This window comes from Pseudomonas sp. Nvir, assembly GCF_963778085.1.
In the GTDB taxonomy this organism is placed as follows: domain Bacteria; phylum Pseudomonadota; class Gammaproteobacteria; order Pseudomonadales; family Pseudomonadaceae; genus Aquipseudomonas; species Aquipseudomonas juntendi.
Map to the genome: position 1 here is coordinate 3130384 of NZ_OY970405.1, position 57671 is coordinate 3188054.

Sequence of the window (57671 nt, forward strand, 5' to 3'; positions counted from 1 at the left end):
TCGGCATGGCGAGAAAGAACGAGAACTCGGTGGCCGCTTTGCGCGACAGACCGAACAGCAGCCCGCCGATGATGGTCGAGCCCGAACGCGATGTGCCGGGGATCATCGCCAGGCACTGCACGAAGCCTATTTTCAGCGCATGGCTCCAACGCATGTCGTCGACATGGTCAACTTCTACCCGATGCGTGCGCCGCTCGGCCCACAACATGATCACCCCACCCACCACCAGCGCTGCCGCCACGGTGACCGGGTTGAACAGGTACTCGTGGATCAGGTCGGCGAACAGTACGCCCAGTACGACCGCAGGCAGGAATGCCAAAAACAGGTTACCGGTAAAGCGCCGTGCCTTGGGTTGGCTGCGCAAGCCGAAAACCACTTCGCAGATCCTGCTGCGAAACTCCCACATCACGGCCAGGATCGCAGCCAGCTGGATGATGATGTTGAAAGCCATGGCCCGTTCACCGCCAAAACCGATCACGTCGGCGACGATGATCTGGTGGCCGGTACTGGAAATCGGCAGAAACTCCGTCAGCCCCTCTACTACGCCCAAGATGATTGCCTGGAAGGCAGTCCAAAAATCCATCATTCCCCCGGTGGAGCGCTGCTCGCAGCAGGCTCCTTGTTCTTGATCTATTGACGATTGCCGCACGCGGACCGGCTTTTTACAGCGACTGTTGGGACCAGCGCCAGTGGAAAAGTTCACGGCGGCTAAAGGTTTCATCTTGCGCGGCCGAAATCCTGTCAGAGCACCTTTGCAAATCCGTTACGCAACCTTCTGCAGACTGTGACAAAGATAGCACTTAGCCATTAGTCGAGTGGGGCATGGCTGCAAACCGTGCTTGGATGCAGCTGAATAAAAAGAACAATGGGGGAGCGGCTGGATGAACACTTTGAGATCAATGTCGATCAGCCAACGCCTGTGGCTGATCCTGGTGGTGGCGGTGGCCATGCTGGTGGTGCTGGGGCTGCTGATGCTGCGCCAGATCCACGGCGACCTGTACCAGGCCAAGGCCGAAAAGACCCGCCATGTGGTGGAAACCGCTGCAGGGGTACTGGCCTATTACCAAGGGCTGGAGGCAGCCGGCACGCTCAGCCGTGAAGCCGCCCAGCAGCAAGCGCTGCAAGTTGTCCGGGGGCTGCGCTACGACCACGACGATTATTTCTGGATCAACGACTTGGGGCCGAAGATGATCATGCATCCGACCAACCCCAAGCTCGACGGCCAGGACCTGTCAGCCATCCGCGACCCCGACGGCTTTGCCGTGTTCAATGAGATGGTCGCCCTGGCGCGCCAGCACGACGCGGGTCCGGTCAACTACCGCTGGCCCAAGCCCGGGGCGAGCGAGCCGGTGGCCAAGACCTCCTACATACAGCTGTTCAAGCCATGGGGCTGGATCATCGGGTCGGGCGTGTACGTCGATGACGTGCAGGCCGAATTCGCCCGCCAGTTGCGCGATGCCTCGCTGGTTGGCCTGGGCATTGCCCTGCTGATGGCGCTGGTGGTGATGCTGATCGCCCGCAGCATTGCCCGCCCCCTTCAGGAAGCGGTGCAGGCCATGGGCAATATCGCCAGTGGCGAAAGTGACCTGACCCGGCGCCTGGACACCCATGGTCGCGACGAAATCACCCGCCTTGGTGAACACTTCAACCGCTTCAATGGCAAGCTGCAGGGCGTGGTCGGCCAATTGCAAGGGGCCGCCCATGCGCTGGCCCAGTCGGCCGGGCATGTGGGTGACAATGCCCGGGCCGCCGAGCAGCGCAGTGCCCAGCAGTCGTTGCAGATGGACCAGGTGGCTACCGCCGTGAACGAAGTGACCTACGCCGTGCAGGACGTGGCCAAGACGGCCGAACAGGCTGCCGGGGAAATGCACAGCGCCCAACTGCAGGTCACGCAGGGCCAGCAAGCCATCCACGGCAGCCTGGCGCAGATCGACCGGCTGTCCCTGACCATCGACCAGGCTGTGCAAGTGATCCGCGACCTGGCCGGGCACAGCACGCGCATCGGCGGCGTGCTCGACGTGATCCGTTCGATTGCCGAGCAAACCAACCTGCTGGCGCTGAACGCCGCCATCGAGGCGGCCCGGGCCGGGGAGCAAGGCCGCGGCTTTGCCGTGGTCGCCGACGAGGTGCGCCTGCTGGCACAGCGCACCGCGCAGTCCACGGCCGAGATCCATACCATGATCGAGCACCTGCAAAGCCAGTCGGACGCCGCTGTGCGGGCAATCGACACCAGCAGCGAAGCCTCGCGCCAGACCGTCGAACAGGCCCGCGAGGCCGGCGCCAGCCTGGACGCCATCAACCAGGCGCTGAACAACCTCACCGCCTTGAATGCGTCCATTGCCAGTGCCACCCTGCAGCAGGCGCATGTGGTCGAAGAGATCAACCGCAACGTACTGGACACTGCCGGGCTGTCCCAGCAAACCGCCGATGCGGCGCGCCAGTCCAGCGATGCGGGGGTGGCCTTGGGCCAGTTGAGCGAAGAACTGGAGCAGTTACTGCGCCAGTTCCGCGTGTAGTACGGGCTGCCGGCGGGCGCGGCTACACCTTCGCCCGCCGAACAGCTACAATCGCGCCCCTTCCCCGCAGCCTCCAAGGATCGCCGATGTCCGGCCTTGAACTCATCGCCGCCGTCCTCGGCGTCATCGCTGTCTGGCTCACGGTCAAGCAGAACGCCTGGTGCTGGCCGATCGGCCTGGTCATGGTGATGATCTATGGCTGGCTGTTCTATGAGGTGAAGCTGTATTCGGGCATGTTGCTGCAACTGGCCTACGCCCTCCTGCAACTGTACGGCTGGTGGCAATGGCAACGCCCCGACCGCGCTGAAGACGCCCGCCAGGTCTCGCGCTTGCAAGGCCCGGCGCTATTTGCCGGCCTGGCCGTCGGGGTGCTGCTGAGTGCCGCCCTGGGCGCGGCCATGGCCCACTGGACCGACGCCGCCATGCCGTGGCTGGACGCGACCCTGACCGGCTTCAGCCTGGTGGCACAACTGTGGATGGCGCAAAAGCGCCTGCAATGCTGGGCCCTCTGGGTTGTGGTCGACACCCTGTATGTCGGCCTGTACCTGCACCAGCAGCTGTATTTCACGGCAGGCTTGTTCGCCGTTTTGACCCTCATAGCCGTACGCGGCTGGCTGGAATGGCGGCGAGACCCGGCATTGGTGCAGCCATGAGCACGGTGCAGGCGACGAAAGTACTGGTGCTGTGCGGCCCCGAGTCCAGCGGCAAAAGCTGGCTCAGCGGGGTGATCCAGGCGCATTTTGGCGGTTTGGTGGTGGCCGAATACGTGCGTCACTTCATCGAGCAGGAGCGCCGGGATACCTGCTACGCCGATATCCCCAGCATTGCCCGTGGCCAACTGGCATGGGAAGACCAGGCCCGCGAGCAGGCGCCCCCCTTGCTGATCCTCGACACCCACCTGCTCAGCAACATGCTCTGGAGCCATGCCCTGTTCGGCGACTGCCCGGCCTGGCTGGAACAGGCCCTGCTCGCCCGGCATTACGACCTGCATCTTTTGCTAAGCCCACAAGGCGTGGAATGGGTCGCCGACGGCCAGCGCAGCCAGCCGGACGTGCGCGATCGGCAACGCTTTTTCGAAGACAGCCGGGCCTGGTTGCAGCAGCATGGCCAGCCCCACCAGATAATTGAAGGGAGTTGGCCACAGCGCCAGTTGTTGGCCCTGGAAGCGGTGGCTAGGCTCCTTGATAGCGATAAGCCAGCCTACCCTGCCGAGTGTTAAGCCACTGACACAGCCCCCTGCGGTACAACCCCCGAAACCAGGCGGCTGCTCCCACTAGCAGGGTGAGTGTCAAGCGGGTGAAACACCGCTGCGAAATCTCCCTTCAGGCGACGCCACAGCAGGCCCGCCCGGCCATGCCGGTGTGCAACTGTTTCACGGCTGACACACCACACCCCACCTGCGTCTTAGCTGTCATCGCCAAGCGCCTGATTTTCATACCAATTCAAAAAGCGGCACACCTTCTGCTCTGTCCTTCGCATCGCTGATCAGGCCCAGCGCTCAAAGAAGGAAGTGCCGTCGTGAGGAAAACAGCCAACCACCTTTATCACGCCTTGCTGATGGGCTGCGTACTGGGGTCACTGAGCCTGACGGCGCAGGCCGACAAGGGGATCATCACCATCACCCGCGACGTGCAGGTGCGCAACGCAACCGTTCCCCCCCTGCGGCCCGATCCCAATCCGACCACGGTCAACGCCAACCCCTCTGCCTATGTGCTCAAGCAGACCAACGAGCTGAGCGACGGCGACTTCGCCGCCATCAGCAGCGGCGCTGGCATCAGCAACATGATCACCCAGCAGACCAACAACCTGGGCGGCAACCTCGGCAACCAGAACCAGTTGCCCAACCTGGCCGGCGGCCGCGGTACCGGTGGTTCCGGTAACGGCATCGCCAACATGGTCAACTCCAGCGTGCAACGTGGCCTGGCGCCGCTGCAAATCCTGACCGGCGGGGGCAAGTGAGATGAAGTACATGCTGCTGATGCTGGCTGCGGTGTGCAGTGCGCCCGCCTTCGCCCAGTCCCCCGTTCCGGTCATCAACAACGCTGACATCGACAGTTCCGGCAGCCGCTACCAAGGCAACCTCAGCGTCAACCAGGCCGCCGGGGACCAGCAGCAGCAGGCCAATGCCCGCGCCATCGCCGTTGGCCCCGAGGCCAACGCCAGTACCCAGATCCGCCAACAGCTCAACACCCCCGCCGACCCGAGGATGGACGCCCGCGCGACCATTCAGGGCAACGCTTTCAGTAACGGCAGCGGCGCCCTGGGGGTGAACCAGAGTGCAGGCGCCAACACCCAGCAAGCCAATGCCATGCGCATCAGCATTGGCGCACAACCGCAAAGCATCGACGACAGCGTCCTCATGCAACAGAACGTGACGCTGCACAACAACTCCGGAGCAACGGATATCCCAGCCGGCTATCGCCAGGTCACCACCAGTGACCAGGCCTTCACCGGTAGCCGTGGGGTGATCCAGTTGAACCAGAGTGCCGGGGTGGGAAACCGCATGGCCAACACCTTGAGCATCCGGGTCGCGGACTGACCCTTTCAGTTAAGAACGACACTTAACCTACTAGAGTACGGAGAATCACCATGAAACCCTCGATGGCAATCAAGCCTCTGGTTTTCGCAATTGCTGCGGTCATGGCTGTTGCTGTACAAGCTGGGCAAAACGACCGGCGCGGTGACTACCATAATGGCAACAACAATGGCCAGCACACGCCTCCTGCCACCAAGATCCCGGTGTATGCAACCGCCAATGCCTGGGACACTCAAACCAGTACCAACAACCGCATCACCAACCAAGGCACCATCAACGAAGCCGAGATGAGCGACTCGGGCACCGGCTCCAGCGGCAACGTCGGCATCAACGTCGCGGCCGGTAACGGCAACCAGCAGGACAACGCTGCAGCCATCGCCAACGCCGGCTCCGAATCGAGCCTGGACAACAGCTTCGTGTTCGGCATGGCCAACGCCACGGCCGACGTGGTGCAAACCAGCCGCAGCAACCGGGTAGACAACTACTCGACGCAATCGTCGGCGCTGATGAGCGGCTCGGCCAGCGGGGCTGAAGGCAACATCGGCATCAACGTGGCCGGTGGCGACCTCAACCAGCAGAAAAACACCATGGCCATCGCCAACACCGGCGCCCCATTGGGCAACGCCACGGCGACCGCCTCCGCCAACCAGTCCGGCCCAGGCCTGACGGTGAACAACGGCGCCGACCGCACCTACCGGGTAGACACGCTGACCTTCACCACTTCGGCCAGCGGCTCGAGCTCGCGTGATGGCACCTTCAACTCGAGCGATGACCGCAGCGCGTCGTCGAGCTTCAGCGTGGCCGGCTCGCAAAGCGCCAGCAACAGCGGCTCCAGCGGCTGGAACTCCAGCGGTTCGAGCAGCGCCAACGCCAGTGGCTCCAACAGTGCCAGCGCCAGCGGTTCCAACAGCTGGGGCATGAACGGTTCGGCCAGCGGTTCCAACAGCTCGTCCAGCAGTGCCAGCCTGAACGCCAGCCTGGCTGCAGCAGCCGACGCGACCCGCACGGTCACCACCGACGACGGCCGCCGCGAACGCTCGCGCACCAGCAGCTTCGATGGTTCGCTGAACGCCTCGCTGAACGCCTCGATCGACAAGTCGCACGAAAGTGCCTATGACTCGTCCTTCGAGAAGGCATTCGACTCGAACTACGACAAGTCGCACCAGTCCTCCTACGACAAGTCGCGCGATTCTTCGTACACCAAGTCTCATGAGTCCTCGTACGAAAATGCTTCCGCCTCTGACTTCTCCAAGTCTGGCGAGCAATCGCATCAGTCCTCCAACGACGTCGCCAAGAGCTACAGCGAAAGCAGTGCTTACGACTTGAGCAATACCGTGTCCTTCCAAGTGCTGACCCCGACCGGCTGGGCCAACCCTGTTACCAACACTGCAACCCTTAGCGGTTCGGTCAACGGTGGCAGCGGCAACCTGGGCGTGAACGTGGCCGCCGGTGTAGGCAACCAGCAGAGCAACTCGCTGGCCATCTCCAACACCTCGTTCTAACGCTGCAATCAAGGCCCCCTTCGGGGGGCCTTTCTTCAACAGAACAAGAAGGCATCCGATCATGCGCATTATCGCCTTGGCGTTTTTACTGTGCCTGGCCAGCGTGAGCGAAGCTGCACAAATGCCGCTGGCGGTATTGCCGGGCGGCGCCGTGGTGTTCAAACCCCTGCAAAGCGTGCGCGAGCGCAAGTTCGCCGACCTGGTGCAACAGAAAACCGACTTCAGCTGCGGTGCTGCTGCCCTGGCGACCATCCTGCGCCAGGCCTACTGGCTGGATGTGGACGAACACCAGATCATCGAAGGCATGCTGGCCCACGCCGACCAGGACCTGGTGCGCACCCAGGGCTTTTCGATGCTCGACATGAAGCGCTACGTGGAAAGCCTGGGCATGCGTGCCCGCGGCTACCGTGTAGCGCCCGATACCCTGCACAGCGTGCGCATTCCGGTGGTGGTGTTGATGGATGTGCGTGGCTACAAGCACTTCGTGGTCATGCAGAAAGTCGACAAGGGCTGGGTGTATGTCGGTGACCCGGTGCTGGGCCACAGGCGCTACAAGGTAGACGACTTCCTCAAGGGCTGGAACGGCATCATCTTCGCCGTGATCGGCCAGGGTTATGACAAGAACAATGTCTTGCTCGACCCGCCTCTGCCGCTGACCGCCAAGGGTCGAGTGAACAACTTCACCCCGGTGCAGGACGCAGAGCTGCTGGACTTTGGCTTCATCAAAAGCGACTTCTTCTAACGATACGTCCAATGATAAGGAGCATGACGCTCCCGGGAGCCCGCCATGAACAACCCCTTCCTGCTGGCATTGGCCTGCCTGGCTGCCAGCCTGCCGGTTCATGCAGAAACGTTCAAACCCATCGAACTGAAGGACCAGGAACTGGCAACTTTGCGTGGTCGCTACGTGATGCCGGGGCGCATCGTGAGCTTCGGCATCGTCATGAGCAGCACCTGGCAAAATGCCAAAGGCGACGTGATTGGCGCCAGCAGCAGCCTGCAGGTGCAAGCGTCGACAATCAAGCCACAATTCTATGTGTCGACGATCAATGAAAAAGGCACCGGCAGCGCGGCTGGGGCGGCCGCTGCGCCCGGGACCGGCAGCGTGACCGGCGGTGCCGGGCTGGCCACCAGCGAGGGCGTCACCCAGGTAGTGCGCGCCGCCGGTGATAACAACGGCGCATACAACAACGTCGACATCAACGTCACCAAGGCCAACCAGGCACCGGTGGTGCAACAGCAGGGCCAGGCGCTGGCCGCAGGCCAGACCGTAAATGCAGAAAACGGCGCCGGTTCGCTGAGTGTCTCGGCCAGCGGCGTGGGCGTGCAGCTGAACATCAACGCCAGCAACAACCAGGGCAGCAGCATGCAACGCCTGGCCCAGGGCGGCCTGATGCAGAACACCACGCTGCTGGGCAACGGCAACCTGGTCAGCAATGTCACCTCCCTCAACGTGGTCATGCGCGAGAGCGTGCCGACAGCGGCTTCGCTCAATGGCAGCCTCGATCAGCTCAAAGGCCTTCGCACTTTCGGATACTGATCTACGCTCAGTCTCATCAAAAGTAGTTGGAAGGGACGGCAACTCCATGCACCGATCTTTTACGCTCAAGGCTTTTGTTTGTCTGACTACCCTGGCCCCGGCCACATTGCTGTATGCCGCTGCCGACCCGCAGGTCGAGGCACTGAAGCAGGAACTGACCGAACTCAAGCGCCGGTATGAGGCCCAGCAGCAAGCGTTGATGGTGCTGGAACAACGCGTGCGCCAGGTTGAAGAAGCCCCGGCGGCGGCCCCACCCAAACGGCTGGTCAAGTCGCCTGCCGAAGGCGTGAAGGGTGGCCAGACGGTAGCGTCCGGCGCCCCTGGCACCACCGGCAGTTCCTATGGCCAGGCCCTGGCTGCCGACTCGGAGCCGGCGCAGAGCGTGTCCAACCTGTATGACGAGGCCAGCGGCTTCTTCGGTGGCGGCAAGTTCAGCTTCGAGACCGGCCTGACCTATACCCACTACGACACCCGTGCACTGACCCTCAACGGGTTCCTGGCGCTGGACTCGATTTTCCTGGGCAGCATCAACCTCGACCGCATCAAGGCCGACAACTGGACCTTGGACATGACCGCGCGCTACAACCTGGCGCAACGTTGGCAGTTCGACATCAACGTGCCGGTGGTGTACCGCGAATCCACCTACTCGTCCGGCGGTGCCGGCGGCTCGGGCGCGGCCACCTCCGATGCCACCGTCACGCGTGACCCGGAAATCGGCGATATCAACGTTGGCGTGGCCTACAAGTTCCTCGACGAAGACGAAACCTGGCCGGATGCCGTGGCCACCCTGCGGGTCAAGGCGCCGACCGGCAAGGACCCTTATGGCATCAAGCTGCGCGAGGTGGACGGCAACAACAACCTGGCGGTACCGGACAGCCTGCCGACGGGCAACGGCGTGTGGTCGATCACCCCAGGCATCTCGCTGGTCAAGACCTTTGACCCGGCCGTGCTGTTCGGCAGCCTGTCCTACACCTACAACATGCAGGACTCGTTCAGCGACATCAGCCCGCAGGTCAACAGCAAGGTTCCGGGCGACGTCAAGCTTGGCGACTCCTGGCAAATCGGCGGGGGCATCGCGTTCGCGCTCAACGAGAAGATGAGCATGTCGTTCTCGGTGTCGGACCAGTTTGCCCGCAAGAGCAAGATCAAACCGGATGGCGGTGACTGGCAGTCGATTTCCAACAGTGACTACAACGCCGCCAACTTCAACATCGGCCTGACCTTCGCCGCCAGCAACAACCTGACCATCGTGCCCAACTTGTCCATCGGACTGACCGACGACGCCCCGGACTTTTCCTTCAGCCTGAAATTCCCCTACTACTTCTGACCTATGCCATCAGCCGGGCCCGCGACTACGGGCCCGACTTTGGTAACCACCCTTGTAGCGCCCGCCCTCCCGCCCGCCCGCCTGTTATCATTCAGCACAGTTTCATGACGATTCAATGGCAAAAGGGAAGTTTTTGTGAAGAACCTGTCCGACCACCCACAGGCCCGGCTTGCCGCTCTGGCAGGCCTGCTGTTGGTGATCCCACTGGGTGCGCGCGCCATGCTGGGTTGGTCCAACCCACTGGGCTACCTGTCAGACCTCGCCCTTGGCAGCCTGCTGCTGTTACTGCTGCAGCGCCGCCCGTGGTGGCTGGCGCTGCCGGTGTTGCTGGCCTGGGCGGCCCTGTGGGTCGCCTCGGCCGAACTGGTCAGCGCGGTGGGCCGTTTGCCAACCAGCGCCGACCTGGCCTACCTGGCCGACCCGCAGTTCATGGAAAACTCCACCGGCGGCGGCCTGGCCCATGCCTGGCTGCCCTGGCTGATGGGTGGCGGCCTGCTGGCCTGGCTGGTGCTTGCCTGGCGCAGCCGTGCACAGCGCGGCCGGGCACTGCCGCGCAAGGCCTGGGCCATCCCGGTCGTGCTGTTCGGCGCCCATTGGGGCAGCCAGCAACTGGCACCTTCTGATGCCGACCAGTGGCGGCAATACAACCTGGGCCATCAGTTGCTGTCTGCCGGGGTGGGCCAGGTACAGCGCCAGGCCGATGAGTGGCTGGGCACTTCCCAGCCCTTCACCCCCCTGCCTAGCATTGGCCTGACACAATCCGACCTGCACGGGCAACGACTGCTGGACGGCCCGGGCCGTGCGCGCAATTTGCTGGTGATCACCCTGGAAGGCATCCCCGGCGCTTACCTGCGGCCCAACCGTCAGGCGTTGAACAGCCCCTTCGACGAAGAGCTCATGCCCAAGCTCAGCAGGTGGGCCGAGCGCGGCATGAATACCCCGGACTACGTACTGCACACCCACCAGACCATTCGTGGGCTGTACGCCATGCTGTGTGGCGACTACGACAAGCTGGCCAACGGCACCCCCAAGGGCGTTGAGCTGCTGACCCAGAACGAACGGAACCAGGCCTGCCTGCCGGCGCAGTTGCGCCAGGCCGGGTTCACCACCCATTACCTCCAAGGTGCGGGCCTGCGCTTCATGGCCAAGGACCGCATCATGCCGCATGTCGGTTTCGAGGCTGTACATGGCCTGGAGTGGTTTGCCAACAAGAACTACCTGGACTTCCCCTGGGGCAAGGATGACCGCGCATTCTTCGAGGGCGCCTTGAGCTACGTGGGCCATTTGCAGCAGCAGGACAAACCCTGGATGCTCACGTTGCTGACCGTCGGTACCCACCAGCCCTATTCCGCGCCGGCCGAGTACCTCGAACGGTTCGACACGCCGAAACAGGCGGCAGTGGCCTACCTGGACGACGCGGTTGCGGCGTTCCTCGACAGCCTCGAACACCAGGGGGTACTCAAGGACACGCTGGTGGTGCTGACCTCCGACGAGTCGCATGGCATCGACGGTGTGCGCCTGGCGTCCTCCTGGGGCTTCAACCTGACCCTGGCCCCGGAGCAGGCCCAATTGCCACGGCTCAAGCAAGGGACTTATGGCCACATCGACCTTGCCGCTTCACTGCTCGACTACTTCTCGCTGCCGATCCCCATGGCCCTGGGCGGTCGCTCGCTGTACCGCGACTACGACACCGGCCGCGAAATGATCGCCTACACCAACGGCATGCTGCGCTACCACAATGGCCAAGGGGTGTTTACCGAGTGCGATTTTCAACAACGGTGCCGGCGCTACGCCAGTGAGGGCTTCATCGCCGGGCAGGCCCGCTACCTTGGCAGCGGCGACAACCTGCTCGGGCAGCAGATCGGTGCCCTGGCCGGCGTGCTCGACCAGTCGCTGCTGCAGACGCCGCTGAACCTGCGCTACCAGTTTGGCGGCCCTGCGCCGATCAGGCTGCGCAAGCACATTCAGGATGATTGGGCCGACAACCTGATCGGTGCCCAGTACCTGGAAATGCCAGGGGGCTCGCGTACCCGGGTACGCATCAAGGTCCGCTCGCTGGACCCGAGGCACGTGGCCTATATCCAGCTCAAGGCCAAGCAACTGGAACAGGACGTACCGCTGGGCCTGCCTGCCGAGGTGCAAGTCACCACCGATCAGCCACTGGAGATGGACTTCCGCTTCGACAACCCGACCGATCGCAAGGCGTTTTCCTTCCACTTGCTGGGTTATGGCGGCGGCCAGGTGGAAGTCAGCGACTTCAGCGTGATAACCGCGCTGCCTGGCGATGAAGAGGCAGCCGAGGAACTGGGTGACGAGCCTATCGCCCATTCTGGCTGAACAGGCGACAGCTCTGCGGTGCGTGGCACCGCCTACGCGGGTGTGCGCGGCGGTTTAACCGCGCACACCCAGCATTCCGCGTTCGACAATGAAATCGATCACTGCCTGCAGCCCCTCACCTTTCTTCAGGTTGCTGAAGGTCCATGGGCGCTGTGGGCGCATGCGCTGGGTATCGCGCTCCATCACCTCCAGCGAAGCCCCCACATACGGTGCCAGGTCTGTCTTGTTGATCACCAGAAAGTCGGACTTGGTGATGCCCGGGCCACCCTTGCGCGGAATCTTCTCGCCCTCGGCTACGTCGATCACGTAGATGGTCAGGTCGGCCAGCTCCGGGCTGAATGTGGCGCTGAGGTTGTCACCGCCACTTTCCACGAAAATGACTTCGAGGTTGCCGAACTTGCGCGCCAGCGCCTCGACCGCCGCCAGGTTCATGGAGGCGTCTTCGCGAATCGCCGTGTGCGGGCAGCCGCCGGTTTCCACCCCGACGATGCGCTCCGGCTCCAGCGCGCCGGCTTCGGTGAGGATGCGCTGGTCTTCCTTGGTGTAGATGTCGTTGGTGACCACGGCAATCTGGTAGTGATCGCGCATGGCTTTGCACAGGGCTTCGAGCAGTGCGGTCTTGCCGGAGCCGACCGGGCCGCCGACACCGACGCGCAGGGGTTGTTGATAGCTATGCATGCAGGCAGTCCTCAAGAACGGAACAAACGGGTGTATTGGGTTTCGTGACGCGATGAGGCAATGGCCAGCAACGGCAGGCCACCCCCGAGCTGGTCGTCGCCCAGGGTCAGGGCCTGGTCGATGGCTGCGGGCAAATCGGTGGCCAGGTCACGCAGCAGGGTCTGGGCCGCCTGCTGGCCGAACGGCACCAACTTGACACCGGCCATGACCGCGCCCTCCAGCCAGGCAAAGCCATGCCCCAGGGCCAGTTGGCGCAAGGGGATGGCCCAGTGCACAGCCAACCAGGCCATGCCGCCCAACTGGGTCAGCTCGAGGCTGGTACGCCACGCCGGCGCCTGGCCCAGCTGCCAGCCGTCGAGTAGCCGTGCCAGGGCCGCCCCGCGCTGCTGTTCTTCCAGGCGCAGCTCGGCGGTTTCACGGTTGGCCAGCAAAAAGCGGCTCCAATGAGCGAAGGCCTGCGCATCCTCGGCCTGGCAGGCCTGGTACAAGCGGGCGAGCACCGGCCAGTCCAGGCCGACCAGGGTGTCGTGCAACTGCTCACGCTGCCACGCAGTGAACCCGTGCACATCCCTTACCCAGCCCGCCTCCACGGCCCACTCCAGGCCCTGTGAATAGGTGAAGCCACCTACCGGCAGGCCTGGGCTGGCCAGTTGCAGCAGGCGCAGCAACGCCAGATCGCTGTTCATCAGCCGGCCAGTACCAGCGCGGCGCCGGCCAGCAGGCCACCGCCGAAAGCTTTTTGCAGGCCAGCATGGCGGCGCAGCAGGCAACCGACCGCAAAGCCGGCGGCCAGCAACAGCCCGCTGACCGTGACAAAGCCGGCGCTGAACTGCCAGAACGCGCTTGGCGTGGCCTCGACGCCATGCGCCCAGCCATGGAACAGCGCGAACACCGGCATCGCCAAGGCCAGCAGCTGTTGCCGGCCAGGCAGCAGCACGGCACCTGCGGCCACCAGCAGCGACACAGCGATCAGCGTTTCCATGCCCAGCACGTCCCCGAACAGATGCCCACATACCGCCCCGCCGAACATCGCGACCAGGGTCGCCAGTGGCAAAGTCAGGTTGCGCCGGGTCAGCGCCGCCAGTACGCCGGTGCCCAGCAGCATCAGCAGGTGGTCGAGCCCGGTCAGCGGGTGCAGAAGGCCGTCATGCAAGGGGTTGCTGTCATGCCCGGGGTGGGCGAAAGCCGGCACGGCCAGCATCAGCAGAAACAGGGCGAAAGTCTTTTTCATCGGTTGCTCCAGGGCAGTTCAGGAATGGGCAGGCAAGCGCACGAACGGGTGATCGTGGCCGTGAGCGTGGCTGTGGCTGTGTGACGCACTTTGGTAAGCGCCCGCTTCGGGCTCGAACGGGGCCTGCTCGGCCTCGACAGTCAGGCCCAGGCCACGCAGCATCTCGTCCAGCACATGGTCGTGCTGGAAGCGCAACAGGCCGGGCTCGATCTGCAGCGGGACATGGCGGTTGCCCAGGTGGTAGGCCGCGCGCGCCAGCAGGTGCGGGTCGGCACAGCGCACGGTGGACACCGCCTCGGGCGCTGCCAGCACGCGGATCAGCTGGGTGCCCTCGGCATCAGCCAACAGCTCGCCGCCACGCAGCAGGTGGCCACGCTCCAGCATCAGGCCGGCTTCGCGGCCATCGTCCAGCGTCACCCGCAGGCGACTCTTGATGCGGCTGTCCACATCGAGGGTGACGGTACCCGTGACAGCACGTGCGCCGGGTTCGGTAATCCGCTGGGTCAAGACAATCATCGGTGCTCCTTCAGAACAGGAAATAGCGCTGGGCCAGCGGCAGTTCACTGGCCGGTTCGCAGACCAGCAGCTCGCCATCGGCACGCACCTGGTAGGTTTGCGCGTCGACCTCGATCAGCGGTTGCAGGGTGTTGTGGACCATGTCCGGCTTGCGCACCCGGCGGCACCCGTCCACCACGCCGATCAGGCTGCGCAGGTTCAATTGCTCGACCAGGCCACGGTCCATGGCGGCCTTGGGCAGGAAGGTCATGCGCGTGGCATGGCGGGCTGCGCCCAACGCGCCGAACATCGGGCGGTAATGCACCGGCTGGGGCGTAGGGATGGACCCGTTGATATCGCCCACGGGCGCGGTGACGATCATGCCGCCCTTCAGTACCAAGGCGGGCTTGACCGCGAAAAATGCCGGCGACCACAGCACCAGGTCTGCCAGCTTGCCCACTTCGACCGAGCCCACCTCGTGGCCGATGCCATGGGTGAGCGCCGGGTTGATGGTGTATTTGGCGATGTAGCGCTTGACCCGGAAGTTGTCGCTGTAGTGGGTATCCGGTGCCAGTGGGCCACGGCGCAGCTTCATCTGGTGCGCCACTTGCCAGGTGCGCAGCACCACCTCGCCCACCCGGCCCATGGCCTGGGAGTCGGACGAGGTCATGGCGAAAGCGCCCATGTCGTGGAGGATGTCCTCGGCAGCGATGGTTTCACGGCGGATGCGCGACTCGGCAAACGCCACGTCCTCGGCAATGCTTGGGTCCAGGTGGTGGCAGACCATGAGCATGTCCAGGTGCTCGTCCACCGTGTTGATGGTGTACGGCAGTGTCGGGTTGGTCGAGGACGGCAGCACGTTTGCCTGCCCGGCCGCACGGATGATGTCGGGGGCATGGCCGCCACCGGCACCTTCGGTGTGGAAGGTGTGGATGGTGCGGTCACCGATCGCCGCCAGCGTGTCTTCGATACAGCCCGATTCGTTGAGTGTGTCGGTATGGATCGCCACCTGGATATCCATTTCTTCGGCTACGCCCAGGCAACAGTCGATGGCCGCCGGTGTCGAGCCCCAGTCCTCGTGCAGCTTGAGCCCGACCGCCCCGGCAGCGATCTGCTCGCGCAACGCTTCAGGGCGCGAGGCGTTGCCCTTGCCCAGCAAACCGATGTTGATCGGCAGGCTGTCGGCAGCCTGCAGCATGCGCGCCAGGTACCACGGGCCCGGGGTGCAGGTGGTGGCGTTGGTTCCGGTAGCCGGGCCAGTGCCGCCACCGATGAAGGTGGTTACACCGCTGTTGAGCGCCTCGTCCACCTGCTGCGGGCAGATGAAATGGATGTGCGAGTCGACCCCCCCGGCAGTGACGATCTTGCCCTCGGCGGCGATCACTTCGGTGCCTGGCCCTACGGGTATGTTGACGCCTGGTTGCACGTCGGGGTTGCCGGCCTTGCCGATCACGGCAATACGCCCGTGCTTGATGCCGATATCGGCCTTGACGATACCCCAGTGGTCGATGATCAACGCGTTGGTCAACACCAGGTCCATGGCCTCGGCGGCCAGCATCTGGCCCTGCCCCATGCCATCGCGGATGACCTTGCCGCCGCCGAACTTCACTTCTTCGCCGTAAACGGTGTAGTCCTTCTCTACTTCGACCCACAATGCCGTGTCGGCCAAGCGCACACGGTCACCCACGGTAGGGCCGAACATGTCGGCATAGGCCTGGCGGGAAATTCGGCTCATGCCCTGCCCTCCAGTGCGCCCATCACCTTGCCCTGAAAGCCGTAGACTTCGCGCTTGCCAGCGTAGGCCACCAGTTGCACGGTACGGGCCTGGCCCGGCTCGAAGCGCACGGCAGTGCCGGCCGGGATATCCAGGCGAAAGCCCAGGGTTGGCCCGCGCTCGAACACCAGCGCCTCGTTGACTTCGTAGAAGTGGTAATGCGAGCCGACCTGCACCGGGCGGTCGCCATGGTTGGCTACGCTGACACTGACCGTGGCGCGGCCACTGTTCAATTCGATGTCGCCAGCGGCGACCTGGATTTCACCTGGGATCATGCGGCGTTCCTCGGCAGGTTCAGACGATCGGGTCATGCACGGTCACCAACTTGGTGCCATCCGGAAAGGTCGCTTCGACCTGTACGTCGTGAAGCATCTCGGCGATGCCAGGCATGACCTGGTCACGGCTCAACACCTCGCGGCCCATGCTCATCAGCTCAGCGACGGTGCGCCCATCACGGGCCCCTTCCAGCACGGCGGCGCTGATCAGCGCTACGGCCTCCGGGTAGTTGAGTTTCAGGCCACGGGCCAGGCGCCGTTCTGCCAACAAGGCGGCAGTGAACAGCAGCAGTTTGTCTTTCTCTCTTGGGGTCAGCTCCATGGCGCTCTCTCAGGTGGCCCAGATACGTGGCGGGCAGGCAGGCAGGCCGAGAACGGCCGGGCGCAGCACATGCCACAGGCGTTGCAGGGTGCGTTGCAATTGTTGGTTGTCATGGTCGAGCAGGCGGATCACCAGCAGCGAACCGAGCAGCGTCGCGCCGGCAGGGGTGCCCAGCTCATCGAGCATGGGCCTTACCTGCTCCAGCAATGCCTGATCGGCCGGCGCGGCACAGAAGGTGGCTAGCAGTGGGTGGCCACCGAGCTTGCCCAGCTGGCCGCCTTCGATACGCAGGCGCTCATGCAGGCCCGTTTCGCCGGCCAGGGTGATGTGCAACAGGCTGTCGAGGGCACCCTGGTCGAACCGTTCGAGCATCACCGGGCGGCCCAGGCACAGCGTTTCCCAGGCCAGCAACCGGGCGCCGGGCTCAAGGGTGAAGTGGCTGGCGAGCCTGGCACGGGCACCGGAGAAGAAAATGCTGTCTTGGGGCAACCATTCCAGGGTGCTGCCAGCGGCCAGGTGGAAGCGCTGGGTCAGCCGTGCGGTCGGGCCGATGCTGCGGTAAAACTTGCTGGCACCGGGCATGGTCAGCAGGGCGTGGCTGCCAGCTTCCAGCTGAATGTCGAGCTCCAGACGATCGCCGGCAACGATGCCACCCGGCGGGTGCAGTACATACACATGGCAGGGTGCACCTTCCGGATAGAACGGGCGCTGCACCAAAAGAGGTCCGAAATGTTTCCATGCACCAAGGCGGGTCGTGCCCGCACGCTGGACAAAGCGCAATTGCAGGTGGGCGCTCCAGCCTGCATCGTCTTGGTGGTGTTCGATCTGCTCCGCGAGCGACATCCTGCGGCCCCTGAAATTCGTGGCCTGCTGGCCGGTAAGAGGGTCAGCGGCGGGCGCCGGTTAGTGCGCACGGCCTGACCACTCGATCAAATTCGCAGGCTGGATATAGCAGGTTGCGGGCCAACTCCGCAGGTGAAGGCAGATGAATTATTTTTACCGCTCGCTCCGCCATCGGGCACCGCCGCGGGGGCCGCACAAAGCGGGGGCGTGCCCAGGCCCTGTTTCGGTGCTGGCGAGGCCTACGCTGGTCGGCGCTCAGTAGTCGAAACGGTCTACCGCACGGCGGCGTTCGTTGTCGTCACGCCGGTCGTAGATGGCCGTGGTCTGGATATTGGCATGGTGTGCCAGCTTTTGCGCAATCGACAGGTCATGCTCCTCGATCACCCGGGTGATGAACGCGCGGCGGAAGTCGTGCGGCATGATCTTGACCCCCACCTGCGCCCCGCGCTGGCGGGCGATGTAGTAGATGGCATGCTTGGTGATACGCGCCCGGGTGATGTGGTTGCCGCGGCGGATGCGGTTGAACAGGAACGGGTCGTCTTCGACACCGGCCGGCAGGGCCTGGCGACGCAGGTCGAGCCACGCCTGCAGCTTCTCGAACGCCCAGGGCGGCGCGTACTTGATCAACTGGTGGTTGCCCTTGCCCACCACTTGCAGGCTGCGCGCGGCGAAATCAACCTGGGCAAGGTCGATGTCGACCGATTCCGACTTGCGCATGCCTGTGCCATACAGCAAGGCAATGATCGCCGCATCGCGCACCCCTTGCGGCCGCGGGTCGGCAGCGCACACGTCCATCAGTTCGCGAATCAGGCTACGCCGCAGGTTGCGCCCGGGCGGCAGGCGGGTGCCGGTTGCCGGCTTGACCTCGCGGATGCGTAGCAACTGCTCGTGGTCGATCAGGCCCTGGCGCCAGGCCTCGTTCATCACCCCACGGATGGCGTTGACGTACAGCGAAGAGCTGTTGGGCGCGTAACCATCGGCCCGCAGGGCGGCCACCAGAGCGATCACATGGCCGGGCTCGAGCCGATGCCAGGGAACGTCGACGATATTGCAGTCGACGAACCCCAAGCGGTCGGCGGCGTCCTGAAGGATGTAGCGCATGGTTTGCTGGCTGGATGGGGCCAGGCGGGCCATGTACTGCAGCAGCGGATTTTTCGAGAGGTCGGACAAAACGTGAATCCTGTAGCGGGGCGTTGGCCGGCAGCACAGCGGGCCGACGCTGGAGCAGATCAAAACGGCATGCCGGCGAGTCTGCATGACAAACTAACGGTCGGGCCATTCTGGCCCAAGACAGTGCCATCACCTTGATATACAAGGACTTTGCATCAGGCATGGAAGGTGATCTTACCCCAATCGAGCCCCCTGAACGACCTTGGGCCTGCCTGCGCAGTGCCAGGTGCTCAACGCAGCGGTCAGGTACACTGCTCGCCTTGCGGCCACCAGCCCGGGAACATCTGCTGCACCCTCGGCTCGGCGAAACGCTCATCGATCAATACCAGTACGCCACGGTCCTGGTCCCCCCGGATCACCCTCCCCGCTGCCTGGATCACTTTGCGCACCCCGGGGTAGAGATAGGCATAATCGAAACCCGCGCCAAATTGCCGACCCAGGCGCTGCTTGAACTGCTCGTTGACCGGGTTGACCTGGGGCAGCCCGAGCGTGGCGACGAAGGCGCCGATCAGGCGGGTGCCCGGCAAGTCCACCCCTTCACCGAACGCACCACCCAGCACGGCAAAGCCGATGCCTTGGCCGTCGGCGACAAAGCGGTCGAGGAACGCCTGCCGCGCCGCTTCGTCCATGCCCGGGGCCTGGGCCCACAATGGGATCTGCGCGTAGCGCTCGGCCAGCAGCCCGGCGACCTGCTGCAGGTACTCGAAACTGCTGAAGAACGCCAGGTAATTACCCGGCTGGCGCTCATACTGCCGGGCAATCAACTCTACGATCGGTGCCAGCGAAGCCTGGCGCTGCTGGTACCGGGTAGACACCTGGCTGGCAATGCGCACCTGCAGTTGTTCGGCACGAAACGGCGCTGCCACTTCCAGCCACGCCGTATCGGCCGGCATGCCCAGCAGGTCGCTGTAGAACTGCCGCGGGCTCAGCGTGGCAGAGAACAGGGTGACACTGCGCGCCGCACGCATGCGCGGTGCCAGCAGCCGTGCCGGGGTGACATTGCGCAGGCACAAGGTCGCCAGCCGGCGCTTGCGCGGCCCTTGGCGCTGGCTGATATCGAACAGGAAATGCTCGTCGAAAAGTTCGGCTACCCGGCTGAACTGCAAGGCCTGGTAGAAGAACTGCAGCACCTGCGGGTCGATGTGCGTGGGCGCCTGGTTCATCTGCTCCTGGATCAGCCCGATACACTGCTGCAGGGCGCGCAAAAGGTCATGCGGCAGCGCTTCGCTGGCCTGGTACGGTGCCCGTTGCTCTTTGTACAGGGCGTTCCACTGGCGGTTCAGGCGGTCCAGCGCACTGCCCAGCCCATGGGGTTTGCTTTGGCGCAACGCCAGCAACTGCCCCTGATCGAGGCTGGCGCTGTACATGCCCCGCCCGCGCTCGACCAGGTTGTGAGCCTCGTCGACCAGAACCGCGACCCGCCACTGGTTGAGCTGTGTCAGCCCGAACAGCAAGGCGTGGGCGTCGAAGTAATAGTTGTAATCGGCAACCAGAACGTCGGCCCAGCGGGCCATCTCCTGGCCCAGGTAGTACGGGCACACCTGATGCGCCAAGGCCACTTCGCGCAGCTGGGTACGGTCCAGCATCGGCACGGCCGCAGCGGCCGTGCGCGCGGCCGGCAAGCGGTCGTAGAAGCCGGCCGCCAGCGGGCAGGACTCGCCATGGCAGGCTTTATCCGGGTACTCGCAGGCTTTGTCGCGAGCGATCAGTTCCAGGGTGCGTAACCCAGGCTGGGTATCGCCCGTGGTGATCTGGCGCATGGCATCCAGGGCCAGCGCCCGGCCCGGGGTCTTGGCCGTGAGAAAGAACAGTTTGTCCAGTTGCTGGGGCGCCATGGCTTTGAGCAACGGAAACAAGGTGCCCAGGGTCTTGCCGATGCCCGTGCTGGCCTGGGCCATCAGGCAACGGCCAGTGCTCACCGCCTTGTACAGGGTTTCTGCCAGTTGCCGTTGGCCTTGGCGGAACGCTGGGTAGGGAAAGCGCAGCGCCTGAAGGCCGTGGTCACGTTCGCAAAGGCGCTGCTGCTGGAACTGGGCCCAGCCCAGAAAGCGCTGGCACTGAACCTGGAAGAATGCCTGCAACTCGGCGGCCGTGCAGTGCTCACTGAACAGGGTCTGACTATCGCTGTCGACGTCCAGGTACACCAAAGCCACCTCGATGCTCGCCAGTTGCCGGGCCTGGCACATCAGCCAGCCGTACACCTTGGCCTGCGCCCAGTGCAGCTGGCGGTGGTTGGCTGGTTGCCGGGCCAGGTCGCCACGGTGGGTCTTGATCTCTTCCAGCCGGTTGCAGGCAGGGTCGTAACCGTCAGCACGCCCCCGCACCCGAAGGCCTTCGAACTGGCCCTCGAGGGTAATTTCCGACTCGTAGCCGGCCGCACGCCGGGCCACTACCCGCTGGTGGCCCTCGATGCCCTCCTGGGCGGTGGGCGACGGCGTGAAGCGCAGGTCGAGGTCGCCGACCTTGGCACTGAACTCGCACAAGGCACGCACCGCCACGCTGTAGCTCAAGCGGCGTCACTCCAACGCACATGGCAGACCGCGACGGGCAGGCCGTGCTCCTGGCAGAATGCCAGCCAGCGCAACTGGTTGTCCTGCAGGCGGTCACCGGGGCCTTTGACCTCGACCATGCGATAACGCCCCTGCTCGGGCCAGAACTGGATAAGGTCGGGCATGCCCGCACGGTTGCTGCGAATGTCCTGCAGCAGGCGCACGAAGCAGTGCTTCAACTGCGCAGCCGGCAGGCAGGCCAGGGCCTGCTGCAGCAGCGCCTCGCTGAGCATCGACCAGAACACGAACGGTGACTGCAGCCCGTGTTTGGCTGCATAGCAATCCAGGATCGCCTGGTGGTGGCTACCATCGTCGAGCCGCGCCAGGCATTGCTCGAACAGGGCACTACGGCGCTGCTGGAAGTCGCTGTCGTGCAGGTCCTGCGGCGCGGCCTGGAACGGGTTGAAGAACGCGCCAGGCACAGGGGCGAAGATCGCCTCCCAGCACAGCAGGCCAAACAGGCTGTTGAACAGCGTGTTCTCCACATAATGGGCTTGCCCGCCCTCGGCGGCCAGGTGCTGGCGCACGGCCTCTTCAACGCCTAGCGCGGCGTGCTCACGGGGCAATTCCAGTTCGATCAGTGCCAGCGGCGCCACGCGCTGGCGGCGCTGTGGCGGGCCACCCAGCTTGCGCGCCAGGCGTGGCAACATACGCTCCAGCGCCTGGACCTCCAGTGCATTGGCCGGTGCCGCTGCCAGTTGCAACGCCAGGGCATGGGCCTGCGGCCAACGTTCGCTGCGCTCCAGCACCCGCACCTGGCGAATACGCGCCTGGGCATGGCTGCACTGCGCATAAACCGCCATGGCCTGGTCCCAGTCACCCAGGCGCTCGCATTGCTGGCCCAGGGCGAACTGCAACCGCGCACGGCGCCGGGCCAGCCAAGGGTTGTCGCAGTGCAGGTGCTGTATTGCCGTGATTACCGACTGAGGGTGTTCGCCCTGCTCCAGGCGCTCGGCACACTCATGCAGCACCATGGCCAGGTCGATATCGGCGCGTTGCTGCAGGGCACGCGAATCGGCGCTGAAGGGCACCTGCTCGTAGCGCAGCAGCCCCAGGTCGGCAAGCACGAACTCTGACCAGTCCTGGTAGAGGTTGCCGAAGAACAGCAGCCGCATGCGGTCGCAGAGCGGTTGCAGGCACCACTGCAAGATGCGCAACTCACTGCCCGGGTACCACTCGGCCAGAGACCGGGCGGCCAGTTGCAGTGGCTGCAGCTGGGCCAGCAAGTCATGCTTGGCGGCACGCGGGCGGCTCAATTGGGCGGCGAAACAGCACGCCAGTTCGTCTTTGCGCAGCAAGGCGAACAGTTGCTCCAAGTGCAGTTGCTCGGGCTCGCGGACCCAGCCCAGGGCCTTGAGTGGCTGCAGGGCGAGTTCGGTGTCGCCTATTTCCTCATAGACGAGGCGGTCGCTGCGAAACAATTCGCCCTTGCGCATTACCATGCGCACCATCAAGGCCTGGGCTGGCGCGCTCAGTTGGCCGAAGGCATGGATGAACGCCAGTTCCTGTTCATCGAGCAGGTCCTGGTAGCGCTGTTCGACCCACAGCAGTACCTGGCGGAAGTTGTGCAGGTAATAGAACGGGTCGTCGACGGAGTGGGCAATCACGGACTGGGTCAGGTAGCGGGAACAAGGCACTGGTTATACATACAGACCCAGGGGCCTGGCAAGTGCCGTGGGTCAGCTCGCCTCTGCAAGAACGGCCGCGAACGCGCCCTTGGGCATGCAGTGCCCTATGATTCAGGGGGGAACCGCCGCACCCGCCTGCGGCGAAGTTCCAGGGCCTGGGCCAGGCGCTGCACGGCTTGTTGCAGGTCGCCTGGGCAGTCGCCCAGCCACATCAGCGCCAGGTGCTGCCGGTAGCGGCCGTGCAAGCTGAACTGTTCCCCCGGCAATGCATGCAATGCGCAACCTGCCAAGGCCGTAGCAATGGCATCCCAGGCCAGCGGCTGCTCGAAGCGCACCCACAGCATGCGCCCGCCTTGCGGGGGCTCCAGCACCACCCGCTGGGCAAACTGCGCGGTCAGCGCGCAGGCGAGGTTTTGCGTGCGCTGCTGCAGGTTGCTGCGCAACGCCACCAGTTGCGCTTCGATATCGCCCTTGGCCAACAGGTGGGCCAGCGCCAGCAGCCGCAGCGGCGCAAGGCGGAACGCCCGCTCGCAGAACGCCTTGGCCAGGGCGGTATCCAGGCTCAGTACGTAGGCATACGGCGCTTCGGGCCCTACTGCAGCCTCGAACGCCCCCATGATCATCAACCTGCGCGGATCGACCCAATCGCGCAGGCGGGTCGCGGGTGGGCCGCTGTAGCAAAGCTCGCTGTCCAGGTCGTTCTCCAGCAGCCATACGCTGTGCTGGCTCAACAGCAGGCCAAGCTGCTGCTGATAATGCAGGGAGACCAGCCGCCCTTGCGGCAGGCCAAGGCAGGACGGCATCACCAGCAGACGGACCGGCTCGCAGCCCAACAGCCTGGCCACGGCCTGCAGGTCCGGGTTGCCACGTGGATCGGGTGGCACCTCCAACACCCGCATGCCAGCGCGCGCCAAAGCACGCAGCACGTGCCCGCAACAGGGCGACTGTACCAGCACCGTGGTGCCGCTTTGCAGGGCCAGCGCTGCAAGCAGCGTTTCCAGCAACGCCGGAACATCCGGGGCCACCTGAACGTCATCGGCCCGCCAGTACTGGCGCGAGCAACGGGTGTATCGCTCCGCCAGCGCGTCGCGCAGGCGCGCACTGCCCTGCACTTCCCAAGGGCCAGCGCCGCGCTCGCGCTGGCGGGCCAGGCGCCGCTCGTGGGTGAACAAGGCGCGCTCCAGCAACGGTTGTGCAAGCTGGGGCGCCTGCCGGGGCATGCCACCTTGCTGCAGGTCAGCCAGGCGAACGAAATAGCCCGAGCGTGGCAGGCAGTGCACGCGACCCTCCTCCTCCAGCAGGCTGTAGGCGCTCTGCACCGTTGCCAGCGATACCCGCAGCCGCCGCGACAGCTCACGCAAGGACGGCAGCCGGTTCGGACCACCAGCCGTCGCCTGGCCAATCAACGCTTCCAGGTAGCGGTAGACCCGCCGATAAGCGAACTCGCCGGCCGCTGTTCGCGCCATCAAGGTTGCCTCGCGGGGCTGTGCCGCCGTTCAGCGGCGTGGCGCGGTAACAGCCGCAAGTGCGCGTCGCGGCGCGCCAACGCACTGAGCAGGCGCCACGCAGGTAGCGGCATCTTACCGCCGTAGACTGCCCGCAGTTGCGCCAGTGATAGCCCACTGGTGTTCACCAGCCAGGCTTTGACCGCCGCAGGGCAAGGTTTGCCTTGCATGGCCCGGTGCAGGTAAGGCAACGCCACCAGCATGTCGGCATGGCGAGCGCGCAGAAAACGCTCGAGGTTCTTGCCCTGCCTGGCGAACGGCTTGCAGAGCAGGCATTCCAGTTGGGCCTGGCTGAGGCCATAGGCCTTGCCAAACTGCAGCACAGGTTCGTCGGCAGGCTTGCTGTCGCCCGGCGCCCCCGCCAGCCTCAAGGGCGGCCGGGTGGCCTGAGGCTCCAGGCTGCGGGCCCGCAGTTCCTGCAACTGGGCCAAGGCCAATGGGTCGACGAACGCGGCCAACGGCGAGCAGGCCGTCTCGCCCGCCGCGAAGTGCCAGCCCAGCATGGCATCCAACTGCTGCCCGCCCAGCAACGGCGGCAGCAGGTCATCAATGGCTATCAACCGCACCGGCCCCCCCTTGAGCGCGGCCCCCGCAGGCTGATCCGCCGGGTTGCCGGGCGCCAGCCCCGTGGCCCCTTGCAAGCGCGCCAGGCCCTCGGCCAGCGTCGACAGGCAATGGTGGGCCAGGTAAGGGCCACGTTGCCCCGCCAGGCGCTGGCTACGCAGCGCCCACGCCAGGTAGCGGCGGCGCTGCCCTGCGGGCAAGGCGGTGACCATTGCGTCGGCGGGTGCCTGAGCCTGCAGCGCGAAGCTAACGGCCGCCGCCAGTTCCAGGTGCAGGCGGCTACCCAGCAACGCTTCTGGCCTGGCATCGATCAGGTGGCCAAACATCAGCAGCGCTTCCCTGGTCGGCAACCAGCGCTCGGACGCCACACGGGGGCGGCAACTGAACGGCACCACTTCGCGCCCCTCGATCATTTGCAGTTGCACCCGCGGGTCATCCTGCATGAACAGCGCACTGAAGCCTTGATCGAGCCCTTGCAGCGTAGGGCTGCCGGCCACCGGCAAGCTCACCACCAGCACGCGCAGTTGAAAAGTAACCGGTGCACGCATGGCGATGCTCAGCTGCGCAGCACGCAACATCGCCAGCAGCCGCGCACCCTGGCGGTCACTGCCTTGCAATACCTGCAGGCGAAAGGTGCCGATATATTCAGGCCCGCCTGCGGCTACCAATAAACGTTGTATCAACAACTGCAAGGAGGCCCGTTGCGCCTGTGACATATGGGCGAGCAAGCGTTCGAGTACTTGCTGGTAGATATAATGCATTGCCTGGTCGTGAATAGCAGTCACGGATCACCTCACCACTTCAAGTCGCCGGCGCACGCTCAAGCAAGTTGTTCAGGCTTACACTGCGCCAGGCTTTTACAGAAGAAACTTCCTACAATTGAATAAAGTGACGTGAGCCTTCACTGTCGCCAGGCCATGGAGAAGAATTCACCCCTGCAATGCTCTGATTCAGGCCTAGCCGTACGCATCCCTTACTCCTTGCACAAAGTATCATTGCGCCATTATCGAGTGATGCGAAGCGAATTGAAGATACAGATCACGGTAAAAAAACCATTCAGCAAAGCGCCAAATTCACCTTGACCCTCTAACCACGCACATGCAACCGCAAATGATTGGCGGCATGTTTCCATTGGCATTTAATTAATGAATTATATGTAGTCCGCTTCGTCTTTTATTGTAGGAATATTCCCACTTTAACGATGACGTTACTTTATTCCGCGCACAAAAAACCCGGGGCTGGCCCGGGTTCACGGTGAACTGCAGTGGTCAATGCTGCGCCATATCCAACACCACGCGCCCACCGCAGGGGCACTGGTCCATGTAGCGATGCGCCTCCACCACCTGCTCGAACGGGTACACCTTGATGATCTGCGGGGTCAGCAACTGGTCGGCGGTGAACTGGTTGATGTCACGCAAGGCACGCTGCAGCGCCACCTGGTCCTGGCTGATACCCAGTTCCGGCTTGCCAGTGAAGTTACCAATGCAGTGCACGTAGAACTGGATGTTCTTCTGGAAGGCCGCGCAGGCTGGGAACGGCGTCTGGTTGCCGCCTTGCAGGCCATACAGTACCAGGCTGCCCCGCGGTGCCAGCACATCGCCCAGCAACGACATCTGCGGCCCGCCCATGCCGTCCAGAACCATGTCCACGCCGCGCCCATCGGTGTACTTGCCGACCTGCATCAACAGGTCCTGCTCTTCGGTGACGATCACCTTGTCGGCGCCCAGGCCCAGCAGGTAGTCACGCTGCTCGGCATCCTTGGTGGCGGCGAACACTTTAAGCCCCAGCGCCTTGCCCAACTGCACGAAAGCGGGGCCAGCACAGTGGCTGGCGTCGGTGACCAGGGCAGTCTGCCCGGCCTTGGCCCGTGCCAGGTCCACGTAGGCGAAATAGGCAATCAGCAGCGGCGTATAGTGCACGCTGGCCTCGATCGGGGTAAGCACCTGCGGATAGCGTGTGATCGCGGTCCGTGGCAGCACGATGACATCCCCGTATACCGGGTGGTCATTGGCGCTGGTAGCGGGAAAACTGGCGACCCGGTCACCCACGGCAATGTCTTCGATCCCTTCACCGACCGCCGTCACCACACCGGCCATCTCATGGCCGATACCGGCCGGCAGGCGTGCCTGCGAGGGCGCCAGGTTCTGCCGCCAGAGCACGTCATACCAGCTGACGCCAACCGCCTCGACGCGAATTTGCACTTCGTCGGCAGCGGGAGACGGTTCGGCCTGCTCCTCGCAACGGAGGACATCGGCAGCGCCGAACTTGTGGAAACGGATCATGCGGGACATCGCAAACCTCGCCTTTGTGAACCTCTAATTACCACTGACTCTATCCGGGCTTCTGCAGTTAGACCACCAGTGGTCATTAATAGTCGACATGCCTGTCATCGATTGGGCACCTGACATTCCCTGCAATTGGCTCCCGTAAAGCCGTGCAGGGTAACAGCCTTTGGCCTTAAGATTCACCCCTGCCCCCCTTCAGGCGAAGCGCACCGATGAATCGAAACGACCTGCGTCGTGTAGACCTCAACTTGCTGATTGTGTTCGAAACGCTGATGCACGAGCGCAGCGTGACCCGTGCAGCGGAAAAACTGTTCCTCGGCCAGCCGGCCATCAGCGCGGCCTTGTCGCGCCTGCGCAACCTGTTCGACGACCCGTTGTTCGTACGCACTGGCCGCAGCATGGAGCCCTCGGCACGGGCTCACGAGATCTTCGCGCTGTTGTCGCCCGCACTGGATTCGATTTCCACCGCGGTCAGCCGCGCAGCCGAATTCGACCCTGCCACCAGCAATGCCGTATTCCGCATCGGCCTGTCGGACGACGCCGAATTCGCCCTGCTGCCGCAACTGCTCAAGCGCATTCGCGCCGAGGCCCCTGGCATCGTGCTGGTGGTGCGCCGGGTGAACTACCTGCTGATGCCGACCCTGCTGGCCTCAGGGGAAATCTCGGTGGGCGTCAGCTACACCAGCGAACTGCCCGCCAACGCCAAGCGCAAGGTGCTGCGCCGCAGCGCGCCGAAACTGCTGCGCGCCGACAGCGTGCCTGGCAGCATCACCCTGGACGACTTCTGCGCGCGGCCACATGCATTGGTGTCGTTTGCCGGGGACTTGTCCGGCTTTATCGACGAGGCGCTTGACGAGCTGGGTCGCAAGCGCCATGTCGTGCTGGCGGTACCGCAATTCAACGGGTTGGGGAGCTTGCTGGCGGGGACCGATATCGTGGCGACGGTACCGGACTACACCGCCGATGCGCTGACGGCTGCCGGCGGGTTGCGGGCGGAGGACTTGCCGATACCGGTACGTAGTTTCGAGCTGCACATGGCCTGGCGTGGCGCGCAGGATAACGACCCGGCGGAGCGCTGGCTGCGGTCAAGGATACAGATGTTCTTCGGGGATCCCGATAGCTTGTGACTGACTTCCACCTAGATCCGTAAATACCAATAAAATCAGTGTCTTAATCTGATTTTACATCCAAGACCGTCCGTCGCATTCCGCTCATTTCCAATGCGCCTGCGGGTATATTTTTGGGTACTTTTTCCATTTCGAAAAAAAGTACCCGCACATGACGACTTCCCTCCCCACGCCTGCATTGCGGCGTAAACTCAGCGACGCCTTCTTACGTGCCATTGCTGAACCCGGCAAGTACGCCGACGGCGAGGTACCCGGTCTTTACCTGCATGTTCAGGCCTCGCAGAAGTCGAACAAGCCTGCCGCAAAATACTGGCGGATGAGGTATCGCCTGAACGGCAAGGAAAACGTGTACGCGATCGGCCGTTATCCCGACATTGGCTTGAAAGACGCGCGCGACTTGGCCCGAGCCGCGCGCCAGAACGTAGCTCATCACGTCGCCCCGCTGAAGGCCAAACGCAAGAAAATCGCCGATCAACTACTTAATGAGGAGCGCACATTCAGTTACGTCGCCGAACAGTGGATGGCCTTCAAGTCGCACGACCTCGTAAGCAAATCCCTCGCGGGCTTTCGCGGCGCTTTGAATAATCACATCCTGCCCACCATCGGCACTATTCCCGTCAGCGAGATCAAACTGGACCACATCATCGAGATCATCGCTAACCTGCGCCGAGCACGCACACTGGCCATGGCCAAGCGCGTGCGTACCATCATCCGTGCCGTGCTCGGTTTCGCTGAGGGTCGTGGCTGGGTAGAGCGTAACGTGGCCCTGAGCAACACCGAAGAGCTCAAGGTTCGCCATGTGGTGACCAGTAATCCAGCGATCGAACGACCAGCCGATTTGGGTCACCTTCTGCTTCGTCTGGATGAGCTCAGCCCGAGCAGCGTGAGCACTGCGATGCGCTTGCTGGTCATGCTGCCGGTTCGCCCCGGCGAGCTGGTGAAGATGCGTTGGGAAGACATCGATCTGGTCAGCGCCGACTGGCGCTATGTAGTAGGGAAAACACGCCATCTGGATAAGAGCAAACACATCGTGCCACTGCCGGAGCAAGCCCTTGTGTTGTTGAGTGAACTACATGAGCGGCGGGTGGTGGATGAAGCGGGCAATGGCTGGGTCTTTGTATCGCCGGTCTACCCAGGCTATCCAGTTGACGCCACATCCCTGGCCAAGGCCTACCAGCGGATCTGGCCGGAATACCGCATCACTGCACACGGTTTCCGCGCCACCTACCGTACTATCGCTCACGAGCATTTGGGCATCGATCCGATTGTGCTGGAGTTGTCACTTTCCCACCGTATGCCAGGCGCTCTGGGCGCAGTGTATGCGCGCGCGCAGTTGCTGCCGCAACGACGAGAAGCGGCGCAGCATTGGGCGGACTACCTCGATCGGCTCCGAAAAAATTCCAAACATGCAATAGCAGAATAGTTGTCGGGAAAGTACAGATCCTATAACCAGTGTACCCAGGGCGCCCAAACAATCCGACCTCGATGCTCAAGTCCCTCCAACGCATCTGGCCGGAATACAACATCACGGCCCACGGCTTTCGTGCCACCTACCAAACCATTGCCCACGAGCACCTGAGCATCGATCCTATGGTCCTGGAACTCTCGCTGTCACATTGGATGCCAGTGCCCTCGGCGTCGATACGCCCGCGTGCAGCTTTTGAGTCAACGACGAGAGGCCGCGACAATTATGGGCTGACTATCTTGAGCAATTACGGAGGAATGCAGCCCATGATGGCCCAACGGAGTATAGATGGTCTGATAGGTGAGTTTCAGCGGTCGTTGTGCGAATCCAACTAACGCGAGAAATGAACAGTAGTGCCGACAAAGTTCGTCAGCACGACAAGTGCGCATAACAGCCATTCATACGGGTAGCTCAGTCGTCAGCTTGATTTTCTCCATCGGGACCTCGGTCTTGACGTTCTGCACCACGCTCAAGCTGGTCAGGTGGGCAATCTGGAAGCGCCGATAGGCCTCCAGGTCCGCCGCCACCACCCGCAACAGCAGGTCACAGTCACCGGCCATCACATGGCTCCACCACTTCGGGCAGCAGGCGCACGGCCTCGACGAATTCATCGGTGGTGTCCTGGTCCTGGCGCTTGAGCCACACGCGCACGAACAGGGTCAGACCTAGCGCCACCTTGGCCGGGTCGACCAGGGCGACATAGCGCTCGATCACCCCCGCCTCCTCCAGCAACCGCACCCGCCGCAGGCAGGGGGACGGCGACAGCCCCACCTGCTTGGCCAGCTCCTGGTTCTGCAAACGGCCGTCCCGTTGCAGGGCGCGCAGGATGCGGCGGTCGATGGCGTCGAGCTTGATGGTCATGGAAAGCTCCGGGTCGGCAAGTATTGGCAGCAGATGCCAAATCATCGGTTCGCATGAGCAACTACGCAAGCCTATTCCAGCCAACCCTTGGAATAATTCGCTTCCACTGGAGGTGACCATGACTGCCCTTGAACCCGTACTGAACAATCCCCCCGCCCTTTCGCCGCCCGGCGAACTGCGCCGCGGCGCCTTGGCCGCCCTGCCGGTGCTGCTGGGCTTCATTCCCTTTGCCCTGGTGCTGGGCGCTCAGGCGTCCCAGCATCACCTGAACGCTGGCGAAGTCGCGCTGATGACCGGGCTTAACTTCGGCGGGGGCTCGGAGTTCGCCGCCATCGAGCTGTGGACCTCGCCGCCGGCGGTGTTGGTGATCGTCGCCATGACCTTGCTGGTCAATAGCCGTCACCTGCTGATGGGCGCGACGCTGGCGCCCTACCTGCGCCACCTGCCGCTGAAAAAAGCCCTCGGCACGCTGTTCTTCATGTGCGACGAGAGCTGGGCCATGGGCCTAGCCGATGCGCGCCAACGCGGTGGCTTCAGCTTGCGCTACTTCACGGGGGTGGCGCTGTGCCTGTGGGCCACCTGGGTCGGTTTCACGACGCTCGGCACGCTGCTGGGGCCTCTACTCGGCGACCTGCGCAGCTACGGCTTCGACATGGCCTTCGCGGCGGTCTTCCTGGTGCTGCTCAAAGGCATGTGGAAAGGCATTCACGCTGCGGTGCCGTGGCTGTTCAGCCTGCTGACTGCGGCGACGTTCCATCTGCTGATCCCCGGTGGCTGGTACGTTGCTGGCGGGCACGCTGGCCGGGCTAGTCAGCGCCTACCTGTGGGCCAAACCATGATCGATGTCGCCACCCTCACCACCATTGCTGGCATGGCCGTGGTCACCTACCTGACCCGCGCCCTGGGTTTCCTGCTGCTGCGCAACCGCACCCTGGGGCCGCAGCTCACCCAGGTGCTCAATGCGGCACCCGGCTGCGTGCTGATCGCGGTAATCGCTCCCAAGTTCGTCTCCGGGCACCCGGCGGACCTGATTGCCCTGGCCCTGACCGTGTATGCCGCGTCACGCTTTTCCCTGCTGCCGGCGGTCGTGCTCGCCATTGTCGGAACTGGAGCGCTACGCGCTCTACTTGCGACTTGATCCTTTTACCCTTCATAGACGCTGCTGATGAAAATTTTAACCAAGAGTGACCTGTTAGCCCTCGGCTTCATGACCTTTGCGCTGTTTGTTGGCGCTGGAAATATCATCTTCCCGCCGCTGATCGGACTGAATGTCGGCGAACAAGTATGGCCTGCTGCCGCAGGCTACTTCATCACTGGCGTCTGCCTGCCAGTGCTTACGATAATCGCGCTGGCACGCTTCGAGGGCTCGATGGAAACGCTTTGCAAACCGCTCGGAACAGTGGCTGCGCGCGCCTTGGCGATCATCTGCTTCCTGTGCATTGGGCCTCTGTTCGCAATGCCACGCACCGCTACGGTCTCCTTCGAGATCGGTGTAGCACCTTGGTTAGGCGACAGCACCAATCACCTGATCGTCTACAGCGCACTTTATTTTTCCCTGGTGATGTTGGTGTCACTCTTTCCAGGTCGGTTACTGGATACAATCGGTCGCGGCCTTGCGCCTGTGAAGGTGGCCGCGCTGGCAATTCTGGGCATCGGCGCATTTATCTGGACAGCGGGGCCTCCAGGCCCGGCCCTATTCCCTTATGACAGTCAAGCACTCACCAAGGGCTTCAACGAGGGGTATCTGACGATGGATACCTTGGCCTCGCTGGTATTCGGGGGCGTGGTGGTCAATGCATTGAAACACCGAGGTGTATACGCTCCGCGCCTGCTGTTCAAGTACAGTGTGATCGCCGCAATAATCGCTGGCATAGGGCTGACGCTGGTGTACGCCAGCTTGTTCGAATTGGGCGCCCACGCCAGAGGGTTCAGCACAGAAGCCAAAAATGGAGCGGTGGTACTCAATGCCTACATGGAGCATACCTATGGCGCTGTAGGCTATTGGCTACTGGCCTTTTTGATCACCATTGCCTGCCTCGTAACGGCCATCGGCTTGACCACTGCCTGCGCCGAGGCATTCAGCCAGTTTCTTCCCATTGGGTACAGGCCACTGGCATTGATTCTTGCTAGCCTCGCGTTTGCCATCTCGAACGTGGGCCTGACTCAACTGATTGCGATTTCAGTGCCCGTTCTGACCGCCATTCACCCGCTATGCATCGCAATCATTCTACTCAGCCTGATAAACCACAGGTTGCGTAACCCGGCCCGGGTGATGGCCCCGGTTGCAACATCCGCTTTGTGCTTCGGTATTCTCGACGCGCTTACCGTTGCAGGTGTGAAACTTCCGTTACTGCAGCACCTGGCAAGCGGTCTACCGCTCGCAAGCTCCCAACTGGGCTGGTTGGCACCCACGTTCGCCATTTTCTGTGCAATGTGGATCTACGATTTACTCAAGGGAGCTTCCACAGCGGAAAGGCCGGTATCGAAATCGACTTGATCGAACAGTACTACATAGGCTCAGGCGGTTGTGTGCGAGATAAAAATGCACTTGAGAGAGCTCTGGCACCGTACCTTTGCGTGGGCGCAAGCCGCGAAACTGGAGCCACACCATGGACCGCATTGGCATAACCAGAGAACCGTGCAATGTATCGCTTTCTCAGGTCGGCACAACGATAGGGAAAGCAGAGAGTGACTAGACCCAGTAGCTATACACTCCCTGCCCGGCATGTTGAACAAAGATGCCTGATGCTCGGCCCTACCCAGCCTGAGCAATGCCGCGCTTAGCAACGCGAGAAATCCGCGCTCCGGCCAAAAAGCAGGCTCGCACGCACGCCAGCCCGCGGGAGTTGCACCCGCATGAATTTTGAATAACCGGACGAAGAAACTGACATTCTCATAACCCACCTCATAGGCAATCGCCTTGACCGACATACCGGTTGCCAATAACAGCTTCTTGGCCTTGTCGATACGAACCCTCTGCACATAAACGGTCGGTGAAAGTCCGGTCGCCTGTTGGAAGCGGCGCTTCAGCGTGCGCTCGGTCAGACCTGCCTCGGCCCCCATGCGCGAGATGCTTAGCTGCTCCACATAATGCACCTCAATCCAGTCCTGCAATCGCAATATTGCTTCATCACAATGGTTGCGACGCCCCGGCAGTATCGGGGCGAGCCGCTCGGGTGCAGACACCAGCAGATGAGTGGCGCACAGCTGCGAAAACCTGTCGCCGCAATCGTGGGCCAGAATCGCCAGCAAGGCATCGAATCCGCCGTTCAAGGTCCCAGTGCTCCAGATTGCCTCAGCCTGCAGATACGACTGCTGGGGAATGAACTGGCAGTCCGGGTAGCGCTTCTTCAGCTCGCGCACGTAAGCCCAATGCGTGGCCAGTGCCTGTTGCTCGCCAAGCCGCAAAGCGGCAACAAAGCACACACCAGTGGTCATTGCCAACAAGCGGGCACCGTTACGCAGGTTGGCACTCAACCAGGCCAGCACCTCAGGTTCTGGCGTGAAGCCCGCAGCAAGCCTTGGCCCTTCGACAGGAGGAATTACCAGCAGATCATGACTGCAGTCCGCCGCAACGGTTGCCTGCACTCTGATCGAGTGGCCACCGGCCGCCAGAACCTCCGAACCGTCGGCGGAGACCACTTCGACCACGTATTGCTCAGGAAGGCCGAGATGCCGCTCAAGCAGAGCAGCGATTCGAAAAAAGTCTGTCACGGCAAACACACCCATGGCCCAGCATCCGTCGTAGGCCAAGATTGCAACCTTTCTCATATGCCTCCGTTGGCCCGATCAGACTATCGAAAGACCCTTTAGAACACCGATTTAGCGAATGTTCAAGATTACGCTATGGGTATTCGCACGACTGTCATCTTACGGAGAACCGCAATAATGCAAGCAGTGAGCACCGGGTCGCCAGACCATTTCGCCGCACTACTCGGAGTCGAGTGGCTGCACAGCAGTTTCGATCAAGCGGTGTGCCGTCTCTTAATCAGTCAGCACCACCGCAATGCTCTGGGCGGGATCCATGGGGGGGTGATTTTCTCGCTAGCCGACATAGCCTTCGCGGCTGCCTGTAACGCTAGCTCGGCGGTGTACATCGGACTACAGGCGGAGGTGCGTTACATGGCCAAGGCCGAAGGCGGTGTGCTGGTCGCCACTGCCGACCTGATGGGTAGCTCTAAAAAGATGGCTCACTACCAAGTGTTGATAACCGACCATCTGAACAACCGCGTCGCGCTGTTTAGCGCCTCTGCCTATCGACTCAGTCACGGATGAAGTACGACATGCCCTGGGTACCATAGAATGTGAAGAACGTAGCCTGGCAAGGTCGGTAGAGCAGTTTGCCACACGACGAAACTCAGTACTGACCACTTTGAGCTTTTTGGGAAAGAACAGCCAATGCTGGAAACATTTTTCAAAATGCCCCTCACTTTCACGCACCTGCCGACTCAAAATTTGATCTGAACAGGCGCACCTCTTCTTGCAGCCACTGGCGCAGTACTCGAACCCGGTAGCTATTGTGCAACGGCTCCGGACAGACGAACCAATATTGCAAGGAGCTGACGACATCGACCTCGAACAGTCTGACCAGGTTGCCACTGAGTATTTCCTGCATGGCCAATGATCGGCGCACAAGCCCTATTCCCTGGCCATCTACGGTCGCCTGCAATTGCTGCGAAGCATCCTGATACAGCACCCCGCGGCAAGGTTCAGGCTGGCCAGGCAAGCCGGCCTGGGCAAACCAGTCGTTCCACATCGAGTAGTCATTGCGCAATAGCGTTGCCTGCGTCAGCTGTTCGACCGAGTTAGGAAGCCGGCCGCCGTTATAGGTCGGCGCGCAGGCGGGAAAGAAGGCTTCCTCTAGCAGTGGCTCGACGAAGGACCACATCGACATCATCACGGTTGAAATCCGTTACCACATGCGTGGATTGCAACTCGACATCCAGTTCAGGGTAGCGCTCGATGAAACGCCCGATGCGTGGCATTAACCAGCGCGCAGCAAACGACGGTAGCAAGCTGATCACAAGACGACGCTCCCGACCCCCAGACCGAACCTGATCGGTCGCAATCGCAATTGACATCAGCGCGGATCGAACTTGGTCAGCGTAGCGGCGCCCAGCCTCGGTCAGCTCAAGGCGTTTTCCTTCCCGCCTGAACAGCTTCGTGCCCAGCTCCGCTTCGAGCGCACGTATCTGATGGCTGATCGCGCTGTGGGTCACGAACAGCTCCTCCGCCGCGCGTGAAAAGCTTTGCCTGCGCGCTGCTGCCTCCAGTGCCCTCAAAGCGCCCAGGTTGGGTAGCTTGCGAAAATCCATGGAAAGTCAGCCCTTATACAATGCGTCGGGTTGGCAATACTCAACGTCAAATTTTTCTCACAAGACTGCAAATACTTGTCGTTTTGTTAGCAATACACCGACCTTTAATATCGAACATACGATTATTTTTCCAAAGAATAATCAATAGTCAACCTTGAACTCCTCTCACCATCCGACTCACCCACCAGCCACGCCGCTGGGCGCCTACACCGGGAGCATCCGAACTGTGGACATCATTCCCCCTCCGTGCCGTTGGGGCATCCTTGGCTCTGCCAGCATCGCCATGAAGAACTGGCACGCACTGCTCAACGCTGGCAACTGCCGGATCATCGCCGTCGCCAGCCGCTCGCGGGCGAACGCCCATCGCTTCATCGAGATGTGCCAAGCATCGGCGCCTACGGGCTACCCGGTCGACGCAGTAGAGGGCTATGCCCCCCTGCTTGAAAGGGATGACATCGATGCCGTCTATATACCCCTGCCCACGGCAGTCCGCGCAGAGTGGGCGATCAAGGCGGCACAGGCCGGCAAGCACATCGTGATCGAGAAGCCATGTGGGGTGAACGCCGCCGAGCTGCAGCGCATCCTCGACACGGCAGAGCAATACGGCGTGCAAATCATGGACGGCACCATGCTTCAACATTCCTCTCGGCTTGCTGCAATCCGCGAGGCGCTGAGTGACGAGGAGCAGTTCGGTGAGATACGCCGGATTACCAGCCACTTCAGTTTCATGGGTGACCCCGCCTGGGTAGAGCGCAACCGTGCACTGGAGCCGGCGGGCTGCCTGGGTGATGTCGGCTGGTACAACATCCGCCTGACTCTCAATACGATGGACAACAGCATGCCGAGGGCGGTGCGCGGCAAAATGCTACAGGGCGTCGCTCGGCTGGACGGAGGGATGACGCCTACCGAATTCGAGGGCGAATTGATGTTCGACAATGGGGTCACGGCCACGCTGTACAACGCCTTCAACACCAGCCGCCAGCAGTGGGCCGTCATCAGCGGTACGCGTGGCTACCTGCACATCAAGGACTTCGTATTGCCTCACTACGGTAACGAAGTGTCTTTCGTACTGGGCAATGACCGTTTCGAGGGCCGTGGGTGCTTTTTCAATCTGGAGCGTCACGAGCGCACTGTGGCTTTGCCCGAGTACAGCAACAACCACCCTAGTGTTCAGGAGAGTCAGCTGTACCGCGCGTTCGCCGAGCTTGTGCTGACCGGCAAGCGGGATGCTTTCTGGCCACGGATCATGCTGCAGACCCAGCGCATCCTCGATGCCTTGCTGGCCTCGGCCAATGCCGGCGGTGCGACAATCAGGCTTTCCTGAGCCTCATGCTGGCGTGCCTTCCAAGTGCGTGTAATGCACATCGAAAGCCTTGTCGGTGATGAAAAGGAAGGTCACGTCGTTTTCCGCTTGCGCACCGTGATACATGGTCGTGCCCTCGGGGAACCAAACAAAGCTCCCAGGTCCGAACTCGCCTTGCGAAGTGACGAGCACACCGTCCAGAACGTACATGCCGTGGGCACAGCTGTGCCAATGTGACTGATTGACGAAGCCTGCCGGGTAGCGGACCTTGGAGATGGTCATCCCGCCTCCGGCATCAGCCAACAGTGGCTTGGCAAGAATCGACGCGGCGAGCTCAGGTACGGGCAGCGATTGCCAACCCACTTGATTGGTGTCGATAGCGAAAGTTTCGTCGGTATTCATCTGGTACTCCGTGATGTCGTTGAATGCGGCGCGTGGCCATTTATCAGATCGCGCAAGCGCCACCTATGCACTCGGCGTCCGCCTCGATGGCGTGTTCCAAGGCTCGCTCGAATACCTGAACTGACTGCGCACCACTGACCACTTGCCCGCCGATATCAATCTGCGGAACGCTGCGCACCCCCTTGACTCGCGCCATAACCTCCTCGGCACGAACTTCTTGGGCACCGGCGTCACTCGCCAGGTACGCCGCAGCTTCCCCGCGGTCGAGCCCATTGCCCGCTGCGATATCGACCAGCACCTGAGCATCAGTGATATCGCGCCCCTGCTCGAAGTACGCCGAAAAGATCGCCCCGGCCATTGTGCTGGCGACGTTTTTGCTTGCAGCCAGGCGCATCAAGCGGTGCGCAAGGTAGGTATTGGGTGTGCGCTCGATGGCGGCATAATCGAATGCGATACCGTCAGCTTGCGCAGTCTGAGCTGTCTGCGTATCCATGGCCTGACTACGCTCCCAACTGCCAAACTTGTTGGTGCGATAGGTCTGACGATCCATCCCCCGCTCTGGCATGTCGGGGTTCAGCTCGAAAGGTACCCAACGAATATCCGCCTCTACGTCCTCGGGCAGCGTGGCGAGGGCCTCTGCCAGGCGTCGCTCCGCCACAAAGCACCAAGGGCAGATGAAGTCAGAAGTGATTTCTATGGCAAGTTTCATTGCACTCTCCTAAATGACGTGATCTAGAAGAGATGCTGACAGAGGCACTACAAACCGTTAACCCCGCGCCATTCGCACTCTGCGTTGCGTTTTACGCATAAATGCCTGCGCATAATGCAGAGAAAGGGGGGCGTCATTGCGACGCCCCGCCACTGACTACTTGATTACGATCGGATTGACCGGTGCACCCGTTCCTCCAACCACCTTCAACGGCGCAGCGGTGTACAGGAATGTCCACTGCCCGTCTTCGGCACAATCGGCGGCTAGCGGGTCCAATTGAGCGATCTCGGTCAGTGTGATGCCCAGATTACGCATCAAGGCATTGTGCAGCGGCAATGCCACGCCCGACACAGGGTCGACGGTCACCTCGTTGGCAATGGTGTCGGTCACGATGTTGGGGATTTCCATATCCTGGAACCATTGCACAAGCTCCGGGCTGTAGGTCAGTCCAGGCTCGATGAAGTCCTTGTAGAACTCTTCGCTGTCGCGGTAATAAAAAGAGCCGATCCATCCGGTACGGATGAGCAGGATATCGCGCCTCTGGATCTCGACCCCTTGGGCGGCTGCGGCCTTCATCAAGTCTTCGTGGTTGAAGGTTTCTCCAGGTGCCAGCACCTGCTTGCCGCGATAGCGTGCAATGTCGATCAGAATCCCCCGTCCTACCACGCCCTTTTCCCCGATCGGTGCGACGCTGGCCTTGGCTAGTCCACCAATGGTGGTGTCTGCATCGTAGCCGTTCCAGATCTGATCGTCGTACCACACATGGCCAAGTGCATCGTATTGCGTCGAGCCCTGCAGATGGAAAAACATCACATCGTCCGCGTACTCGTAACACCCGGGAAAGTGGGGCCCTTTGCCACAGTTGTAGTGTCCTCGGTCCATGATGTTCATGCGCCGCGCTGGGGTGCGCCCAGGCCAGACCGGGTCGCCCTTCTCGTCACCAATTCGCACCTGCAGAGTAAAGGTCTTGCCTTGCCGGACCTGACTGATGCCTTGCAGCACTTCCTGGGCAGTGAGGTAATTCAGGCAGCCGACTTCATCATCAGGCCCCCACTTGCCCCAGTTACGCGGAGCATCTTTGAGCAGTTCACGTACGTGAGGTACTTTTTTGTCGGACATGATTGTTCTCGTTTGTTGTTGTAACCATCAATCTAATAAACAGCGTCTCAATTCATGTTGCACGCGCTGCGGCGGACCAGCGAACGGTCATAGCGTTTGAACCAGCCGGTTGTTTCCCGGGTGAACAATGCCGTCAAGAGCGCTGCAACGAACATCAGCGCCGAGATGAACACCAAGGCGAAGTGATAACCCGCAGACTGTTCGAAACCACCCCCTGCACCGATGAACAATCCGATCAGCAACGGCCCGAAGCCACCGGCATAAATGCCCGCGTTGACCACCGAGCCCGCTAGGCCAGTGGTGCCGGGCTTGGCAGAGTCGAATGCAATTGCGTAGAGGAGCGTGTAAGGTGCATTCATGGCGAAGCCGGCGAACAGCTGCACGCCTATCAGCCAACCGAGGCTGACCGAGGTGTAGCGGAACAGATACATACCCACCCCCAGCCAGAGAAAGACAATGACCAGGCTCAGCTTTCGACCGATTCGGTCCGACAACCATCCCCAGAGGATCTGACCGATCCCGCCCGTGATAGTGAAGAGCACCGAGTACGCCGCCGCTTGGGCGAAGTTGTAATGCGCGACGAACGCCAAGTATTGTGGTAACCAGAAACTGATGCCGAAGTAGCCGACAATCGCGAACATCGAGATCAGGGCAACCACGCTGATATTGGGGTTTCGTAGAACATCTTTGAGCGCCCCCTTTTGTACGGCTGCAGGTGTGTCGCTCAGGCTTGGTGCGGTTTCACCCGCAGCGGCGACGTGAGCGGTAAACTTGCGGTAGCGCGCGGCCGTGCTGAACTTCCAATACAAGGTGAAGACAATGATCATGGGAATCGGGAACAGCAAGAATGCATAACGCCAGTTCTCCGGACCATAGGCATTCAACAACGCGCTGATCGCCACGCCACCGATCAGCGTGCCCCATGGGTAGCCCGTGTGGTGAAGACCCAGTGCAAAACCGCGACGCTCCTTGGACCACCACTCGGCCAGCGAGGTAACCTCCACGGCCTCGCCTACCCCGCCAAATGCGTGAGACATGATCTGCAGGAATACCAGCACGCCCAACGAGGCGGTGAGGAAGTTGAATCCAGTCAGAAACGTAAACAGCGTATAGGCGAAAACGATCGGCAAGTGACGATACTTGCGCCGCCAGCCATGCCCGCCTTTGTCCACCCAGACCATCAGGGGTACCGCGAGCAACGAAGTCGAAATGGTGATTACCGCTGCTAGTAGCCCAGCCATTTCGGCACTGGTCTTGAACTCGGTGGTAATCGAAGGTAACACCATGAAAAACAGATGCCGCGAATTGGCATCCAATGCATACACCAGCCAGAGCAACAACATCGCGCCCCAGGAGATAGCGCCAGCGCCATGTATTTTTTTCGTCGAAAGGCCAACAGCCGATTGAGGGTCGCGGCGAAGTTCCATAAGAAAGCTCCGATATCTGATTATTGTTCTTTGTTGGCTTGCCGGCCCGCCCTTGCATCTAGGTGCATGAGCTTTTTATCTGTCGCCCGTGATGCACGACAACGAGTGCGCAAGCTTATGTCGAGAGGCATGCGCACCGCATCGCTGCCAGGCGCAAACCCGCTTTGCCTGTGCGGCACGGCAGATTGGCAAGTTAATTGCCTAAAAACGGATTCGAACCCGTCACGATCGAGTTACTGCCCAGCCGTATGACAGGCCTGACGGCCTGCCATACGTCAAGTCAACTATGGGCGGCCGTCCTCCAGGATCAGATCAGCCGCTCGTTCCGCGACGGCCATCACTGCGCCTTGGATGTTCCCCGAAACCATGGAAGGCATGACCGAGGCATCGACCACCCGTACCCCTGATAAACCGTGCACCCTCAAGCGCGAGTCAACGACTGCGGCCGAGTCTTCGCCCATACGGCAGGTACCAAGGGGGTGGTAGATGGTCTGCCCGGTCTTACGGGCAAATTCCAACCATTGGTCATCTGTCTGAGCATCGAACCCTGGACTGGTTTCCTCTTCGACGAAGCGAGCCATTGCCGGCTGCATGACAATGCGACGCGCGATTTTCATGCCTTCAACAATGCACCGCTGATCCTCCGGTGCGGCCAGCATGTTGGGACGGATAGCCGGCATTGCGTTGCGGTCACTACTTTCGATATGCACCGAGCCCATGGACTTGGGCCGCAACTGACTGACACCGATCGTCATGCCTGGATGCTTGTCCAATACCCGATTCGCCGCGTTGGCGTAGCTGGCATGTACAAAGAAATACTGGATATCCGGTGTAGGCAAGCTGGGATCGGTCTTGACGAATCCATGCACCAGGCCAGTGCCCAGGGTCAGAATGCCGGTTCGTCGAGTGAAGTATTCGCTCACCGCCAGCCCTAACCGCCAGCCACGCGCCAGCTCATTCAGGGTCACCACCCCCTTCATGCGCCAGTTCATGCGGGTCGCGAAGTGGTCGATGTAGTTCTCCCCCACCCCCGGCAATTCGTGCTTGAGCGGCACACCCGCAGCGCGCAGCACCTCAGCTTGGCCGATACCGGACAACTCCAGCAACTGAGGCGATTGGATAGCGCCCGCGCACAGGATGACCTCGGCGTTGGCTTTGACACTGACCTGGGTGCCATTGTGCACGTAAGTCACACCCGTGCAACGCTTGCCTTGCAAGTCGATTCGCAACACATGCGCATGCGTGGTGATGTGCAGATTCGCCCGCGCCCGCGCAGTTTTCAGGTAGCCGTCAACCACACTCCAGCGCCGCCCGGCCTTTTGCGCCACTTGGTAGTAACCAAAACCAGTCTGGTCACGACCGTTATAATCCGCGTTATAAGGTTGCCCATCCTGTGCGGCGGCCTCGAGAAACGCGGTGGACAGCGGGAAGCGCTCGCTGACCTGATGGATGTGCATTGGCCCCTGATGGCCTCGCGTCTCGTCCCCGGACGCATAATTTTCGATCTTTCTGAAGTACGGCTTCAGCGTCTCGAAGTTCCAGTCTTTGGCGCCGGTTTCTTCCCAGGCGTCATAGTCACCTGGCTGCCCGCGCACATAGATCATGCCGTTGATCAGTGTCGACCCCCCCAGGCCTTTTCCTCGTGGCACAGCAATCTCACGGTCGTAGGTTCCAGCTTCAGGTTTGGTCTTAAAGTCCCAGTTGAAACGCTTGTCTACCATCAGCTTGCTGAACCCGGCAGGGATCGGAATCCAGCGGCCATTGGGCTCGCCTCCGGCTTCCAGCACCAGCACACTGTGCTTGCCCGATGCGCTCAGGCGGTTGGCGAGGATGCAACCGGCAGTGCCGCCGCCGACAATGACATAGTCGTAACTATTCATGGCCTGCTCCCATTGCAGTGGCCATCAGTGCGATTTGACACTGCAGCATGGGCCGCCCCGGATGAACCCGACAACCGCGCTCGGCAGCGGCCGCCAGCAAGGGCGTCTGTTCCGGTTGCATGATGATTTCCGCCACAATCTGTCCCGAGCCCAGGCGCTGCACTTCGCACGGGTAATCGTCGGCCTCGCGCAGCCCCATGGATGTGGCGTTGACCACCAGGTCATGCCCGGAAGGATCTTGCGCCCCCACCCCGAATGCCACATCAGGGAAAAGTCCAGTGAGGCGATTCACCAATTGCTGAGCCTTGGCCTCAGTACGGTTGGCAATTGTCAGCTTCGCCACCCCGGCTTCGGCTAGCGCGAAGGCAATCGCTTGCGCGGCGCCGCCAGCTCCCGCCATGTAGACCGTCAAGCCGCTAGGCTCGATCGCCGCGCTGCGCAGCCCGGCGACAAAACCTACACCGTCGAGGATATCGCCATGGAGTCGGCCGTCGGCATCTCGACGTACGACATTGACCGCACCAACCTGGCGAGCAGCCGGTGACAGGCTGTCACACAACGCCACGATGGCGCTCTTGTGGGGAACCGTCACCACAAAACCGTCCAGGTTCTGCATCGCCCGCAGGCCATCCACTGCTAAGGCGAGTTGCTCCGGGCCAACATGAATTGGCACCATCACCCGATCATGCCCCCGTGCCTGCATGAATGCGTTCATATCTTCCGGTGTCTTCACGTGCAGAATCGGGTCAGCAAGAATGGCAAAGAGCCGTGTTTCGCCGGTGATTTTTGGGGATTTCGAAGGTTCGTGCATAGAACTCATGCCTGCGTGTACGTGGTCTTGATGGCGGTATAAAACTCGCGAGCGTATGGGCCTTGCTCTCGGGCACCGTAGCTGGAGCCTTTGCGCCCGCCAAACGGGGCGTTGTAATCGACACCTGCCGTCGGCACATTGACCATGACCATGCCGGCCGTGGAACGGGCCTTGAAGTCACTCGCATGCTTGAGCGACGTGGTGCAAATGCCGGACGACAGCCCAAATTCGGTATCGTTGGCCAGGCGCAGTGCATCATCGTAATCCCTGGCGCGAACTACACTGGCCACAGGGCCGAACACCTCTTCGCGGTTGATCCGCATATGATTTTCGGTGTCGACGATCAGTGCCGGAGTCAGGTAGTAACCCTGAGTCGCACGCTCTACCCGTTCGCCACCGAACACCAGACGCCCACCCTCGCGGGTGGCAATGTCGATGTAATCGCAATCCTGCTGCAGCTGACTTGCGGAGACGACCGGGCCAATGTCGGTCCCGGCCATGATGGCGTTGTCGACCTTGAGCGCAGCGAGCCGCTCGACGACCGCAGCGACGAAACGATCGTGAACGGCGTCCTCGACAATGAAACGACTTGATGCGGTACAACGCTGACCGGTCGAGAAGAACGCGCCCTGCACCGCCACCTCGACGGCTTGCTCGAGGTTGGCATCATTGAGTATCACCAGCGGGTTCTTGCCACCCATCTCGAGCTGAACTTTGGCGCCGCGTGCCATACATTCGAGACCGACCGAGCGACCGGTCTGGGTGGAGCCGGTGAACGAGAGCGCCCTGACCTTGGGGTGCTTGGCGAAAACGTCACCGACCTGAGAGCCTGGCCCCATGACCAGGTTGAAGACGCCCGCCGGCAACTGGCCCGCACGGCTGATGATCTCCGCCAGCGCCCAGGCACTTCCCGGTACCAGGTCAGCCGGTTTGAACACCACCGCGTTGCCGTAGGCCAACGCCGGTGCAATTTTCCACGCGGGGATGGCAATGGGGAAGTTCCAGGGGGTAATGATACCCACGACGCCTTCGGGTTCCCGGCGTACGTCGGCTTCGACACCGGGACGGATACTGGCCAGCCGCTCCCCTGACAGACGCAGGGCCTCGCCCGCGAAAAACTTGAACACCCTGCCAGCACGGGTCGCTTCACCGATCCCCTCGACGAGCGTCTTGCCCTCTTCACGGGAAAGCAGCATGCCGAGTTCTTCTTTGCGCGCGAGGATCTCGGAGCCGATGCGGTCCAAGGCGTCGCCACGCTGCTCCGCGCTCATCCGGGCCCATGCAGGCTGCGCATCATACGCTGCCTCGACGGCCTGCTCAGCCTGCCGTGCATCAGCCCTGGCGTATTCGCCAACGGTATCGGTGGTATCTGACGGGTTGATGTTGCGATTGATACTCGCACCCTCGACCCACTGGCCAGCAATGTAGTTCTTGTTCATAGCCTATCCCGATTTACAAAGTGTCTGGACTATTGCTACCGGCTGATGCAAAACACTCAGCCGGGCAGTGGAGACACCTTAATCGAACAGGCCGCGGGCGGGGTGTGACGTCACGGCAAAGAGGGTTTTCCTGGATTTCACAGCAAGGGCCAAAACCATGGGCATGAGCCGCGAGCTGTCGATCTGCCGGAGCCTACGCTTGTTACTGATTTGCCTGCGTGCGTAGTGTCGGGTAATCGGTATACCCTTCATCGGTGCCACCATAGACACCCACATCACGCGCAGTTTCCAGCGGAGCACCGATACGCAAACGCTCCACGAGGTCGGGGTTGGATATATAGGCGCGGCCAAAGGCAACCGCATCGATCAATCCCTTTTCGATCAGGGCTTCGGCTTTGTCGGCGGTATAGGCTCCCGCCGCAACGATAACGCCTGGCCACGCCTGGCGAACACGCTCACGGAAGCTGTCGGTAAACGAGGCGCCGCCGACCCAGTCGGGCTCTGATATGTGCAGGTACGCCAGCTTGCGCTTGGCCAACTCGCGAATGAAATACAGCGCGTCTTCTTCTTGGTCGGCCGAATTATCAACCCCATTAAACCGCCCCAAGGGATAGATACGCATACCGATTCGGTCCGCACTCCAATTTTCAATCGCCGCATCCACCGCCTCCAAGGCAAAGCGAGTCCGGTTTTCCACGCTGCCCCCATACCGATCACTCCGATGATTCGAAGAGGGTGACAAAAACTGATGGATCAGATAACCATGCGCACCATGCAGTTCGATCAGGTCAAATTCCGCAGCACGTGCACTGGCAGCTGCTTGACCGAAATCGGCTACGATCTGGCCAATCTCTTCGATGGACAGTTCCCGGGGCATCTCTGCTGCTACCGTGTAGGTCTCCCCGTTCTCGTCGCGAAGGTGTACTCGGGTGTGACCGACACAAGCGGAAGGCGCTACAGGCACGGCATTATTGGGCCGCAAAGAGCGATGGGAGACACGGCCAGTATGCCAAACCTGCACGGCACTCAAGCCGCCACACTGGTGAATCCTTTGATTTATATTGCGCCAAGCATCGATCTGCGCAGGAGTATGTACGCCCGGAGCCCCGGCCCAGCCCTTGGCATCGAACGAGATCTGGGTGGCTTCAGTAATAATCAAGCCGGCGCTAGCGCGCTGAGCGTAGTAAAGCCCCATCGTTGCAGTGGGCAGATCGCCAGGTTCAATGCTGCGCGCTCGTGTCATAGGCGCCATGAAAATACGATTGGCAGTGGTGACTGCGCCCATTGCAAGTGGCGTAAAAAGCTTCTTGAGTGTCATCTGCGAACTTGCTCCTGTAGAGATCCACGGCCCTCAACCCCTGAGGTACCAGAACTTTCTTAAGAAGCATACGGAAAACAATGAGGCCTCTTGGTCCCGTATCTCGGGACCCTTATTCCCCAAAATGGCCGACCAACGCTAAAACGTCCACGGATGTTCCACAATCCGCTGCTCAATTGCTTTGATAAAAGCTCTTATTCGGGGACTGACATTCTTGCGGTTGGGATAAATCAGGTAGATCGGCTGGGCAATCCGACTCCGATAATTCTCTAACACCGGCAACAAACGCCCGGCCTTCAGATCTTCACCAATATGAAAATCGGCAAGCCGCACGATACCGCCACCATTCAGCGCGAGTGAACGCAACAAGTCCCCCTGGGTAAAAGTCGAGCGAGGCTTGATGGGAACGATCGTCGTCTCTCCTGCGTGCTCGTACCTCCAGATGTTCCAGGGACTGTTGAATGCAAAGTGAAAGCAATCGTGTTGCAGCAGGTCACTGGGTGTCTCCGGCCGGCCGCGCCTCTCCAGATAGGATGGGGCGGCACAGGTTATCCAATGGGTCTCGCCAATACGCCTGGCAACACGCGACGAATCGGGCAGCACGCCACTATGAATGGCGATATCCAGGCCGTGATCGAACTGATCGACATATTGCGCACCCACTTCAATGACCACCGAAAGATCCGGGTGGCCAGCCAGAAAGTCTGGCAGCCAGGGAATGATCTGATGCTTGGCGAATGTGGCCATCGTATGGATTCGCAAGCTGCCACTGAGCCGCCCGGGGAAAAGTTCAGCGAGCGAGTCGGCTTCCGCCATGGCGTCCATGACCGCTCGCGCGCTGGTCAAGTAGACCGCCCCTTCCTCGGTCAACGTCAAGGTTCGACTGCCACGCTGGAACAGTCGCACCGACAGACGATCTTCCAGGCGCGTGATCAGCTTGCTGATTGCCGACGGCGACAGGTCATTGGCCCGAGCAGCAGCCGAGAAGCTCCGGTGCTCATAGGCCCACAAGAAGGCGAGCATCTGCGCATAGTTTTCTTTGTCCAAGATTCCCCCTGCTCAGGCGTTACTGAGGTCAGCCAAACCGACACGTGGACTGGCACTACTCTCCCGTGCAACCAGCGAGATATCCAGTTCGACAACCCGTTCAACTTCAACACCTTCTACCTGCGCGATCAGCATGTCGGCACTGAGTTGGCCGATCTCGAAGATAGGGATTCTGATCGAGGTCAACGAAGGCGATGCGATTGCACTGAAACTGATGTCGTCAAACCCTGTGATAGTCATATCTGCCGGCACGCTGATACCTAGGCGTTTAGCTTGCTCACAGGCTCCAAGCGCCAGCAGGTCTGTGGTGCAGATCAGCGCCGTCGGTGCCGGCTGCAGAGCTAGTACTTGCTCGAAACCAGCTCGCCCGCCCTCGAGACTGAACGGCTGCTCGATGATACGGTATTCAGGCACCTCGATACCCAGCGTGGCAAAGCGCTTACGCACCCCGTCAATACGGTACCTGGCACGTTCGTTGTGCCGCCGCTGGCCAGTCAGGATGGCCACGTCCCGATGACCAAGCGCAAGTACATGGTCCGCAATCAACTCGCCTCCCCGCAAATTGCTGAAACCCACCGCGCAGTGCTCACGACACTCATCTACCGACCACATCAAGACATACGGGCGCTGCGACCGGTGCAACAGTTCGAACACCACGGGATCATGGTCGGTGCCCACCAGGAAAATCCCCTCCACGCCTCTTTCAATGAAGTTGCGCACACTGGAAAGTTCACGTTCACGATCGTACTCGTGGGAGGCAATGATCAGCTGGTAGCCACTGTGATTCAGGCGCTGCTGCAGCGCCTGGATCGAGTCGGCATAGATCGGGTTGTTGAGCGTGGGGAAGATCGCAGCGACGCTGAAGGTACGCCGTAGCGCCAGAGCCCGCGCAGCGCCATCCATTACATACTGCAGCTGGCGCACAGCGGCATCGACCTTGGCGAGCGTGCTCGGTTTCACTTGGTCTGGGTTAGACAATGCACGAGAGGCGCTGCCCAGCGAAACGCCGGCTAGCCGTGCCACATCACGCAGCTTTGGTTTGTCGTTTTTTATCATGGTTAGGGTGACTCCTGCTTGACAGCAGTGTACCACCAGATTTAAAAATGAACCGGTTCATATCTGAACCAGGTCGTCCTGAATCAACAATAAGACCACAGCCATGCAGTCAACGCCTCATCCGGCGTTTTTTTTGACCGATGATTTGAACCGGTTCAAATCCTAGCAGCATGGTTGATACAACAGGAGGCAATACAATGAAAACAATGCCCTGGGCCATCAAAGGCCTTGCTGCCCTCACCCTGTCAACTTCGCTGGCAGCCCATGCCGACGTTCAGATCGGTGCGCTTTATCCACTCAGCGGAGCTCTGGCACTGCTTGGCGATGAAAGCTTCCGCGGCGTCGAGCTGGCCGTTGAGCAGCGCAATGCCGCCGGCGGCCTCAAAGGTGAACCCATCAAACTGATCAAGGCCGATGCGGTGGATGCCGCACAAGCGGTCAGCGCCGCCCGCCGGCTCACTTCCAGCGATAACGTTGCTGCGGTATTTGGCAGTTACTCTTCGGCGTTATCCTTCGCCGCCACGCAAGTTACCGAACTGGCCGGCGTTCCTTATTTCGAGCTCGGCGCAGTGGCCGACAACATCACCGACCGGGGACTTCAAAACGTTTATCGCAGCAATCCCACAGCTCGTAATTTCGCCGAAGGCACCATCACTGCCATCACTCAGCTGGTCGCCCCCCAATTGAAGGTCGAAGCCAAGAGCCTGAAAATCGCGATCATTCATGAGGACGCGCTGTATGGCACCACCATCGCCAACTTCCAGAAAGAGCTGGCGGCCAAAGCAGGACTGCAAGTGGTGGAGGTACTGCCTTACTCCGCCAAGGCCGTAGACCTGTCGTCGCTGATCCTGCGCCTGAAGGGTGCTGGAGCCGACGTGGTATTGCAAACCTCCTATCAGAACGACACCACGCTGTTCTTCCGACAGATCCGCGAAGCTGGCTTCGCGCCCAAAGCCATCATCGGTGCCGGTGGCGGATATTCCATGCAGGACACCGTCAAGGTGGTCGGCGCGCAGAACATCGAAGGCGTCCTGGACGTCGATTTCCCGCAGTTCCAGACCAACGAAGCCGGAGCCCCGGGTATCGCTGCCTTTGCCGAAGCCTATCGCGCACGCTACGGCAGCGAGCCGCGCTCCGGCCACAGCCTGATCAACTACGTCGGCGCCAAGGTGTTCCTCGATGCCATGGCCAACGCCAAATCGCTCGATGCCGATGACATCGGTGAAGCGGTGAAGACCATCGACATTCCGGTCGGTCAGACCGCGGCGAATATCGGCGCGAAATTCGCCGCCAATGGCCAGAACGAGCGGGCGCAAACCACCATCATGCAATGGCAACAGGGGGTACTGAAAACCGTGTACCCGCAAGCCGCCGCCGTAGCCCAGGCCACCCTGGCCATCCAGCCCTGACTCACACGCTGCACGCAGGCCCGTGCCATGTAAATGGTGCGTCGCCTGCGCATGAGGAACTTTCATGGATATCTTCCTGCAACTTCTGCTGAACGGCGTGTTGCTGGGTGGCACGCTTGCCATCATCAGCATCGGTCTGACGCTGATCTTCGGCATCGTCCGCGTAGTCAATTTCGCTCATGGCGAATTCTTGATGATCGGCATGTACGCGGTGTATTTGATGAACGCACATTTCGGCCTGCACCCCTACGCCACGATAATCCCCGCAGTGGCGCTGCTGTTTGTGCTGGGTGCGGGCATGCAGCGTTTCATCATCCAGCCGCTACTGGCCGCCGAAGGTCACATTCAGATTTTTGCTACGGTCGGTGTGTCAATCGCCCTGATGAACGCCGCGCTGATGGTGTTTGGCGCTGACGTCCTCACCGTGAATAACCCCAGCGGCCTGGGAGCAGGTAGCTTGTCGGTCGGCCCGCTACGGGCGAACACCGGTCAGTTGCTGACCTTCTTGGTGTCGCTGGCGCTGGTCGGCGGTCTGCACTGGTTTCTGCACAACACCTTTCTCGGCCGGGCCGTGCGGGCCACGGCACAGCACCGCAATGCTGCGCTGTTGATGGGGGTAAACGTTAACCGTATTTACATCTTTGCCTTCGGCCTGGGTTGTGCCTGCCTTGGGCTGGCGGCGGCAATGATCGCACCTCAGTACCCCGTCTTCCCTACCTTCGGCACATTCTTCGTCCTTACCGCCTTCGTCATCGTGGTCCTGGGTGGTCTTGGCAGCCTCTCCGGCGCCTTGGTCGGTTCGTTGCTGATCGGCATCGTCGACAGCCTGGCGGGTTACTACATCGCCCCTGACCTCAAGGAGGTCGTGTACTTCCTGATTTTCCTGGCGATCCTCATTTTCCGCCCCACCGGACTGTTCGGTGCCGGGCGCGGCTCAGAGTAGGAGCATCCCGATGAACCTTCTTCACCCGCGTATCTATCTCAGCCTGGCGGCGCTGTCGCTGCTGCTGATCATCCCGTTCTCGGCGGGCTCGAACTTTGTCTTCCATCTGTTCATTCTGATCTGCAGCTACGCGGCCCTGGCCAGCGCCTGGAACATCGTCGGCGGCGTCGCAGGCCAACTGTCCCTGGGGCATGCAGTGTTCTACGGCACTGGCGCCTACGTCAGCACCCTGCTCCTTCTGCATCTGAACCTGAGCCCGTGGCTCGGCATGCTTCTGGGTGCGGCAGTGTCAACCGCGCTAGCCGTCCTCATCAGTTGGCCCTGCTTCCGACTGCGCGGCCCCTTCTTTGCTTTGGCAACCATCGCAGTGCTGGAAGTGGTCCGCCTGCTGGTAATCAATCAACATGACCTCACCGGCGGCGCCGCAGGCTTGGCTGTACCACTCAAGCTGGGCGCCGAATGGATGCTGTTCCGCGCACGCTGGCCCTACCTGCTGATCGCCTTCGGTTTCCTGGCGATCACCTTGCTGGTTTCCTGGAAGATCAAGCACTCGCGTTTGGGCTACTACCTGATCGCCGTGCGCGAACGTGAGGACGCAGCCCAGGCTGTGGGTGTCAACGCAGTCAAGGTCAAACTGATCGCCGTGGCGCTGTCCGCCGCGCTGACCAGCCTGATCGGCAGTTTCCATGCCATGTACCTGACCTTCATCGAGCCCGGTGCCATGTTCTCCCTGGAACTGTCCATACAGATTGCCATGTTCGCCCTGATCGGCGGCCTCGGGACCTTGTCAGGGCCACTGATCGGTACCGTAATCGTGCTGCCGCTGGCCGAGCTTGCGCGTGGCTGGCTTGGTGACGCCGGCAGTGGCGTACACGGACTGGTCTATGGCCTGGTGCTGGTAGCCTTCGTCCTGACCATTCCACAAGGCCTGGTCGGTCGTTTCGGGCAACGGGTCAGCGCCTGGGTGGATCGGCTGCCAGGTGCAAGCCCCACCACCCTACCGCCTGCCCCTACACGCCAGGAACGCCAGCCGTCGAAGCGTGTCGGCCAACCGATTCTGGTCGCGGAAAACCTGCACAAGTTCTTCGGCGGGTTACACGCTACAAACGATGTGTCCCTAACCCTCAACGAGGGGGAGATTGTAGGCGTGATCGGCCCCAATGGTGCCGGCAAGACCACGGTGTTCAACCAGCTCTCGGGCTTCATCCAGCCCTCCTCGGGCCTGGTGAAGGTACGCACCGCCGACGATCAGTGGGTGACCCCTTCCAGCCCGGCGCAGTTCGCGGTGGCCGGGATCGGCCGTACGTTCCAGATCGTGCAGCCGTTCGCTGACCTGAGCGTGTGCGAGAACATCATGCTGGGTGCATTCATGCACACCCGCAACCCTGCCGAAGCGCGGCAAATCGCTGCCGAAGTTGCCGCCCTTACCGACCTTGGCCCACTGCTCGACAGCCGCGCACGCAATCTCACCGTCGGTGGCATGAAGCGCCTGGAAATGGCCCGTGCGCTGGCCACCCGGCCACGGGTGCTGCTGCTGGACGAAGTCATGGCGGGCCTGAACCCGACCGATGTAGCCAAGGCCATCGAGATCATCCGCCGCGTGCGTGACACGGGCGTCAGTGTGCTGATGATCGAGCACATCATGCAGGCAACGATGACCTTGTCCGACCGCATCGTGGTGATCAGTACCGGCGCAGTATTGATGGAAGGCGAACCACAGGTTGTGGTGAGCAATCCGCAAGTCATCGAAGCTTATCTGGGCAAGGAGTACGACCATGCTGCGGCTTGACAACATTCATGCAGGCTATGGCAACACCGAAGTGCTGCGAGGCGTCACTCTCGAGGTCAAGGCTGGTGAAGTGGTAACGCTGGTAGGCGCAAATGGCGCCGGCAAGACCACCACCCTGCGTAGCCTCTGCGGCTTGATCAAGCCGTCCCAAGGCACGGTCGACTTCGACGGCCGTCGCCTCGACGGTTGCGCCCCGGACGAGATCGTCGCCGCAGGCATCACCCTGATCCCCGAAGGCCGCCAGTTGTTCCCGTTCATCACCGTACGCGACAACCTGCTAATGGGGGCTTACAAAAAGGCTGCCCGGCCCGCAGTCAAGCAACGCCTGGAACAGGTACTGGAGCTGTTCCCACGGGTGCATGAGCGGCTGGAGCAACATGCCGGCTCGCTGTCTGGCGGCGAGCAGCAGATGGTCGCCATTGCACGGGGATTGATGTCCGACCCCAAGCTGCTGATCTTCGACGAGCCCTCGCTGGGGTTGTCGCCGCTACTGGTATCCCAGGTATTCGGCATCATCGACAAGATCCTGGCGCTGGGCACCACTGTCCTGATCGTCGAGCAGAACATCGTTCATACCCTGCGTGTCGCACACCGCGGCTACGTGCTGGAAAACGGCAGTATCACGCTGACGGGCACAGGGCAGGAGCTGCTGGACAACCCGCACGTAAAGCGCGCCTACCTGGGTCTATGAAGGAGCAGCAGGTGATGAGCCAGAAGATGCTGTTGATCGACCATCGCCCAGGAGGCAATGCTGATTGCATGCGCGTGGCTGAGGTCGATATCCCTACCCCAGCCGCCGACGAAGTGCTGATTCGTGTCGCCTATGCCGGTGTAAATCGCCCGGATGTGTTGCAGCGATCGGGCAGCTATCCGCCACCTGCCGATGCCTCACCTTACCTGGGCCTGGAAGTCTCGGGCGAAGTCGTGGCGATCGGCGCTGCTGTAGAGGGGGTGCAGGTCGGCACCCAAGTATGCGCACTCACGCCAGGTGGTGGCTATGCCGAATACTGCTGTGCACCAGTAGCCCACTGCCTGCCGATTCCTGCAGGTTTGTCCTTGTTGCAGGCAGCAGCGTTGCCGGAAAACTACTTCACCGTGTGGACCAACCTATTCGAACGTGGTCGGCTTGCAGCGGGCGATACCGTGCTGATACATGGCGGCTCCAGTGGCATCGGACTGACTGCCATCCAGCTAGCCAGCCACTTTGGTGCGCGCGTTCTGGCGACTGCCGGTAGCAAAGCCAAGCTAGAGGCTTGTCGTAACGCAGGTGCCTGTAGGGTCATCAACTACCACGAGGAAGACTTCGCCAAGGTCGTCGACACCGAAACCGCAGGCAAGGGGGTCAACCTGATCCTCGACATGGTCGGAGGCAGCTACCTGCAACGAAACATTGATGCACTGGCAGTGGAAGGCAGGCTTGTGCAGATCGCCTTCCTCGAAGGCAGCCAGGTGGACTTGAACGTCATGCCGATCATGCTCAAGCGCCTGACCTTTACCGGCTCGACACTTCGTGCCCGCCCCAAAGCAGAAAAAGAGGCGATCGCCGGCGCTTTGCAGACCCACGTCTGGCCTCTGCTCGGTGCCGGGCTGTGCCGCCCGACCATTCACTCTACTTTCCCTCTGTATCAAGCCGCGCAGGCTCATGCCCTGATGGAAAGCAGTCGTCACATCGGAAAGATAATGTTGGAGATTAACCCATGATTGCAGGACGTCACAGCGGTAGAAATGTGCTGGTTTCAGGCGCGGCGAGCGGTATTGGCGCGGCTATCGCGCAACGCTACTGCGAGGAGGGTGCTACCGTTGCCCTCCTCGACCTCAACCCGCAAGCCGTGCAAGCACAAGGCGAGGCACTGCGCGCCCAAGGCTTCCGGGTTGCCTGGCAAGCTGCAGATGTTGGCGACTATGAGCAATGCCAGCATGCCTGTGCGCTGCTGGCCGAGGAAATCGGTCGCGTGGACACACTCATCAACAACGCGGGCATATCCCCAAAGCATGAAGGCAAGCCCGTGCCAATCTGGCAAATGAGCCCAGCGGAATGGCAACAGGTAGTGGCGGTCAATCTCAACGGCGCGTTCAACCTCTCGCGTTTGCTTTCGCCGTCCATGGTCGAACACCGTTTCGGACGCATCATCAACATGTCCTCGGTAGCAGGCAGTGCGTACCTTCCTCTGGTCGCTGCACACTACAGCGCGACCAAGGCTGCCATTATCGGCTTCACCCGACACCTGGCCGGCGAGCTCGGTGCCTATGGCATCACAGCCAATGCCCTGGCGCCCGGACGCATCGAAACGCCGCTGCTGAAAACCGTGAGTTCGACAGCTAATGAAGCGGTGATCGCCGATACGCCGCTGCTCAGGTTAGGTCAGCCCAGCGAGGTCGCGGATGCCGCATGCTACCTGAGCGCGCCGGAAAGCGCCTTCATCACTGGCCAGGTGCTTGATGTGGCAGGTGGCTGGCTAATGCGCTGAACACGCTGGCGCACTGTCGCGTACCTACGTCAAAGACTCGCACAGAAATACTCCCCTCCCCTTGGGCAATTGAGTGGCCAGTGTCAGCTGGCCATCCTCAACTGACCGCTGATGCCCCGCTTCATACTTAAAGTGTTGAACCGGTGCTCAAGCAGGCCCCTCGTCGTTGCTCACGATCGTTTGTCTGAAAAAAGCAGGGGCCAACGCTACAGGTCGCTGAGGTCGATCTGCAGCCGCTTGAGACGCGAGGCCAGCGTCGTAGGCTTCAAGCCAAGCAACTGCGCGGCACCATCTTTGCCAAACAGCTTCCCCTCGCAGGCGCGTAGCGCCGCCTGAGTGTTTTCGCGCTCCAGACTGCGGACTTGCTCGTCGGTGAGAATGATGGCGGTGCCTTGTGCGTCGAGCCGATGCTGGCCAGCGCTGGAAGCGCCGTCGTCAGGTAGATCGATGTTGAGAGTGTTGTCCTGGGCAGTGATCAGTGCACGCTCGATGACATTTTGTAACTCGCGGATGTTACCAGGCCAGGAATAGCGCTGCAGGCGCGTCATATCAACCGCGCGCAGGCGGCGTCCCGGCAGGTTCAAGCGCTTGCCAATTTCGGTAATGAAATGCATGGCCAGTGGCGCGATATCCATCGGCCTGTCACGCAGCGCCGGGGACTGGATCGGGAACACGTTCAGACGGAAATACAGGTCTTCGCGAAAGCGCTTGGCCTGCGCCTCTTCGCGCAAGTTGCGATTGGTTGCAGCAACGATGCGTACATCCACTTTACGGGTGCGTTCTTCACCTACCCGTTCGAACTGCCCTTCCTGAAGCACCCTCAGCAACTTGCTCTGCAAGTCCAACGGGATTTCGCCAATCTCATCAAGGAACAGTGTGCCGCCATCGGCCAGCTCGAACCGCCCGACTCGATCCCGTACCGCCCCAGTAAAAGCACCGCGGATGTGGCCAAAGAACTCACTCTCGAACAACTCGGCCGGAATCGCCGCGCAATTAACCCGAATCAGCGGGTGGCTGCTCCGCCGGCTGGCTTGATGGATGGCACGAGCAATCAACTCCTTGCCGGTCCCCGACTCTCCATGGATAAGCACGCTGGCATCAGTAGGCGCAACCACATCGATCTGCTTGATGATCTTCAAAATGGGTTCGCTCTGCCCGACAATTTCCCGGTAGTTGTGTTCTATCTGAATCTCTTCCTGAAGGTAGGCGTTCTGATCTTCCAGGCGCTGCTTGAGCTGCTGCAGCTCTTCCAGCGCGGTCTTTAGCTGCAGCTCGGTGGTGTGTCGCTCGGTGATATCACGGAACACCACCACTGCGCCGACCAGCCTGCCGTCGGAGATGATCGGCGTGCTGGTGAACTCCACTGGGAAGCAGCTGCCATCACGACGCCAGAACACCTCCTGACGCCCCTCGTGCACCACGCCGTCGTGCACGGCGCGGTAGATGGGGCAATCCTCGACCGGGTAATGCGAGCCGTCAGCGTGGCTGTGGTGGTGAATCAGGTGGATGTTCTTGCCGATCATGTCGGCAGGCTCCCAGCCCAGCATCCGCGCGCCTGCCGGGTTGACGAATGTTGCCAGCCCTTCACTGTCGATGCTGTAGATCCCGTCCCCGACTGCACTGAGTAGCAACTGGTTGTCGCGCTCGGTTTCCTTGAACAGGTTGAGAATGTTACGCCACTCGATCAGCCCCCCGCGCATGGTGCGCTCGGTGTCGGCCTGATCTTGATGGAAGCGCTGACGACGCCGCTCCCGTAACACCAGGATGATCTGCTGCTGCCCTTTGATATGCAGGCTAGTTGCCGTGATTTCCAGCTGCATGCGCTCACCGCTCTTGCAGTTGCAGCTCAGCTCGTCGTTCCACCCGCGCCCCTTCTCCAGCACGGCCTGGCTGAACACGATGAGTTCTGCCAGCTGATGGCCAAACAACTTGCTGATCGGCAGCGTCAGCAAGGCCTGTCGTGGGTAGCCGAACAACTGACAGGCCGCGATGTTCAAGTCGCTGAAACGATCGTTATAGGGGTCGAGCAAGGCGATGGCGTCGGCGCAATGCTCGAACACCATGTGCCGGGCGGAGTACGCCAGGTCTGCCCAGCCGCTGAGGAAGTCTGTCTCTGCCATGCTACGTAATCTCGCAGTCGCCAGTACGAACAATCGTAGTTCTACGCATTTACGTAGCCCTAGGACAGACCCAGATAGCACCACAAAAACCATATCAATAAAAATACTCTTATTTTTCAACACCTTGAAGCGACATAAATTTCAAATCAATAACTGGCACATCCTTCGCAATCTCCCAGACAGCCGAAACGCCAAGCCGCGTTCGATCACTGTGAAAACAACGGAGAAACAAAGACATGCCTAACGTGGACATTGCCCAGTACCAAGACGGCGACTTCCTGGTGAACTACGAGGAGAAGGTGTTCGAGGACGTCAAGGCCGAGCCGGGTGAAAAAGCGCTGCTGACTTTTCACACCATCGCCTTCGAGGGCTCCATCGGCCTGGTCAATCTGCTGCAAGCCAAACGTCTGCTACGCAAGGGTTTCGAAACCAAGATCCTGCTCTACGGGCCAGGCGTGCAACTGGGCGTGCAACGTGGTTTCCCGACCCTGGGTGCCGAAGCCTTCCCTGGGCATCTGGCCGTCAACAACCAGATCAAGGCTTTCATGGCTGAAGGTGGCGAAGTCTACGCATGCCGCTTTGCACT

Annotated in this window: 50 protein-coding genes and 3 pseudogenes (2 of these 53 only partly in view); 24 read left to right on the forward strand and 29 right to left on the reverse strand. The window is 61.5% G+C overall.

Annotated elements, in window-relative coordinates; genetic code table 11:
- Window positions 1–583 carry the 5' portion of an undecaprenyl-diphosphate phosphatase gene (locus tag AACG97_RS15075; RefSeq protein ID WP_009685446.1) on the reverse strand. It extends 248 nt beyond the left edge of the window, so only the first 583 of its 831 coding nucleotides appear in the window; its start codon is at window positions 581–583; the stop codon falls past the left edge of the window.
- Window positions 584–881: 298 nt separating this feature from the next.
- On the opposite strand from AACG97_RS15075, the gene mcpP reads away from it, so the two are divergent.
- From mcpP to AACG97_RS15125, 10 genes are all read left to right on the forward strand, one after another.
- Window positions 882–2516 (forward strand): methyl-accepting chemotaxis protein McpP, encoded by a 1635-nt coding sequence (gene mcpP, locus AACG97_RS15080; RefSeq protein WP_225786216.1) that lies wholly within the window; start codon window positions 882–884, stop codon window positions 2514–2516.
- Between the two features lie 86 nt (window positions 2517–2602).
- On the forward strand, window positions 2603–3169 hold the full coding sequence (gene pnuC / locus AACG97_RS15085; RefSeq protein WP_197884950.1) for a nicotinamide riboside transporter PnuC: 567 nt from the start codon (window positions 2603–2605) through the stop codon (window positions 3167–3169).
- A complete protein-coding gene (locus AACG97_RS15090) occupies window positions 3166–3735 on the forward strand; it encodes an AAA family ATPase (protein WP_009685449.1) in 570 nt (189 codons plus the stop codon). The genes pnuC and AACG97_RS15090 overlap by 4 nt, the downstream gene beginning before the upstream one ends.
- A gap of 338 nt (window positions 3736–4073) precedes the next feature.
- Entirely contained in the window at window positions 4074–4475 is a 402-nt protein-coding gene (locus tag AACG97_RS15095; protein WP_104148483.1) for a hypothetical protein, read from the forward strand.
- A gap of 1 nt (window position 4476) precedes the next feature.
- Window positions 4477–5055 carry a hypothetical protein gene (locus AACG97_RS15100; RefSeq protein WP_009685451.1) on the forward strand — a complete coding sequence of 193 codons (579 nt, stop codon included), beginning with the start codon at window positions 4477–4479 and terminating at the stop codon, window positions 5053–5055.
- 50 nt (window positions 5056–5105) lie between these two features.
- Window positions 5106–6554 (forward strand): heme utilization protein, encoded by a 1449-nt coding sequence (locus AACG97_RS15105; RefSeq protein WP_232555067.1) that lies wholly within the window; start codon window positions 5106–5108, stop codon window positions 6552–6554.
- A 61-nt stretch (window positions 6555–6615) separates the two neighbouring features.
- Window positions 6616–7296 (forward strand): C39 family peptidase, encoded by a 681-nt coding sequence (locus tag AACG97_RS15110; RefSeq protein WP_009685453.1) that lies wholly within the window; start codon window positions 6616–6618, stop codon window positions 7294–7296.
- 45 nt (window positions 7297–7341) lie between these two features.
- Window positions 7342–8094, forward strand: a complete 753-nt coding sequence (locus AACG97_RS15115; protein WP_009685454.1) for a hypothetical protein — start codon at window positions 7342–7344, stop codon at window positions 8092–8094.
- Window positions 8095–8140: 46 nt separating this feature from the next.
- The gene (locus AACG97_RS15120) at window positions 8141–9421 is read left to right on the forward strand and encodes a hypothetical protein (RefSeq protein WP_029884820.1); all 1281 of its coding nucleotides are present in this window, start codon (window positions 8141–8143) and stop codon (window positions 9419–9421) included.
- Between the two features lie 135 nt (window positions 9422–9556).
- Window positions 9557–11758, forward strand: coding sequence for an LTA synthase family protein (locus AACG97_RS15125; protein ID WP_225786218.1), 2202 nt, complete (start codon window positions 9557–9559; stop codon window positions 11756–11758).
- 54 nt (window positions 11759–11812) lie between these two features.
- On the opposite strand, the gene ureG is transcribed toward AACG97_RS15125, so the two are convergent.
- The 14 genes from ureG to AACG97_RS15195 all read right to left on the reverse strand — a co-directional run bounded on the left by ureG (window position 11813) and on the right by AACG97_RS15195 (window position 27083).
- Window positions 11813–12436 carry an urease accessory protein UreG gene (ureG, locus tag AACG97_RS15130; RefSeq protein WP_009685457.1) on the reverse strand — a complete coding sequence of 208 codons (624 nt, stop codon included), beginning with the start codon at window positions 12434–12436 and terminating at the stop codon, window positions 11813–11815.
- A gap of 11 nt (window positions 12437–12447) precedes the next feature.
- Window positions 12448–13122, reverse strand: a complete 675-nt coding sequence (locus AACG97_RS15135) for an urease accessory protein UreF (protein ID WP_009685458.1) — start codon at window positions 13120–13122, stop codon at window positions 12448–12450.
- A complete protein-coding gene (locus tag AACG97_RS15140; RefSeq protein WP_115294286.1) occupies window positions 13122–13667 on the reverse strand; it encodes a HupE/UreJ family protein in 546 nt (181 codons plus the stop codon). The genes AACG97_RS15135 and AACG97_RS15140 overlap by 1 nt, the downstream gene beginning before the upstream one ends.
- Before the next feature lie 18 nt (window positions 13668–13685).
- The gene (gene ureE / locus AACG97_RS15145; RefSeq protein ID WP_197884946.1) at window positions 13686–14183 is read right to left on the reverse strand and encodes an urease accessory protein UreE; all 498 of its coding nucleotides are present in this window, start codon (window positions 14181–14183) and stop codon (window positions 13686–13688) included.
- 10 nt (window positions 14184–14193) lie between these two features.
- On the reverse strand, window positions 14194–15897 hold the full coding sequence (gene ureC, locus AACG97_RS15150) for an urease subunit alpha (RefSeq protein ID WP_197884945.1): 1704 nt from the start codon (window positions 15895–15897) through the stop codon (window positions 14194–14196).
- Complete coding sequence (locus tag AACG97_RS15155) at window positions 15894–16211, reverse strand: urease subunit beta (RefSeq protein WP_009685462.1); 318 nt, start codon at window positions 16209–16211, stop codon at window positions 15894–15896. Before AACG97_RS15155 ends, ureC begins: the two co-directional genes overlap by 4 nt.
- 19 nt (window positions 16212–16230) lie before the next feature.
- A complete protein-coding gene (locus AACG97_RS15160; RefSeq protein ID WP_009685463.1) occupies window positions 16231–16533 on the reverse strand; it encodes an urease subunit gamma in 303 nt (100 codons plus the stop codon).
- 9 nt (window positions 16534–16542) lie between these two features.
- A complete protein-coding gene (locus tag AACG97_RS15165) occupies window positions 16543–17376 on the reverse strand; it encodes an urease accessory protein UreD (protein ID WP_009685464.1) in 834 nt (277 codons plus the stop codon).
- A gap of 255 nt (window positions 17377–17631) precedes the next feature.
- Complete coding sequence (locus AACG97_RS15170; protein WP_009685465.1) at window positions 17632–18546, reverse strand: site-specific integrase; 915 nt, start codon at window positions 18544–18546, stop codon at window positions 17632–17634.
- A gap of 242 nt (window positions 18547–18788) precedes the next feature.
- A complete protein-coding gene (locus tag AACG97_RS15175) occupies window positions 18789–21056 on the reverse strand; it encodes an ATP-dependent DNA helicase (RefSeq protein WP_125854285.1) in 2268 nt (755 codons plus the stop codon).
- A complete protein-coding gene (locus AACG97_RS15180) occupies window positions 21053–22702 on the reverse strand; it encodes a VRR-NUC domain-containing protein (protein ID WP_054912295.1) in 1650 nt (549 codons plus the stop codon). Before AACG97_RS15180 ends, AACG97_RS15175 begins: the two co-directional genes overlap by 4 nt.
- A gap of 125 nt (window positions 22703–22827) precedes the next feature.
- Window positions 22828–24189 carry an aminotransferase class I/II-fold pyridoxal phosphate-dependent enzyme gene (locus AACG97_RS15185; RefSeq protein WP_047149897.1) on the reverse strand — a complete coding sequence of 454 codons (1362 nt, stop codon included), beginning with the start codon at window positions 24187–24189 and terminating at the stop codon, window positions 22828–22830.
- Window positions 24189–25577 carry a hypothetical protein gene (locus tag AACG97_RS15190; RefSeq protein WP_182365298.1) on the reverse strand — a complete coding sequence of 463 codons (1389 nt, stop codon included), beginning with the start codon at window positions 25575–25577 and terminating at the stop codon, window positions 24189–24191. Before AACG97_RS15190 ends, AACG97_RS15185 begins: the two co-directional genes overlap by 1 nt.
- Before the next feature lie 483 nt (window positions 25578–26060).
- Window positions 26061–27083 (reverse strand): zinc-dependent alcohol dehydrogenase family protein, encoded by a 1023-nt coding sequence (locus AACG97_RS15195; RefSeq protein WP_054881113.1) that lies wholly within the window; start codon window positions 27081–27083, stop codon window positions 26061–26063.
- Between the two features lie 206 nt (window positions 27084–27289).
- Here AACG97_RS15195 and AACG97_RS15200 point away from each other — a divergent pair, with 206 nt between their 5' ends.
- Together AACG97_RS15200 and AACG97_RS15205 are read left to right on the forward strand one after the other, a co-directional pair.
- Window positions 27290–28204 carry a LysR family transcriptional regulator gene (locus tag AACG97_RS15200; protein ID WP_029884809.1) on the forward strand — a complete coding sequence of 305 codons (915 nt, stop codon included), beginning with the start codon at window positions 27290–27292 and terminating at the stop codon, window positions 28202–28204.
- A gap of 151 nt (window positions 28205–28355) precedes the next feature.
- Window positions 28356–29627: a tyrosine-type recombinase/integrase gene (locus tag AACG97_RS15205; RefSeq protein ID WP_197884940.1), complete on the forward strand. Its 1272-nt coding sequence runs from the start codon at window positions 28356–28358 to the stop codon at window positions 29625–29627.
- A gap of 440 nt (window positions 29628–30067) precedes the next feature.
- On the opposite strand, the pseudogene AACG97_RS15215 reads toward AACG97_RS15205, so the two are convergent.
- A pseudogene (locus AACG97_RS15215) lies at window positions 30068–30530 on the reverse strand (Lrp/AsnC family transcriptional regulator).
- A 118-nt stretch (window positions 30531–30648) separates the two neighbouring features.
- Here AACG97_RS15215 and AACG97_RS15220 point away from each other — a divergent pair.
- The 3 genes and pseudogenes from AACG97_RS15220 (at window position 30649) to brnQ (ending at window position 33027) form a co-directional block, all read left to right on the forward strand.
- Window positions 30649–31369: pseudogene (locus AACG97_RS15220) on the forward strand (AzlC family ABC transporter permease).
- Window positions 31366–31668 carry an AzlD family protein gene (locus AACG97_RS15225; RefSeq protein WP_197884939.1) on the forward strand — a complete coding sequence of 101 codons (303 nt, stop codon included), beginning with the start codon at window positions 31366–31368 and terminating at the stop codon, window positions 31666–31668. The pseudogene AACG97_RS15220 and the gene AACG97_RS15225 overlap by 4 nt, the downstream one beginning before the upstream one ends.
- A 27-nt stretch (window positions 31669–31695) precedes the next feature.
- Complete coding sequence (brnQ, locus tag AACG97_RS15230) at window positions 31696–33027, forward strand: branched-chain amino acid transport system II carrier protein (protein WP_047595558.1); 1332 nt, start codon at window positions 31696–31698, stop codon at window positions 33025–33027.
- Window positions 33028–33047: 20 nt separating this feature from the next.
- Here the strand turns inward: brnQ and AACG97_RS15235 are convergent, their stop codons facing one another.
- Window positions 33048–34283 carry a GlxA family transcriptional regulator gene (locus AACG97_RS15235; protein ID WP_225786220.1) on the reverse strand — a complete coding sequence of 412 codons (1236 nt, stop codon included), beginning with the start codon at window positions 34281–34283 and terminating at the stop codon, window positions 33048–33050.
- 135 nt (window positions 34284–34418) lie between these two features.
- Here AACG97_RS15235 and AACG97_RS15240 point away from each other — a divergent pair, with 135 nt between their 5' ends.
- Entirely contained in the window at window positions 34419–34805 is a 387-nt protein-coding gene (locus tag AACG97_RS15240) for a PaaI family thioesterase (RefSeq protein WP_047595983.1), read from the forward strand.
- A gap of 157 nt (window positions 34806–34962) precedes the next feature.
- Here AACG97_RS15240 and gcvA read toward each other — a convergent pair.
- Window positions 34963–35845: pseudogene (gene gcvA / locus AACG97_RS28065) on the reverse strand (transcriptional regulator GcvA).
- A 226-nt stretch (window positions 35846–36071) separates the two neighbouring features.
- Between gcvA and AACG97_RS15255 the strand changes: the two are divergent.
- A complete protein-coding gene (locus AACG97_RS15255; RefSeq protein WP_197884935.1) occupies window positions 36072–37169 on the forward strand; it encodes a Gfo/Idh/MocA family protein in 1098 nt (365 codons plus the stop codon).
- A gap of 3 nt (window positions 37170–37172) precedes the next feature.
- Here the strand turns inward: AACG97_RS15255 and AACG97_RS15260 are convergent, their stop codons facing one another.
- From AACG97_RS15260 to AACG97_RS15305, 10 genes are all read right to left on the reverse strand, one after another.
- On the reverse strand, window positions 37173–37550 hold the full coding sequence (locus AACG97_RS15260; RefSeq protein WP_197884934.1) for a cupin domain-containing protein: 378 nt from the start codon (window positions 37548–37550) through the stop codon (window positions 37173–37175).
- 43 nt (window positions 37551–37593) lie between these two features.
- A complete protein-coding gene (locus AACG97_RS15265) occupies window positions 37594–38259 on the reverse strand; it encodes a DsbA family oxidoreductase (protein ID WP_197884933.1) in 666 nt (221 codons plus the stop codon).
- A 156-nt stretch (window positions 38260–38415) separates the two neighbouring features.
- Window positions 38416–39378, reverse strand: coding sequence for a cyclase family protein (locus AACG97_RS15270; RefSeq protein ID WP_197884932.1), 963 nt, complete (start codon window positions 39376–39378; stop codon window positions 38416–38418).
- 47 nt (window positions 39379–39425) lie between these two features.
- The gene (locus AACG97_RS15275; protein WP_197884931.1) at window positions 39426–40805 is read right to left on the reverse strand and encodes an MFS transporter; all 1380 of its coding nucleotides are present in this window, start codon (window positions 40803–40805) and stop codon (window positions 39426–39428) included.
- A 284-nt stretch (window positions 40806–41089) separates the two neighbouring features.
- Window positions 41090–42685 carry a GMC family oxidoreductase gene (locus tag AACG97_RS15280; protein WP_197884930.1) on the reverse strand — a complete coding sequence of 532 codons (1596 nt, stop codon included), beginning with the start codon at window positions 42683–42685 and terminating at the stop codon, window positions 41090–41092.
- The gene (locus AACG97_RS15285) at window positions 42678–43496 is read right to left on the reverse strand and encodes a shikimate dehydrogenase family protein (protein WP_197884929.1); all 819 of its coding nucleotides are present in this window, start codon (window positions 43494–43496) and stop codon (window positions 42678–42680) included. Before AACG97_RS15285 ends, AACG97_RS15280 begins: the two co-directional genes overlap by 8 nt.
- Window positions 43497–43501: 5 nt before the next feature.
- A complete protein-coding gene (locus tag AACG97_RS15290; RefSeq protein ID WP_047595551.1) occupies window positions 43502–44935 on the reverse strand; it encodes an aldehyde dehydrogenase family protein in 1434 nt (477 codons plus the stop codon).
- A 202-nt stretch (window positions 44936–45137) separates the two neighbouring features.
- Complete coding sequence (gene nemA, locus AACG97_RS15295; RefSeq protein ID WP_047595550.1) at window positions 45138–46253, reverse strand: N-ethylmaleimide reductase; 1116 nt, start codon at window positions 46251–46253, stop codon at window positions 45138–45140.
- 138 nt (window positions 46254–46391) lie between these two features.
- Window positions 46392–47276, reverse strand: a complete 885-nt coding sequence (locus AACG97_RS15300) for a LysR family transcriptional regulator (protein WP_197884961.1) — start codon at window positions 47274–47276, stop codon at window positions 46392–46394.
- Between the two features lie 36 nt (window positions 47277–47312).
- Entirely contained in the window at window positions 47313–48356 is a 1044-nt protein-coding gene (locus AACG97_RS15305; protein ID WP_047595548.1) for a LacI family DNA-binding transcriptional regulator, read from the reverse strand.
- A 197-nt stretch (window positions 48357–48553) separates the two neighbouring features.
- On the opposite strand from AACG97_RS15305, the gene AACG97_RS15310 reads away from it, so the two are divergent.
- The 6 genes from AACG97_RS15310 to AACG97_RS15335 all read left to right on the forward strand — a co-directional run bounded on the left by AACG97_RS15310 (window position 48554) and on the right by AACG97_RS15335 (window position 54965).
- Window positions 48554–49765: an ABC transporter substrate-binding protein gene (locus AACG97_RS15310; protein WP_047595547.1), complete on the forward strand. Its 1212-nt coding sequence runs from the start codon at window positions 48554–48556 to the stop codon at window positions 49763–49765.
- 64 nt (window positions 49766–49829) lie between these two features.
- Complete coding sequence (locus AACG97_RS15315; RefSeq protein WP_047595546.1) at window positions 49830–50708, forward strand: branched-chain amino acid ABC transporter permease; 879 nt, start codon at window positions 49830–49832, stop codon at window positions 50706–50708.
- Between the two features lie 10 nt (window positions 50709–50718).
- Window positions 50719–52497: a branched-chain amino acid ABC transporter ATP-binding protein/permease gene (locus AACG97_RS15320; RefSeq protein ID WP_197884928.1), complete on the forward strand. Its 1779-nt coding sequence runs from the start codon at window positions 50719–50721 to the stop codon at window positions 52495–52497.
- Window positions 52484–53188 carry an ABC transporter ATP-binding protein gene (locus AACG97_RS15325; protein ID WP_047595544.1) on the forward strand — a complete coding sequence of 235 codons (705 nt, stop codon included), beginning with the start codon at window positions 52484–52486 and terminating at the stop codon, window positions 53186–53188. The genes AACG97_RS15320 and AACG97_RS15325 overlap by 14 nt, the downstream gene beginning before the upstream one ends.
- A gap of 14 nt (window positions 53189–53202) precedes the next feature.
- The gene (locus AACG97_RS15330) at window positions 53203–54198 is read left to right on the forward strand and encodes an NAD(P)H-quinone oxidoreductase (RefSeq protein ID WP_197884927.1); all 996 of its coding nucleotides are present in this window, start codon (window positions 53203–53205) and stop codon (window positions 54196–54198) included.
- The gene (locus AACG97_RS15335; protein WP_047595543.1) at window positions 54195–54965 is read left to right on the forward strand and encodes an SDR family oxidoreductase; all 771 of its coding nucleotides are present in this window, start codon (window positions 54195–54197) and stop codon (window positions 54963–54965) included. Before AACG97_RS15330 ends, AACG97_RS15335 begins: the two co-directional genes overlap by 4 nt.
- A gap of 206 nt (window positions 54966–55171) precedes the next feature.
- Here the strand turns inward: AACG97_RS15335 and AACG97_RS15340 are convergent, their stop codons facing one another.
- Window positions 55172–57085, reverse strand: a complete 1914-nt coding sequence (locus AACG97_RS15340) for a sigma 54-interacting transcriptional regulator (protein WP_197884926.1) — start codon at window positions 57083–57085, stop codon at window positions 55172–55174.
- A gap of 236 nt (window positions 57086–57321) precedes the next feature.
- Between AACG97_RS15340 and AACG97_RS15345 the strand changes: the two genes are divergently transcribed.
- Window positions 57322–57671: the 5' portion of an MSMEG_0572/Sll0783 family nitrogen starvation response protein gene (locus AACG97_RS15345; RefSeq protein ID WP_047595541.1), read on the forward strand. 133 nt of this gene lie beyond the right edge of the window; only the first 350 of its 483 coding nucleotides appear in the window; its start codon is at window positions 57322–57324; the stop codon falls past the right edge of the window.

Coding starts and splice junctions, on each gene's coding strand:
- mcpP (WP_225786216.1), top strand. CDS start 882: ATGAACACTTTGAGATCAATGTCGATCAGCCAACGCCTGTGGCTGATC.
- pnuC (WP_197884950.1), top strand. CDS start 2,603: ATGTCCGGCCTTGAACTCATCGCCGCCGTCCTCGGCGTCATCGCTGTC.
- AACG97_RS15090 (WP_009685449.1), top strand. CDS start 3,166: ATGAGCACGGTGCAGGCGACGAAAGTACTGGTGCTGTGCGGCCCCGAG.
- AACG97_RS15095 (WP_104148483.1), top strand. CDS start 4,074: ATGGGCTGCGTACTGGGGTCACTGAGCCTGACGGCGCAGGCCGACAAG.
- AACG97_RS15100 (WP_009685451.1), top strand. CDS start 4,477: ATGAAGTACATGCTGCTGATGCTGGCTGCGGTGTGCAGTGCGCCCGCC.
- AACG97_RS15105 (WP_232555067.1), top strand. CDS start 5,106: ATGAAACCCTCGATGGCAATCAAGCCTCTGGTTTTCGCAATTGCTGCG.
- AACG97_RS15110 (WP_009685453.1), top strand. CDS start 6,616: ATGCGCATTATCGCCTTGGCGTTTTTACTGTGCCTGGCCAGCGTGAGC.
- AACG97_RS15115 (WP_009685454.1), top strand. CDS start 7,342: ATGAACAACCCCTTCCTGCTGGCATTGGCCTGCCTGGCTGCCAGCCTG.
- AACG97_RS15120 (WP_029884820.1), top strand. CDS start 8,141: ATGCACCGATCTTTTACGCTCAAGGCTTTTGTTTGTCTGACTACCCTG.
- ureG (WP_009685457.1), bottom strand. CDS start 12,436: ATGCATAGCTATCAACAACCCCTGCGCGTCGGTGTCGGCGGCCCGGTC.
- AACG97_RS15135 (WP_009685458.1), bottom strand. CDS start 13,122: ATGAACAGCGATCTGGCGTTGCTGCGCCTGCTGCAACTGGCCAGCCCA.
- AACG97_RS15140 (WP_115294286.1), bottom strand. CDS start 13,667: ATGAAAAAGACTTTCGCCCTGTTTCTGCTGATGCTGGCCGTGCCGGCT.
- ureE (WP_197884946.1), bottom strand. CDS start 14,183: ATGATTGTCTTGACCCAGCGGATTACCGAACCCGGCGCACGTGCTGTC.
- ureC (WP_197884945.1), bottom strand. CDS start 15,897: ATGAGCCGAATTTCCCGCCAGGCCTATGCCGACATGTTCGGCCCTACC.
- AACG97_RS15155 (WP_009685462.1), bottom strand. CDS start 16,211: ATGATCCCAGGTGAAATCCAGGTCGCCGCTGGCGACATCGAATTGAAC.
- AACG97_RS15160 (WP_009685463.1), bottom strand. CDS start 16,533: ATGGAGCTGACCCCAAGAGAGAAAGACAAACTGCTGCTGTTCACTGCC.
- AACG97_RS15165 (WP_009685464.1), bottom strand. CDS start 17,376: ATGTCGCTCGCGGAGCAGATCGAACACCACCAAGACGATGCAGGCTGG.
- AACG97_RS15185 (WP_047149897.1), bottom strand. CDS start 24,189: ATGGCGCGAACAGCGGCCGGCGAGTTCGCTTATCGGCGGGTCTACCGC.
- AACG97_RS15195 (WP_054881113.1), bottom strand. CDS start 27,083: ATGTCCCGCATGATCCGTTTCCACAAGTTCGGCGCTGCCGATGTCCTC.
- AACG97_RS15200 (WP_029884809.1), top strand. CDS start 27,290: ATGAATCGAAACGACCTGCGTCGTGTAGACCTCAACTTGCTGATTGTG.
- AACG97_RS15205 (WP_197884940.1), top strand. CDS start 28,356: ATGACGACTTCCCTCCCCACGCCTGCATTGCGGCGTAAACTCAGCGAC.
- AACG97_RS15225 (WP_197884939.1), top strand. CDS start 31,366: ATGATCGATGTCGCCACCCTCACCACCATTGCTGGCATGGCCGTGGTC.
- brnQ (WP_047595558.1), top strand. CDS start 31,696: ATGAAAATTTTAACCAAGAGTGACCTGTTAGCCCTCGGCTTCATGACC.
- AACG97_RS15240 (WP_047595983.1), top strand. CDS start 34,419: ATGCAAGCAGTGAGCACCGGGTCGCCAGACCATTTCGCCGCACTACTC.
- AACG97_RS15260 (WP_197884934.1), bottom strand. CDS start 37,550: ATGAATACCGACGAAACTTTCGCTATCGACACCAATCAAGTGGGTTGG.
- AACG97_RS15265 (WP_197884933.1), bottom strand. CDS start 38,259: ATGAAACTTGCCATAGAAATCACTTCTGACTTCATCTGCCCTTGGTGC.
- AACG97_RS15270 (WP_197884932.1), bottom strand. CDS start 39,378: ATGTCCGACAAAAAAGTACCTCACGTACGTGAACTGCTCAAAGATGCT.
- AACG97_RS15275 (WP_197884931.1), bottom strand. CDS start 40,805: ATGGAACTTCGCCGCGACCCTCAATCGGCTGTTGGCCTTTCGACGAAA.
- AACG97_RS15280 (WP_197884930.1), bottom strand. CDS start 42,685: ATGAATAGTTACGACTATGTCATTGTCGGCGGCGGCACTGCCGGTTGC.
- AACG97_RS15285 (WP_197884929.1), bottom strand. CDS start 43,496: ATGCACGAACCTTCGAAATCCCCAAAAATCACCGGCGAAACACGGCTC.
- AACG97_RS15290 (WP_047595551.1), bottom strand. CDS start 44,935: ATGAACAAGAACTACATTGCTGGCCAGTGGGTCGAGGGTGCGAGTATC.
- nemA (WP_047595550.1), bottom strand. CDS start 46,253: ATGACACTCAAGAAGCTTTTTACGCCACTTGCAATGGGCGCAGTCACC.
- AACG97_RS15300 (WP_197884961.1), bottom strand. CDS start 47,276: ATGCTCGCCTTCTTGTGGGCCTATGAGCACCGGAGCTTCTCGGCTGCT.
- AACG97_RS15305 (WP_047595548.1), bottom strand. CDS start 48,356: ATGATAAAAAACGACAAACCAAAGCTGCGTGATGTGGCACGGCTAGCC.
- AACG97_RS15310 (WP_047595547.1), top strand. CDS start 48,554: ATGAAAACAATGCCCTGGGCCATCAAAGGCCTTGCTGCCCTCACCCTG.
- AACG97_RS15315 (WP_047595546.1), top strand. CDS start 49,830: ATGGATATCTTCCTGCAACTTCTGCTGAACGGCGTGTTGCTGGGTGGC.
- AACG97_RS15320 (WP_197884928.1), top strand. CDS start 50,719: ATGAACCTTCTTCACCCGCGTATCTATCTCAGCCTGGCGGCGCTGTCG.
- AACG97_RS15325 (WP_047595544.1), top strand. CDS start 52,484: ATGCTGCGGCTTGACAACATTCATGCAGGCTATGGCAACACCGAAGTG.
- AACG97_RS15330 (WP_197884927.1), top strand. CDS start 53,203: ATGAGCCAGAAGATGCTGTTGATCGACCATCGCCCAGGAGGCAATGCT.
- AACG97_RS15335 (WP_047595543.1), top strand. CDS start 54,195: ATGATTGCAGGACGTCACAGCGGTAGAAATGTGCTGGTTTCAGGCGCG.
- AACG97_RS15340 (WP_197884926.1), bottom strand. CDS start 57,085: ATGGCAGAGACAGACTTCCTCAGCGGCTGGGCAGACCTGGCGTACTCC.